General features: G+C 59.6%; 47 protein-coding genes (1 of these 47 running past the window's edge). 25 read left to right on the top strand and 22 right to left on the bottom strand.

The features are described from left to right. Window positions 1-1,616 carry the 3' portion of a radical SAM protein gene (locus P8K07_18200; GenBank protein MDG1960458.1) on the top strand. It extends 181 nt beyond the left edge of the window, so the window shows 1,616 of its 1,797 coding nt (coding positions 182-1,797); its start codon lies off the left edge, out of view; it ends in the stop codon at window positions 1,614-1,616. Between the two features lie 101 nt (window positions 1,617-1,717). On the opposite strand, the gene P8K07_18195 is transcribed toward P8K07_18200, so the two are convergent. After that, window positions 1,718-2,005 carry a putative quinol monooxygenase gene (locus P8K07_18195; GenBank protein MDG1960457.1) on the bottom strand — a complete coding sequence of 96 codons (288 nt, stop codon included), beginning with the start codon at window positions 2,003-2,005 and terminating at the stop codon, window positions 1,718-1,720. A gap of 95 nt (window positions 2,006-2,100) precedes the next feature. On the opposite strand from P8K07_18195, the gene P8K07_18190 reads away from it, so the two are divergent. Further along, the gene (locus P8K07_18190) at window positions 2,101-2,514 is read left to right on the top strand and encodes a DUF4079 family protein (GenBank protein ID MDG1960456.1); all 414 of its coding nucleotides are present in this window, start codon (window positions 2,101-2,103) and stop codon (window positions 2,512-2,514) included. 12 nt (window positions 2,515-2,526) lie between these two features. Here P8K07_18190 and rnhA read toward each other — a convergent pair whose 3' ends face one another. Both rnhA and P8K07_18180 read right to left on the bottom strand, forming a co-directional pair. Then, on the bottom strand, window positions 2,527-2,946 hold the full coding sequence (gene rnhA / locus P8K07_18185; GenBank protein MDG1960455.1) for a ribonuclease HI: 420 nt from the start codon (window positions 2,944-2,946) through the stop codon (window positions 2,527-2,529). Between the two features lie 28 nt (window positions 2,947-2,974). Then, on the bottom strand, window positions 2,975-3,814 hold the full coding sequence (locus P8K07_18180; GenBank protein MDG1960454.1) for a chlorite dismutase family protein: 840 nt from the start codon (window positions 3,812-3,814) through the stop codon (window positions 2,975-2,977). 119 nt (window positions 3,815-3,933) lie between these two features. Here P8K07_18180 and P8K07_18175 point away from each other — a divergent pair, with 119 nt between their 5' ends. From P8K07_18175 to P8K07_18140, 8 genes are all read left to right on the top strand, one after another. Then, window positions 3,934-4,959: a hypothetical protein gene (locus P8K07_18175; GenBank protein ID MDG1960453.1), complete on the top strand. Its 1,026-nt coding sequence runs from the start codon at window positions 3,934-3,936 to the stop codon at window positions 4,957-4,959. Continuing rightward, window positions 4,956-5,777: a hypothetical protein gene (locus P8K07_18170; protein ID MDG1960452.1), complete on the top strand. Its 822-nt coding sequence runs from the start codon at window positions 4,956-4,958 to the stop codon at window positions 5,775-5,777. Before P8K07_18175 ends, P8K07_18170 begins: the two co-directional genes overlap by 4 nt. A 67-nt stretch (window positions 5,778-5,844) precedes the next feature. Further along, complete coding sequence (locus P8K07_18165; protein MDG1960451.1) at window positions 5,845-7,305, top strand: hypothetical protein; 1,461 nt, start codon at window positions 5,845-5,847, stop codon at window positions 7,303-7,305. 3 nt (window positions 7,306-7,308) lie between these two features. Continuing rightward, window positions 7,309-7,854 (top strand): hypothetical protein, encoded by a 546-nt coding sequence (locus P8K07_18160; GenBank protein MDG1960450.1) that lies wholly within the window; start codon window positions 7,309-7,311, stop codon window positions 7,852-7,854. Window positions 7,855-7,912: 58 nt separating this feature from the next. Continuing rightward, on the top strand, window positions 7,913-8,260 hold the full coding sequence (locus P8K07_18155; GenBank protein ID MDG1960449.1) for a tetratricopeptide repeat protein: 348 nt from the start codon (window positions 7,913-7,915) through the stop codon (window positions 8,258-8,260). Next, entirely contained in the window at window positions 8,260-8,535 is a 276-nt protein-coding gene (locus P8K07_18150) for a hypothetical protein (GenBank protein ID MDG1960448.1), read from the top strand. The genes P8K07_18155 and P8K07_18150 overlap by 1 nt, the downstream gene beginning before the upstream one ends. Window positions 8,536-8,558: 23 nt before the next feature. Next, a complete protein-coding gene (locus P8K07_18145) occupies window positions 8,559-9,671 on the top strand; it encodes a hypothetical protein (protein MDG1960447.1) in 1,113 nt (370 codons plus the stop codon). A 25-nt stretch (window positions 9,672-9,696) separates the two neighbouring features. Then, a complete protein-coding gene (locus P8K07_18140; protein ID MDG1960446.1) occupies window positions 9,697-12,105 on the top strand; it encodes an aminotransferase class III-fold pyridoxal phosphate-dependent enzyme in 2,409 nt (802 codons plus the stop codon). Here the strand turns inward: P8K07_18140 and prfB are convergent. Continuing rightward, a protein-coding gene (gene prfB / locus P8K07_18135) for a peptide chain release factor 2 (GenBank protein MDG1960445.1) occupies window positions 12,087-13,191 on the bottom strand; the annotation gives its coding sequence in 2 pieces (ribosomal slippage) (window positions 12,087-13,130 and window positions 13,132-13,191; 1,104 coding nt in all). The genes P8K07_18140 and prfB overlap by 19 nt on opposite strands. 117 nt (window positions 13,192-13,308) lie before the next feature. Between prfB and P8K07_18130 the strand changes: the two genes are divergently transcribed. Further along, the gene (locus tag P8K07_18130; protein ID MDG1960444.1) at window positions 13,309-14,358 is read left to right on the top strand and encodes an NAD(+)/NADH kinase; all 1,050 of its coding nucleotides are present in this window, start codon (window positions 13,309-13,311) and stop codon (window positions 14,356-14,358) included. 226 nt (window positions 14,359-14,584) lie between these two features. After that, complete coding sequence (locus P8K07_18125; GenBank protein ID MDG1960443.1) at window positions 14,585-16,057, top strand: alpha/beta hydrolase; 1,473 nt, start codon at window positions 14,585-14,587, stop codon at window positions 16,055-16,057. Here P8K07_18125 and P8K07_18120 read toward each other — a convergent pair. Continuing rightward, window positions 16,054-17,796 carry a family 20 glycosylhydrolase gene (locus P8K07_18120; GenBank protein MDG1960442.1) on the bottom strand — a complete coding sequence of 581 codons (1,743 nt, stop codon included), beginning with the start codon at window positions 17,794-17,796 and terminating at the stop codon, window positions 16,054-16,056. The two genes, P8K07_18125 and P8K07_18120, sit on opposite strands and share 4 nt — an antisense overlap. Window positions 17,797-17,852: 56 nt before the next feature. Then, window positions 17,853-18,215: a thioredoxin domain-containing protein gene (locus P8K07_18115; GenBank protein MDG1960441.1), complete on the bottom strand. Its 363-nt coding sequence runs from the start codon at window positions 18,213-18,215 to the stop codon at window positions 17,853-17,855. 139 nt (window positions 18,216-18,354) lie between these two features. Between P8K07_18115 and P8K07_18110 the strand changes: the two genes are divergently transcribed. Further along, a complete protein-coding gene (locus P8K07_18110; GenBank protein MDG1960440.1) occupies window positions 18,355-19,578 on the top strand; it encodes a cytochrome P450 in 1,224 nt (407 codons plus the stop codon). 60 nt (window positions 19,579-19,638) lie between these two features. On the opposite strand, the gene P8K07_18105 is transcribed toward P8K07_18110, so the two are convergent. The 5 genes from P8K07_18105 to P8K07_18085 all read right to left on the bottom strand — a co-directional run bounded on the left by P8K07_18105 (window position 19,639) and on the right by P8K07_18085 (window position 27,009). Next, window positions 19,639-21,498, bottom strand: coding sequence for a glycoside hydrolase family 19 protein (locus tag P8K07_18105; GenBank protein MDG1960439.1), 1,860 nt, complete (start codon window positions 21,496-21,498; stop codon window positions 19,639-19,641). Window positions 21,499-21,905: 407 nt separating this feature from the next. Beyond that, window positions 21,906-22,343: an rRNA maturation RNase YbeY gene (ybeY, locus tag P8K07_18100; GenBank protein ID MDG1960438.1), complete on the bottom strand. Its 438-nt coding sequence runs from the start codon at window positions 22,341-22,343 to the stop codon at window positions 21,906-21,908. After that, window positions 22,343-23,311, bottom strand: a complete 969-nt coding sequence (locus P8K07_18095) for a PhoH family protein (GenBank protein MDG1960437.1) — start codon at window positions 23,309-23,311, stop codon at window positions 22,343-22,345. The genes ybeY and P8K07_18095 overlap by 1 nt, the downstream gene beginning before the upstream one ends. Beyond that, a complete protein-coding gene (gene alaS / locus P8K07_18090) occupies window positions 23,308-25,929 on the bottom strand; it encodes an alanine--tRNA ligase (GenBank protein ID MDG1960436.1) in 2,622 nt (873 codons plus the stop codon). The genes P8K07_18095 and alaS overlap by 4 nt, the downstream gene beginning before the upstream one ends. A 69-nt stretch (window positions 25,930-25,998) precedes the next feature. After that, window positions 25,999-27,009: a sulfotransferase gene (locus tag P8K07_18085; GenBank protein MDG1960435.1), complete on the bottom strand. Its 1,011-nt coding sequence runs from the start codon at window positions 27,007-27,009 to the stop codon at window positions 25,999-26,001. A 60-nt stretch (window positions 27,010-27,069) separates the two neighbouring features. Here P8K07_18085 and P8K07_18080 point away from each other — a divergent pair, with 60 nt between their 5' ends. Both P8K07_18080 and P8K07_18075 read left to right on the top strand, forming a co-directional pair. Further along, window positions 27,070-29,097: a hypothetical protein gene (locus P8K07_18080; protein MDG1960434.1), complete on the top strand. Its 2,028-nt coding sequence runs from the start codon at window positions 27,070-27,072 to the stop codon at window positions 29,095-29,097. Window positions 29,098-29,202: 105 nt separating this feature from the next. After that, the gene (locus P8K07_18075) at window positions 29,203-29,676 is read left to right on the top strand and encodes a twin-arginine translocation signal domain-containing protein (GenBank protein MDG1960433.1); all 474 of its coding nucleotides are present in this window, start codon (window positions 29,203-29,205) and stop codon (window positions 29,674-29,676) included. Window positions 29,677-29,685: 9 nt separating this feature from the next. On the opposite strand, the gene lspA is transcribed toward P8K07_18075, so the two are convergent. Continuing rightward, the gene (gene lspA, locus P8K07_18070; GenBank protein ID MDG1960432.1) at window positions 29,686-30,177 is read right to left on the bottom strand and encodes a signal peptidase II; all 492 of its coding nucleotides are present in this window, start codon (window positions 30,175-30,177) and stop codon (window positions 29,686-29,688) included. A 255-nt stretch (window positions 30,178-30,432) separates the two neighbouring features. Between lspA and P8K07_18065 the strand changes: the two genes are divergently transcribed. Next, window positions 30,433-31,521: a Zn-dependent alcohol dehydrogenase gene (locus P8K07_18065; protein MDG1960431.1), complete on the top strand. Its 1,089-nt coding sequence runs from the start codon at window positions 30,433-30,435 to the stop codon at window positions 31,519-31,521. Window positions 31,522-31,584: 63 nt separating this feature from the next. Here the strand turns inward: P8K07_18065 and P8K07_18060 are convergent, their stop codons facing one another. The 5 genes from P8K07_18060 to P8K07_18040 are packed head-to-tail and all read right to left on the bottom strand — an operon-like array spanning window position 31,585 to window position 40,372. Then, window positions 31,585-32,427: a YIP1 family protein gene (locus P8K07_18060; GenBank protein MDG1960430.1), complete on the bottom strand. Its 843-nt coding sequence runs from the start codon at window positions 32,425-32,427 to the stop codon at window positions 31,585-31,587. Then, a complete protein-coding gene (locus tag P8K07_18055) occupies window positions 32,427-32,648 on the bottom strand; it encodes a hypothetical protein (GenBank protein MDG1960429.1) in 222 nt (73 codons plus the stop codon). Before P8K07_18055 ends, P8K07_18060 begins: the two co-directional genes overlap by 1 nt. A gap of 50 nt (window positions 32,649-32,698) precedes the next feature. After that, on the bottom strand, window positions 32,699-33,274 hold the full coding sequence (locus tag P8K07_18050; protein MDG1960428.1) for a hypothetical protein: 576 nt from the start codon (window positions 33,272-33,274) through the stop codon (window positions 32,699-32,701). Window positions 33,275-33,278: 4 nt separating this feature from the next. Continuing rightward, window positions 33,279-37,607 carry a glycosyltransferase gene (locus tag P8K07_18045; GenBank protein ID MDG1960427.1) on the bottom strand — a complete coding sequence of 1,443 codons (4,329 nt, stop codon included), beginning with the start codon at window positions 37,605-37,607 and terminating at the stop codon, window positions 33,279-33,281. Continuing rightward, entirely contained in the window at window positions 37,604-40,372 is a 2,769-nt protein-coding gene (locus P8K07_18040; protein MDG1960426.1) for a glycosyltransferase, read from the bottom strand. Before P8K07_18040 ends, P8K07_18045 begins: the two co-directional genes overlap by 4 nt. Before the next feature lie 114 nt (window positions 40,373-40,486). Here P8K07_18040 and P8K07_18035 point away from each other — a divergent pair, with 114 nt between their 5' ends. Genes P8K07_18035 through P8K07_18025 form a run of 3 tightly spaced genes read left to right on the top strand, consistent with a single transcriptional unit; the run spans window position 40,487 to window position 43,508 of the window. Then, window positions 40,487-41,068 (top strand): NUDIX hydrolase, encoded by a 582-nt coding sequence (locus tag P8K07_18035; GenBank protein MDG1960425.1) that lies wholly within the window; start codon window positions 40,487-40,489, stop codon window positions 41,066-41,068. Further along, window positions 41,065-42,690, top strand: coding sequence for an ATP-binding protein (locus P8K07_18030; protein MDG1960424.1), 1,626 nt, complete (start codon window positions 41,065-41,067; stop codon window positions 42,688-42,690). Before P8K07_18035 ends, P8K07_18030 begins: the two co-directional genes overlap by 4 nt. Window positions 42,691-42,716: 26 nt before the next feature. Then, the gene (locus tag P8K07_18025; protein MDG1960423.1) at window positions 42,717-43,508 is read left to right on the top strand and encodes an SDR family oxidoreductase; all 792 of its coding nucleotides are present in this window, start codon (window positions 42,717-42,719) and stop codon (window positions 43,506-43,508) included. A 1-nt stretch (window position 43,509) separates the two neighbouring features. Here the strand turns inward: P8K07_18025 and P8K07_18020 are convergent, their stop codons facing one another. Together P8K07_18020 and P8K07_18015 are read right to left on the bottom strand one after the other, a co-directional pair. Then, window positions 43,510-44,283 carry a zinc-dependent peptidase gene (locus tag P8K07_18020; protein ID MDG1960422.1) on the bottom strand — a complete coding sequence of 258 codons (774 nt, stop codon included), beginning with the start codon at window positions 44,281-44,283 and terminating at the stop codon, window positions 43,510-43,512. Next, the gene (locus tag P8K07_18015; protein MDG1960421.1) at window positions 44,280-45,644 is read right to left on the bottom strand and encodes a phosphotransferase family protein; all 1,365 of its coding nucleotides are present in this window, start codon (window positions 45,642-45,644) and stop codon (window positions 44,280-44,282) included. Before P8K07_18015 ends, P8K07_18020 begins: the two co-directional genes overlap by 4 nt. A 100-nt stretch (window positions 45,645-45,744) precedes the next feature. On the opposite strand from P8K07_18015, the gene P8K07_18010 reads away from it, so the two are divergent. Next, window positions 45,745-47,148: a S41 family peptidase gene (locus P8K07_18010; protein MDG1960420.1), complete on the top strand. Its 1,404-nt coding sequence runs from the start codon at window positions 45,745-45,747 to the stop codon at window positions 47,146-47,148. Here P8K07_18010 and P8K07_18005 read toward each other — a convergent pair whose 3' ends face one another. The 3 genes from P8K07_18005 to P8K07_17995 form a co-directional block, all read right to left on the bottom strand. Further along, window positions 47,149-48,723, bottom strand: a complete 1,575-nt coding sequence (locus P8K07_18005; protein MDG1960419.1) for a hydantoinase B/oxoprolinase family protein — start codon at window positions 48,721-48,723, stop codon at window positions 47,149-47,151. Next, complete coding sequence (locus P8K07_18000) at window positions 48,720-50,609, bottom strand: hydantoinase/oxoprolinase family protein (protein MDG1960418.1); 1,890 nt, start codon at window positions 50,607-50,609, stop codon at window positions 48,720-48,722. The genes P8K07_18005 and P8K07_18000 overlap by 4 nt, the downstream gene beginning before the upstream one ends. Window positions 50,610-50,748: 139 nt before the next feature. Further along, window positions 50,749-51,987: a hypothetical protein gene (locus P8K07_17995; GenBank protein MDG1960417.1), complete on the bottom strand. Its 1,239-nt coding sequence runs from the start codon at window positions 51,985-51,987 to the stop codon at window positions 50,749-50,751. A 148-nt stretch (window positions 51,988-52,135) separates the two neighbouring features. On the opposite strand from P8K07_17995, the gene P8K07_17990 reads away from it, so the two are divergent. The 5 genes from P8K07_17990 to P8K07_17970 form a co-directional block, all read left to right on the top strand. Beyond that, on the top strand, window positions 52,136-53,257 hold the full coding sequence (locus P8K07_17990; GenBank protein MDG1960416.1) for an amidohydrolase family protein: 1,122 nt from the start codon (window positions 52,136-52,138) through the stop codon (window positions 53,255-53,257). An 80-nt stretch (window positions 53,258-53,337) separates the two neighbouring features. Then, window positions 53,338-54,165, top strand: coding sequence for an ion transporter (locus tag P8K07_17985; GenBank protein ID MDG1960415.1), 828 nt, complete (start codon window positions 53,338-53,340; stop codon window positions 54,163-54,165). A gap of 162 nt (window positions 54,166-54,327) precedes the next feature. Next, window positions 54,328-55,611 carry a histidine--tRNA ligase gene (hisS, locus tag P8K07_17980; GenBank protein MDG1960414.1) on the top strand — a complete coding sequence of 428 codons (1,284 nt, stop codon included), beginning with the start codon at window positions 54,328-54,330 and terminating at the stop codon, window positions 55,609-55,611. Further along, the gene (locus P8K07_17975; GenBank protein ID MDG1960413.1) at window positions 55,608-57,344 is read left to right on the top strand and encodes an SGNH/GDSL hydrolase family protein; all 1,737 of its coding nucleotides are present in this window, start codon (window positions 55,608-55,610) and stop codon (window positions 57,342-57,344) included. Before hisS ends, P8K07_17975 begins: the two co-directional genes overlap by 4 nt. Before the next feature lie 113 nt (window positions 57,345-57,457). Further along, a partial coding sequence (locus P8K07_17970; GenBank protein MDG1960412.1) for a thioesterase family protein occupies window positions 57,458-57,671 on the top strand: 214 nt, incomplete at its 3' end.

Here is a 57,671-nt window from a genome sequence, read left to right as displayed (position 1 = left end):
TGGGGCTGAGTTGCTACACGTGGAATGTCGGCGAGTTTCTCGAAATCGCCGCGGCCGCGAAAAAAGATGTCCCGGAACTTCTGGTCGTCGCCGGCGGGCCTCACGTCCAGCGAGCCGAAGATTTTCTGCTCGATGAATCCATCGATCTGATCATCCTCGGCGAGGGCGAGATCACCTTCGCCGAACTTCTCGACAGTGCCCCGGAACAATGGCCCGGAATCGAAGGACTCGCTTGGCTCGATGAGGGCGTGGTTCGCAAAACACCCACCCGCCCGCGCCGTGAATCTCTGGATGAATTTCCTTCTGCGCTCGACGTTATCGAACTTCGTGACGAGGCAGGCGAACCGATTTACGGGCAAATGTCCTACGAGACGGCTCGTGGCTGCCCTTACCGCTGTGCTTTCTGTGAATGGGGCACAGGAGCCATCGGGACCAAGATGTATCAATTCTCGCTCGATCGTATCCGCAGCGATTTCGAACGGGCGGCGGCTGGCGGCATCAAGGATTTCTGGCTCGCGGACTCCAACTTCGGAGCCCTCCGCGAGGACGCGGAAAAAACGGAGATGGTAATCGAACTCCGTCAGCGCACAGGCCTGCCGCAAACATTCGCTACCTCGTGGTCCAAAAATCACAACAAGCGCGTTCAAGGAATTGTTCGCCGCCTGCACGAGGAGAATCTACTCTCCCATTATCACCTCGCCTTGCAGACTCTGACCCCTCTGGCACTTGAACTAAGCAATCGAAAAAACATGCGCGACAACGATTTCGAGCGCGTCGTCAAGGCATGTGCGAACGAAGGAATCCCGATTGCCGCGGAGCTGATCTGGGGCCTGCCGGGCGATACCCTGAGCGAATTCGAAACGAATCTCGACCGCCTTCTCCGTGTATTCCCGAACATCAATATCTTTGGCTACACACTTCTGCCCGGAACCGAGTTCTACGACCGCCGCGAGGAATATAAACTCGAGACCGTTCCCGTCGCCGGCTACGGGAAGGCCAAAGGCGAGTACGTCGTCGGCTGCCACACCTTCTCGGCCCAGGAGGGCGCCGAAGGCTACTTTCTGATCACCGCCTATATCGTTCTCGCCCGAGGACAAATCCTGCCCCTGACGGCCCAATTCCTCGCGCTGGACGAATCAGTCCCGGTGGCACCGCTACTGCGAAAAATACTCTCGGCTCTTCTTGAAGAATTCGCCGAGGAACTCGGCGAAGAAATCGCTCAGGACCGCCTGGTCGCCTACGAGCGACGCTCCGAGATCTATCTGGCGCTACTCGCAAAACCTGAAAGGACCTATGCGGTGATCGCACGAGTCCTCTCCGAGTGGCTGGGCGAACACGATTGTCAGCATCTGACACAACGGTTGGTGCGGATTCTGGGTCTCGACCGAGCCCTTTGCCCCCGCTCCGGAGCCAGACAATTAGCAACTCATGAGTTTGAATTCGATGCTGCCGAAGCAATCGCAACTTTGAGTCGCATGGAACGCCCGTCGGATGAAATGGTCGATCAATCGGCACCTGTTGCCATCGAAATCGAGTACCCGGGGGGCGTCGGCGAAGTCTTGCATGACCCGGATGGCGGCTCGTGGGTCCGAGGGCAACTCAAGACCAATTCATGAACGAGGCTTCGGAAAGAACACAACCTCCGTCCGCCAAATCGTTCTCCAACTGGAAAAACAGCAGGGCCGATCTGGCGAACGAAGTCGTGTTGCGCGAGAATCTAGTCCTGCACTACGATCTGAATATCCGGGGCACCAGCCATCAGGCCGCCAAATTTCTTGCCCGCGGCCCGAAAGTATTCGGTCTTGCCGTGGGCGTCGAAAGATTCCTGATCCGCGTAAAGTTCCACCACGACATAATGGTCCGGCCGGTCCAGAGACTTGCAGAACTCATACCGTTGGCAGCCCGGCTCGTTGGCGCGCACCTGAGCGCCCAATTCGTTGAAAATCCCTTCGAATTCCTCTCCCTTGCCCGCCTGGACAGGGATTGTCGCTATCACATGAATCATATCAATATCCTTTCTCCGATTCTTCTAGCAGAGCGACACGTGCGCCGGCGACCCTTCGGAATAACACCGGAACCGTTCAGACGGGAAGGTCCGGGATGATCTCCAATGTCGATCGTCTCATGGCCTATATCCACCCCATCATTGGGCTCATCGCCCTGGCCCTTCTCCTTCGTGCCGCGAGCTTCGGCCTGCGCTCGCGTGAAAGGCGCGGAGAGCATCTGCGTCCCAGGCATGCCCAGGCCGCACCATTGGCCTACGGTGTCACGCTCCTGGCCTTCTTCATGGGAATCGTCTCGACATGGCTTTGGCGCCCCGATCTGGATATCGCCAGCGGCTGGCATTTCCGCATCGGGGTCGCTGTCATTGTCTTGCTCAGCACCGGCGCCTTGCTCTCGCGGCGAGTACCCGAAGACCCCCGTGCGCGCACGCTCCACCCGTTGATCGGCATGATCGCCCTGCTCCTCGCGGCGTTGCAGGTTTTCTTCGGGATGCCGCTTCTGCGCTTCTAGGGCTGCAGGGAATCAGCCGTGGCGCGATGCCTGCTCGTTGGCCAGTAAATCCGCTCGCTCATTTTCCGGATGACCCGAATGGCCCTTGACCCAAGTCCAGGTGACCGTATGCCGCGCAACTTCCCGATCCAGAGACTGCCAATATTCGATATTCTTTACTGGCTGCTTGTTTGCCGTCTTCCAACCGCGCTTTTTCCATCCATGAATCCAGGACTTCATACCGTCCATGACGTATTTTGAATCCGTAAAGACCTCGACATCACAGGATTCGCGCAGCGCCTTCAGTCCCTCGATCACGGCCATCAGCTCCATCTGATTGTTCGTGGTAGCGTCGGCACCTCCGGACAACTCGCGCTCGCGACCCTCCCATTTCAGAATCGCACCCCAACCTCCCGGTCCGGGGTTCCCGTGGCAGGAGCCATCCGTGTACATCTGGATCTGTTTCACTTCGGCGCAGTCCCTAGAGTTGCAGAGCCTTGGCAAGATCCAGAGGCTCGATGCGCACACCGATATAGAACTCACCAAACAACCCGTAAAAAGTGCTGCCCTCGTCGTAGCGAAGCTCATAGACAATATCGCGGATCGCTTTGAGGTCCTTGGAGAAGAGCGTGACGCCCCACTCCCAGTCGTCGATCCCCGTGGAACTCGTGACCAGCTGCTGGATACGCCCCGCGTATCGGCGACCCGACGTGGCATGCTCGCCCATCAACCGCTTGCGCTCGGCCAGAGAGAGCGCATACCAATTGAAACGCTCACCGCGCTGCTTGCTCATCGGGTAAAAACAAATCACGGGTTTGTCCTTGCCCGGCAGCTCGGGATAGAGGCGGGCCTTGGCATAATGCCCCATCCGCTCGGAGAAAGCGCCGAGTTTTTGCTGAAACTCTTCGGTCGCGGGAGCCAGCCCTTCCTCATCGATCAATTTGCGGGCGAACTCTCCCGTGCTGGTCTGATACTCGCTGACCTCGGAAATGGAGAGATAGGAATAGACTGTCTCGAAGCAGGCCCCCAATATCGTGGCGGACACCTCCTGGGTGAGCCTCTGAACCCGTTCGATCTTCGGATGAATTACCACCAGACCAAAGTCGGCCTTGCCGATCACACCTTGGGCAACCACCTGCAGGTCCGTTTCCTGCTCCGCTGCCACAAGCAAGGCCATGAATTCTTCAAGGCCCTCTTCCTGCTCCTTTTCATCAAGGCTCGTCCAGAGCGCCCGATCGATCCGGTAATATATATGGAGCACAGACCACCCCTCGGCATGCACGTCGAGCGGGGTATTGGCGGGGCTGTCGTTTTCGGCCATCGGTCATCTCCTTGGGTTGCTTCCCGAACTTCTCTCCCTCTCTGGTAGACCCGGCCAGCGCGACCCGCAAGGGAACGCCCTACCCTGCGAGCGATCGATCCGATATCCCTAGGTTAAAGATGCCAGCCCTTCAGGACACACTTCTACTCAGCTCGGCTCGCCAGGTCGGTCCCCGAGCCCAGCGGCTCCGAGAACAGGCGCTTTTGGCAAGGGCACGCCTGGGTGAAATTCACCTTCACGTCTCGGCCCTCCACGGCCAATTATTATCTCTCGGCCCATTTCACCCCGAACTACCCGATGCGAGGCACCGGGTCTGGCGACGCCATACCGGCGGACGCGCGGTTGCTGCTGGCGAGGGATTTCTTGCCATCACCTTGAGTCTCCCCCAACGAGCAGTCCTCGGAGACTCGCTACGTCCCGAACAGATCCTCAACCGCGGCGTACGGGGGGTTCTCGCCTGGCTCCGCACGATGCGAATCGACCCTGTCTATCCGGGCCTTGATTTCATCACGGTGCAGCAACAACGTCTTGCTCATCTCGGTTTCCGCGAAGATCCCGGCGGGGCATTGCTCATCCAGATCTTGCTGGCACAAACCACCAGCCTCTCCGAAACCATGCTCAGACTCGACCAGATCGATCCGAAGGGAATCGTCCCATCCCTGGTCTGGACGCCTGAGGAATCCACGACGCTCGAACGTCTCGGTCACTCCAGCGAGGCCCACCTTCCCCCGAATGCCGCTCTGGGACCGCTCGGAAGCGCCTACGCCGAAATTCTGGGACTCGGGGTCGGAGTCTGCGACGCCTCCAGCCTCGAGCGCTGGGGCGAGGAACAAATTGACGATCGGCCGCATTCCAAATCAGTGGATGCACCTTGCGTACAAGTTGAGGGGCGTCTGGGGCCCGTCGTGGCTGCCATCCAGGTTCACGAAGGACTTGTTGCCGACATCTTTGTCGGTGGCGATTTTCTGGCACCTCCGAACTTCCCCGAGAAACTTGTCCGAGCCCTGCGAGGACAGTCGGCCACTCCCGATTCCCTGCATCGTATTCTGCACAAGCTCTTCACCGCTCCCGATTGCTACGCTCTCGGCATGGATGCCACGAGTCTCGAAGATCTCCTTGTTCGCGCCCTGAGGGCAGCCGTTTGAAGTTTGCCAGCGCCGAGGTGCTGGATCCCTTGCGTAAACTCGCCGCAAGGGACGCCCGCGAGCGATCACGGTTGCCGTTTGCGATTACGGACTTTCTTGCAGAGATCAGCGATCAGCAAATTCCCCCCGAGTGTGCCGTCGAACTGGTCGCCTGCCTGGCGGGAATCAGCCGATCCGAGCAGCGACGCCTCTCCGAATCCTTGCAAGCTCTGGCAGCAAATTCGCCCGCGATCGTCGAGGCCCTCGAGAAAGCTCTCCGCAGCGCTGACCCGGAACTTCGGTGGGGCGCGGCTTATACTCTTGGGAAATTTTCACCCGAAAACTCCAAAATCTGGCCGCCCATTCAGGAAATGCTGGCCGCAGAAGACGGGGATAGTCGATGGGCGGCCGCTGAAATCACCTGCGCGATCGCGCGTGAATCTGCTTCCGTTCAGGAGGAACTTCGGCAAGCGACTCGAGGGCCCGGCGCGACCCTGCGCCGAATGGCTCTATACTGCCTGCGCGACCTCCGCGCCGAGGGCCTTCACGAATTGGCACGCGAACGGCTTGATGATCCCGATGGGCATGGCCGCCTTTCGGCCCTCACCACTCTGACCACAACCGAGATTCCAGTAGGAGACAAGGACGCGCTCGCGCGCAAGCTGGTGTCGATTTTGAACACCGATCCCGTGCCCGGCGTGCGCAGGGCTTCCGCGGCCACCATCGGAAAACTCCACCTCTATCAAGGGCGCGATGCCCTCGAAAAGGCCGCCGAATCCAAAGACCCCAGCCTGGCCCGAGCCGCTCGGCAGGCGATCCATCGCTGGTCTGGCAAGTAAATTTAATCAGACTACCTCCGGGCACCCGACTCGTGGTATGCCGGAGAAGATTCAACGGAAATCCAACGTGGCAAAACTTCTTATTCCTGCGAAACCCCGCCGTGGCCCGAGGCTGCCGCTAACCCTCGCTACGTTTCTGGTGCCCTTGATTGGCCTCTTCGTCATCCTGAACATCGCACCCGTGCGGAGTCCCCTCGTAGAAAGCGAGGCCTCTCTGGCTCTCGCCGTCCGTCATCTCTCGGATCATCCCGCAAGCAGCATGATCGCTCAAGGACCACTCACCACGGCCGGCATCGCACTGGCCGCTATGGGCAGGAGCATCGTGGGCAGCAACGAATTCCAATTGCGGATCCTCGGCCTGCTGGCAGGGGTTGCGGCCATGTCCGTCCTGCTTCGATTGGGGGAACGACTCTACTCGACACGCGTCGGAATTCTGGCCGTCATCCTGCTTTTTGCCACGTCCAGCGGCCGCGCACTTTTGGGCGCCCAACTCTCGGTAGCCCCATTTTATCTGCTGACCAGCTTTTTGGCGCTCCGCGCGATTCGCGTGCTGGCGGTCTCCCGACTCGCCGGCGTTTATGCCGGCATGGCGATCGGCGCGAGTTTCGCATTGGTCGGTTATCCAGCTCTTTGGCTGCTGCTGTTCACCGCGATCTGGCTGCAGCGCCTTCGAGGTCTGACCTTCCGGAACACCATGATGCTGATGGCCGTAACCCTGATATCGGCCGCGATCCTCTCGTTGCTCAGCGTGGGGATTCTGGTGGCCCACGGAAGCCAACTGCAGGATGCCCTCGCGATGGGCATTGGGGGCTTTCCCGCGGCCCAGGACCCGGTCAGTTTTCTCCTCGGCTTGCTGGTGTTTCTCCCGTTACTGCCCGTCGTGGCCCTGGGGATAGCCTTTCGCCCGGCAGACTGGCAATGGCAGGGATCCCCCCGATTCATCGGGATCTGGCTCTTCTGCTCGCTGCTCGAAGTTATTTTTACCGGACAGTGGTCCAGCCTTTTTGTCGGACTTTGCGTTTCAATCGCCGTCCCGTGCATCTGGGCAATCGAAAACGTCTCGCGAAAGAATGCCTTTTTCGCGCTCGGCGTATCTGTTTCGATTCTACTCGTCGTACTGGCGCTATCACCCGGAGAAATCGCCCGACGATCGCATGAAAGCTGGGCCGCTCGTGAAACCGGGCGCTTCACACGAAGACTTGTACCGATTGATATGCCCATCCGAACCACCGAGAATGTCCGCCACCGCATCGCCTACTACGGACGTCGGCAAACGCTGCCTCCAGTCATCGCCGACCCGACGCAGACCCCCTATATTCTTCTCGAGCGAACCTCACTGAGCCAAATGGCACGCGATGTACCTCTTCCAAGAGAGCTGATTCTCGAGGGCACACCTACGCGAATCGTGGCCGAGATCGGCCCCTATGTGATCGGGAAGCAGTCCACGGGAGCAGCGGCTGACGAAGAGGGTGAACCAGCTCCGCCCGGAGGCCTTGATCGGCGCGCCACATTCTGGCAATCGCGGTAGAACATGAAGGATCCCAAAGAAAATCCACCCAAGGACGTCGACGTCGAATCACGTTGGTGGATAGATACCGGGAAAAGTGGAGGCAAGCAGCGATCGTCGGGGCCGAAAGTCATTCCCCCCGAGCGTATCCTCGGTGAGTCCATCTTCGCAGTCGGTCAGGGATTTGACGAGGATCGCGCACGGTCGGAACTCTCGGATTCCAATATGAGTTTGATTCGCGACGCCAATCCGGCTCCCGGGGAGTGGGGCTACCTTTGCCCCGTGGAATCCCGGGCAAAAAAGGAACAACTCGAAAAGACGCGAAAGTTTCTCCGCCTTCCACCGTGGGCCCTCGGAGTTCTCGTCGACTCCGGCGTCTCCATAAGGGCCATTGCGACAGGAGATCCTCCCGGCGAGAAGATCGTGGAACTGCGACTCGGCAAGGAATCTTCCTTTGACGCCTGGGATGAGGGCGAGTGGGTAAGAGAGCGGGTTTTCCGGGACCGACACCGGGCTCTCCGAGAGGGAACCCGCCTGATATCGCAATATTTGAAAAATCGGGAACTCTGAAAAGACTCTTTCGGGAAAATAGATGCGCGGCAGGCTGTTCTGAAGTAATACTTCAGACATGGCAGACGACTCGAACAAGGAAGATCTCTACGACGAGGGGCTGGATTTGGCCTTTGATGGCGACTATCCGGCAGCGATTCTGAAATACCGTGCCGCCCTGGAGATTGATCCCGAGTTTGCTGATGCGATGCATGGCATCGCCATGGCGCATGCGGAGCTCGAGGAACTCGATGAAGCGATCGCGGCTGCGAAGCAACTGTGCGTGATCAACCCCGACGATATTCTTGCGCACACAAGCCTGTCTACCTTCTATATGCGCAAGGGAATGGTGCCGGAGGCCGAAGAAGAATCGGCGAAGGCCCGAATGCTCGATTGGAAGCGTCAGCTGAAGGAGGAAAACAGCTGATGGCGGAAGACGAGAAACCCGATGAGTACTATGTCGGTCGACTCCTTGGTCGGCTGAAACTCGTCATTGCAACCGACGATGAAATACCCATCGAAACCAAGCTTGATACGCAGGCCATGATCAAGGAATTTGCGCGGCATCTCCTGCTAGCCCCCGACGAACAGGACGTCGGTGTCCTTCAGGCACAGCATGATCATTTGATGGATTCTCTGGATGAGTACCCGAATTGCGAATCGCTCCTGCTCGCGCTCCGCAATTTCGCTCCCAACCTCTGAGCCGCTTCGGTTTCGCGAGACTCGTGACAGATTCTAAAAACCTCGCCTTGCGCGTCAGAAACGCAATCTCCGAGGCGAGCGAAGTGGATTTCCCCTTCGAAGAACTTGCGTTGGAGATTTTCGAGTTTCAGTTCGCACACTGCGAACCTTACCGAAAATTTGCCGAGAGGCGCGGACAAACCCCGGATGCAATCGAGCATTGGCAGGATATTCCCGCAGTGCCCACGAGCGCATTCAAGGCCCTCGATCTAACCTGCAGCAGCCCGGAAAGAATTTTCTTGACCAGCGGGACTACGGCGGGAAAGGAACGTCGCGGCCGGCACCTTATGCCGGACCTCTCACTCTATCGGGCGTCTGCCTTGCGGCAATTTCGGGCGATGGTCTTGCCGGATGGTGCGGTGCCGCGGATCATCGGCTTGATGGCCGGGCCAGAAACTCTCCCTGATTCCTCTCTGGTGCAAATGGTCGAATGGATTCGGGAAGATCTCGACGGAGCCCCGGCCAGCTACCTGGTCGGCGATGGTCCGTTCGACCCGGCATCAGCCACCGCACAATTGCGTTCGCTCGCTCTGGACTCTCGTCCGGTCTGCCTGATTGGAGTGCGAGCCGTCTTCACCGCGCTTCTGGATCATTTGCGCATAAAGAAGACTCAGATCGAATTTGCTGCCAATAGCCGGATTGTCGATACGGGGGGACCCAAGGGTGGACGAACGCTATCCGACGCGGGCTTCCTTCGTGCCAGCTGGGAGCATCTTGGAATCCCCGGGTACTATTGCATCAATGAATATGGGATGACGGAACTCTCCTCGCAGTACTATGATAATGTGCTGGAACGACGCTTCGCTGGCTCGAATGCAAAGCGCCGCAAGGCTGCGCCCCCGTGGCTGCGCTCAGTAGCGGTGGATCCTGAAACACTCGAGGTCCTGCCCGACGGAGAAGCCGGACTCCTCCGCCATCTCGACTTGGCAAATGCACTCTCGCTCATGGCCATTCAGACCGAAGATCTGGGTGTCGTTGATGGTGAATTCCTTCAATTGCGGGGCCGCCTTGCCGGCGCGGAGCCACGTGGTTGCGCCCTCGCTCTTGAACACCTGCTTGACTCGACCAAGGTCGCGTCGGAAACCTCGAGAAATTGATTTGATTGCATCGAAGAAATCCGGAGTGAAGCAAGCCCTCGAGGAACTCGAACGTTCGAAGGCGGCGTTGCGAGAAATTCCGCGGCACCAACGAATCGCGGATTTCGACAAGGTTCTGGGGCTCTGGCTGGACGGTAATATTGCTTTCCGGAATGCCTGCGAGGATATTTCGCACGCTACCGGATACGCACATGCTGCCGTAACGGTCTCCCTGAGACGCACTCTCGAGGCATGGCGAGCTCCTCATCTGGAAAGAGTCCTTGCCGAGGCCGAAAGTGCATCCGGTAATCATCAGGCCCCGAATCTGGTCGCCGCAATTCTCGCGCAAAACACTCCCGGTTTGGCCATCCCTCCCATAGCTCTCGCGCTCGGCCTCGGAACGCCCCTCCTGCTTAAATCTGCGGAGGGTGAGCCGCATCTGGCCCGTCATTTCCTCGAATCCCTCCGACAGGTTTCCCCGGTGATCGCGGCGAGCTGCCGGGCTGTCTATTGGAAAGGTGGGGATCGGAGCATCGAGGAGCGTATCGCGGCTCTCGCCGATCGAATCCTTGTTTATGGCGGCGCCGACGCGATCGATCACTGGCGGAGCCTCGGACAGGATCGCGTGATCGCGCAAGGCCCTCGGATCAGTGTCGCCATTCTGGGAAGCTCGACCGATGATCTCGAGATCGAGGCTCTGGCGGAACAGATCGCGATACTCGATCAGCACGGCTGCCTCTCCCCGCAGGCAATTCTTTTACCGTCCGCGGTGGATGCTCTGCCCCTCGCCAAGCAACTCGCGGAGGCGCTGCGAGTAAAACAGAATATCTGGCCCCGTCGGCCCCTCCCCGATGGCGAAGCAACCTCTTTCCGACAAGCGGTGGATGCCGCAGAGATCGCGGTCGTTGGTGGACGGAGTCTGGCCCTTCTGGGCGGTCATGCGGAGGGCTTCGGGGTCGAAGTCACGACCCAGGCACAAATAGAACCCTGCCCTCTGGACCGGATGATCCGCTTCCACCCCTACAGGGACCCGACCGAACTCAAATCCCAACTGGTACCCCTCCGAGACAACCTTGAGTGTATCGGCGTTACACGGGACGCTCCGGAGATTTCAATCCTGCAATCCTCGGGGGCGCGACGCATCTGCACGATCGCCGAGATGCAAAACCCACCTGCCGACTGGCATCCGGTGGCATCTTGGCTGATGACCATTCGCGATGAACGATTCAGTACCAGCCCCCAATTGCGGTCGCGTTTTCGCAAGCATGTGGCACAAACATCCGATGCACCGCGTGCTCTGGAAGTCACCTCGGCCCGAGGATGCTGGGTCCATACCGCGGATGGAAGGAAGCATCTGGACCTGCTCGCGGGCATTGGCGTGGCAGCAATCGGACACGCCCATCCGCGCGTTGCCGGCGCCGTCGCTCGGCAGGCAAGGCTCTACACCCATGTGATGGTCTATGGCGAGGATGCACTCGACTCTCAGGTCAAATTAGCCGAAAGGCTGGCGGCCCGGCTTCCGGAGAATTTACAATCCACATACTTCACCAACAGCGGCGCCGAGGCGATCGAAGGCGCTCTGAAGCTTGTTCGCAAGGCTACGGGCCGCTCCCGGGTGCTTTCCTTTGAAGGAGCTTTCCACGGCGATACTACCGGCGCGGTCGCTCTCGGCGGGAATCCTGTCTACCGAGAACCCTTTCGACCCTTGCTGGAAAATGTCGAGCAGATCCCCTGGGACGATACCGCCGCATTGAACCTGATCGACGAGACGACCGCCGGCGTCTTTGTCGAGCCGGTCCAGGCCGAAGCTGGCGTGCGCGTCCCGAGCCGAAACTTTCTCGCGCAACTCCGCGAGCGCTGCCGCGAAGTCGGCGCACTTCTGGTTTTCGACGAAGTTGTGACCGCGTTCGGACGCACCGGGAAATTCTTTGGGTTCGAGCACTGGCCTGAAGCCGTCCCCGATGTCCTTGTCCTTGCCAAATCCCTGGGGGGTGGCTTGCCTCTGGGGGCCTTCGTATCCTCACCGGAAATTCTGGCCTGCCTGGCCAACGATCCCCCTCTGGGACATGTCACGACCTTTGGCGGGAACCCGGTTTGCTGTGCCGCGGCCCTCGCCAGCCTCGATATTCTCGAGGAACAATCCCTTCCCGAACGCAGCGCTCTCATGGGCCGCTCGCTTCTCGAACGGCTCCAGCAATTGGTCGGCCGAGGCGGCTTGGTCGAAGTTCGGGGCCTCGGAATGTTGATCGGCCTCGAATTCGAATCACCGGGAGATTGCGCGTGCTTCGTCGAGGGCTGTCGCATGCGCGAGGTATTGCTGGGGTGGACCCTGCACGAAGACCGCGTCGTGCGCCTCGCACCGCCACTAATTCTATCGGAAGAAGAATCCAATGAGGCCGTGCGACGATTGTCTGCAGCTTTACAGGGAACGGCCGGTCAGGCTTCTTCGGCCTGACGCAGGAGCTCCGCTTCGATAAAAGAATCAAGGTCGCCATCGAGGACCGCATCCGTATTCCCGACTTCGTGGTTGGTCCTATGGTCCTTGACCATCCGATAGGGATGGAGAACGTAAGAGCGGATCTGGCTGCCAAAATCGATCTTCTGCTTGGAACCCGCGATCTGCTCTTTTTCTTCTCGCTGCTTTTCCAGCTCCAGTTCGTAGAGCCTTGATTTCAGAACCTTCATCGCGGTCGCCTTGTTTTTGTGTTGCGACCGTTCGTTCTGACAAGCGACGACAATTCCAGTCGGCGTATGCGTCAATCGAACCGCAGAATCCGTCTTGTTCACATGCTGGCCGCCGGCGCCGGATGAGCGATAGGTATCGATCCGCAAATCCTCGTCGCGCACCTCGATCTCGATATCATCATCAATTTCCGGTGTGACAAAAATCGCCGCAAAGGAAGTCTGACGTCGCGCGTTTGCGTCAAAAGGACTGATTCGTACCAGACGATGGATTCCCGCCTCCGCGCGGAGGTAGCCGTATGCAAACTCGCCCTTGACCAGGAAGGTAGCGCTTTTGATACCCGCGCCCTCGCCGGGTAACTCCTCGACAAACTCGACCTCGAATTCGCGCCTTTCAGCCCATCGGAGGACCATCCGCATCAACATCTCGGCCCAGTCCTGAGCTTCGAGTCCCCCCGCGCCCGGATTCAGATTGACGATCGCATTGCTGCGATCGTGTTCGCCCGAAAGCATGCGCTCGAACTCCATCTTGCTGGTCGAGGACTCGAGATCCGCAAGGCGCGTTTCCGCTTCGACAAGACCTTCTTCTTCGCCCTCTGCCGCCATCTCCAGAAAGACATCCACGTCTTCGAGGCCAGCGGTCAGGCGTTCCAGGATCTCGATACGGCCATTGATCCCGGCGCGCTCACGCAAAACTTCCTGCGCCCGATCCTGATCCTGCCAGAGATCATCACTGGACGAGAGTTCGTCCAGTTCGGCTACACGGTCCTTGAGTTGAGCGAGGTCAAAGATGCCTCCCGAGCGCATCCACGCGCTCTCCGAGCTTCTCCCGCCGTTCTCGCCCTTCTGCCACTTGCATACTCGCACTCATCGCTGTTTTGGTGATAGCGCAGCCATCCGCCCACCGCCATCGCCACCGCCAGGCAAGCAAAGCCGAGCCGGTGCAATTCGAGTGCTGAGCGGATAATCAATTCCCATGACCGAGATCAATCCACCCCGCGGCGCTGTCGGCATCCTCGTAAATCCTTCATCCGGACGAGACGTTCGGCGACTCGCTGCTCGTGCACAACAGCAAACACTCGAGGCCAAACGTAATCAGGTCGCTCGGATCGCGGTAGGTGTCGCGGCGGCCGGTGCGCGCAAAGTCATGGTCATGCGAGATCCCATGCGCGCGGCCACCGCAGCTCTGGAACCGATCGGCGTCGATCTCGAGGTCGAAGTTCTCGATGTGGAAGCGTGCCTGCGCCCTGCCGACACGCAGGAGGCGGCTCGCCAGATGCGAGCCCGTGGATGCGGAGCCATCGTGGTGCTCGGTGGGGATGGGACCAATCGCGTCATTGCCGACGTATGGCCGGACGCACCACTCGTCCCCATCTCGACCGGAACCAACAATGTATTCCCCAGCCTCGTGGAAGCGACGATGGCAGGCGCGGCCGCGGGGCTGGTTGCCTCTGAACGGCTGGCGCTTCGAGACGTCGCCGATCAGGCCAAGATCATTCGGGTCGAAGCACAAGGACGGAAAACGCTCGGCCTGATCGATGCGGTAAGGCTCGAGGGTGACCACGCCGGCAACCGCATGCCCTTCGCTCCGGAGATGTTGCGTGACGTCATCTTGACGCGAGCCGAGCCCGCGGCAATCGGCATGTCACCAATCGGCGGACTTTTGATGCCGTGCCGGGCCGAGGATGATTTCGGGGTCCATGTGATTTGCACAGATCATTCCGGCGGGGGCCGTGCCCTGCTCGCACCGATCTCGCCGGGGCTCTATCGAACAGTCCACGTTCAGGAGATCCGCAAGATCGCGCTGGGTGAAGTTTTTGAAATCCGAGGCCCGGGTGTCCTCGCCTTCGATGGTGACCGAGAGATTACCTTGCCCGCAGGCGAACCCGTCCGTCTGCAGATTGTCCGTGATGGTCCGCAGGTTCTGAATGTGGACCGCGCGCTTCGCCAGGCAGCCCTTGAGGGACTCTACCTGAACCGGGGGACCTTCAAGGATTCCCACGGCGGTGCCCCCGGGTGTTGTTGACCGATCGATGCGCCGGACCACGAGCGTTCTGCCGCATCAGCCGCTCAATCACCTGCCATACGGCCGCAAGCCACCTTTATCTCACAGGAAGCCAAAGGCGGCAGGGACCTCGAAAACAACCGATTCATCAAGGTTTTCGACTGCTTGACCCAGACCAATCCTCCTTTCGCGAACTAATATTTACGCGCTCAAGATCCTTGGTATAGACTCCGATCGAGGGAGTAGAATGTTACGAAATTTGTTGAAATGGGCGCTGCCCGCACTGTTGATTATCGGCACGCAGAATCTTGCCCATGGAGCCTACGACGAGGCCCTCTGGGAGGTCACCCGAACCAACGGCGTGACATACGGCCAGGGTGCGACCGGCGGCGGGAGCAACGTCTTCGACCTCCAGCTCGATATCTATGAGCCCGAGGGCAATCCCGACCAGAACAAACCCGTCATGGTTTTTGTGCATGGGGGCGGTTTCACCGGCGGGAATCGAGAGGGCATGTCGTGGCTATCCTCGGCCTTCGCAAGCCGCGGCTATCTAGCCGTCTCCATCACCTACCGCCTGAAGTGGCAGAATCCACCCGCCGACCCAAACTACGTTTTCTACTACCCGGACATCGCGAAGGCTGTCCATGCATCGGCTGTGGATGCCAAAAGAGCCATCCGCTGGCTGCGGGCCAACGCCGATACTCTCGGGATCAATACCGACAGGATCTTCATCGGCGGGACATCCGCAGGTGGCTTCATTTCCCTGCATGCCGGCATCACCGATGACGAAGATTATTTCACGGACCTGCCGGGACAAACACCACTTGCCATCAACAATCCGAATGAGACTGCGAAGGTTCATGGCATCCTCAACTTCTGCGGCGGCGCAATGCTCACGGGGTTCGACCCCGACGACCCACCCGTGTTTATGGCGCATACGGTCGGCGACGGCACGGTTCCGGTGGTCTTGCCGGATCTGGTCGAAGAGCAATTGATCGCCAACGACATCCCGTACGAGTATTACCGACTGGCCAACGGTGGGCATTGCGGTTTTTTCAACCAGACGATCGACAGTCTCGGTTTTGTCGATCTGCTGGTGCGCTTCATGAATACACAGGTCTGGGACGTCGAACCAGAACCCCGGATGGTTCCGGCGACAAAGCTCCAACTCAAGGATGACGCTCGCACGCCGCCCAACCTTCGCCGGCGGAAACTCACTTTCCTTGTCAAAACCTCACCTCAAAACCTCGTACCGCCGGTGGCGCCTTTGGCCCTGAGCGAAAGTGATCCGACGGTGAATGGCGCAAGGCTGGAGATCTATCGTCCCGACGGGACTCTCGATGACCACTTTGTCATCGAATTGCCTGCCGCCGGATGGACAGCGATCGGCCCGGATGCCGCTCGCGGTTATCGCTACAAGGCTCCCCAGGGTGGCACCGAAGCCGATGTCCGCGTGCGCCTCAAAAACGGATTCCTGAAAATCGTCGGCAAGGGTGCCGGGATGCCGTCTCTGGAAAACGCACCTCTAGGCGCGGTGAGTCTGCGATTCCTTTTGGGGGCCGCAACACAATATTGTGCCTCGACGATCGCTGGTCGGGAGGACTCCGTTCGCCAATACCGCGCGGAACCCCAGAATATAGGAGCCTTCGCCTGCCCGGAACGCCCGGTTGGCTTTGCGAGCCCGGCGTTTATCGATGCACCCCGGAGGCTCGGCAACTAATCCGGCAGGAGGAAACCAGCCGTCGCGTTGGCGCTCCGGTGCCGGTCCACGGCAGCGCGCAAACGGCGCAGACTATCGTCGAGCCCACCCGGCCGACTGCGGCGAAGCCACGCAGTTTTTTGCCACTCGATGGCCTCGAGCAAGTCGACTGCCAGCGGTTCGGGTGCGGGTGCTTCCAGGCCCGCCTCCTGCGCCAGAATCCATGCACCCTGACGAGCAAGTCGCATTGCGGCCGCCAACTCCAGACGAAGCGTATCGGCCTGATCGGAGGGCATCCCGATTTCCGGCAACTCGTCCATCAGATCCTCGAGCTCCTGCAGGATAAAGCGAACACCATCGGGGTCGATTGTCCCGTCACTGGGCATGCCGCCACCCACCAATTTTTCATGGAGCGGGCTTCCGTTGATCCCGGTGAGGCCAGTTTTCTCACATAGAGATCCGAGGCGCTCCAAGGCGCGACCCAGGCCCTCGACCGGTTCGGCAAAACCGATCCGGTCAAAAACGCTGGCCAGATCCTCCCGCTCGTGCGTTTCGCGACACCAACTCAGCCCGGCCCCCTCGATCAGGGGCAGCATACTCACCACAAAAGGCTGCATATGCCCATTATCGCCCCAATCCGTGATCAGGTAGCCCGTTGCGCCAGCAGCAGCGCCCACACGGGCGGCATCCTCGAGATTGGCTCGTGCGTTCGACAGACGCCCCACCAACGAATTCCAGCTCGACGTTCCCGGACAAACCCAGAAAGGAATGTTGGCGCTCGCAAAGTTACGAACGTGATAGGCAAACCCCTGCAAGGACTCCTCCGTCATGCCGAATTCCGAGAGAATCGGCATCACCCACGCCGGAACCTTCTCCTGAGCCGACGGAGCTTCGTAGTGCCAGACCAGAGCCACAAGATCGCGGTCGGGTAATTCCTCGAGCAACTCCGGGTGGTTCCGCAGAACATCGCCCCAGAAAAGAACCTCTTTCCCCTCGGCTTGAAGGTGATCGACGACCTGCCTCACAAAGGAAAGATAGACTCTTGCCACCCCCCTCGCTTCCACCTCGGCTGCGCTGAAGCCCTTGCCCAGCTCGAAGGTCTCATCGCAATTGATATTGACGCGACGACTGGTGAAATGAGGCGTCAATTCGTCCAGAAGTTCCGTAACCAGAGCCAGGCTCTCGGGCACCGGCCGCAAAACAGATGCCGGCATCTCGATTCCCAGACTCATCTTCCAACCGTCGGGGGCCTCCGCGAGGTCACGGTACTCCTCATGCTTGAGCCATCGACCCATATGGCCGAAGCAGTTTTGATTCGCTGCCAATTCGATCCCTGCTTCGCCACAGACGCCATCCAGCCACCGAATATCCTCACTGGTCATCGGCGAGGACTCCCGCCAGACCGAGGCATGATTTTCGTAGGCGAAAGTATGCTCGGTATATAATTGGAGGTGGTTGATACGGATACGACCAAGAAATCGAACAATTTCAGCCAGAGTCTCCCGGGTCGGGACCCGGTCACGACTGATATCGAGCATATAGCCGCGAACCGGAAATTCAGGCCAGTCCAGAACTTCCAATTCGGGAACCGCACCGGGGCAGGCTATCTCCAACTGGCGGAGCGTATCTCTCGCATACCTTTCTCCGGCCGCATCCCGACAGGTGATCGACGCGGTACCCATCGCGAGTTCGAGGCGATACCCTTGCTCGGGAAGAGCCGGGTCGACCAGCACTTCGATCTGGAGTGGCCAGGAAAGCATTTCCTCCGAGCGCTGCTTGCACTCTCGTGGCGCAGGAAAGATCTGGCTCATCCATGTCATACAGATGCCCCGTCGTCGCTCCGCAGCAAATTTTCCACCAACTGCCGGTAGACGCCCTCGCTTTGCACGCCGACCAGCTGAGCCAGAACCTCGCCGTCGCGAAGCGCCAGCACCAGCGGAATGGAGCGCACGGCATAGTTGGCCGAGGCCCGGGGGTTCTGGTCGATATCGACTGTGGCGAGCAGAAATCGGCCTTCGAATTCATCGGCAAGATTTTCCAGAACCGGACCGACAACCTCACAGGGGCGACACCATGGTGCCCAGAAATCGACCAAAACAGGGATACTGTGGGATCGCTCCAGAACTTCTCGCTCGAAGTCTGTATCGCGTACTTCCATCATCCAGTTCTCGACTTTCACAAAGCGACTCTACCCATCATCGCTATCTCTGGGAACTCTTGGCCCGACCGATTGGTCAGGCCTTGCCGCTTGACCCGGGAGGCCAGCTTCGTCAACGTCAGTGGGGGACGATTGGTAAATCAATCGATCGACCTGCGAGGTGAAGATTCTGATGGCGACAACCAACGAACCAGAAGGGGGCCAGGCAAAGCCCCCGCGCCCAAGTGAGCTCTTCAAGGGTGGCATGATGAGCCCGGTTCGCGATGTACACCGCGTCTATGCCCATATGCGTGTGCACGAGCCCGTAAGAAAGATTCAGAGTGAGCTCGGAGATACGTGGCTGGTCACTCGCTATGAGGATGTGAACCGTGTCCTGCGCGATGCAGAAACCTTCTCGTCGATCGCCAACGCGAAGGGGATCGGCCTGGTCATGGGCAGCACGATCATCGAAATGGACGGAAAGCAGCATTTGCGCCAGCGCCGCCTGATCACGCCGAGCTTCTCACCGCGTGCTATCCGCGAGACAGCATCGTCGGTGATTGATTCCTCCATCGACCATTTAATCGACGAATTCGTAAACGATGGTCAAGCCGACCTGGTCAAGCAATTTACCTATACCTTCCCCATTCGCGTCATCGCCGACCTGATCGGAGTTCCCATCGAGGACTACCATCAGTTTCATACGTGGGCACTCCAACTCATCAGTGTTTACGACGACCCCGAAGCCGGCTTCGCAGCAGCACAACATATCGTGGACCACCTCAAACCTATCGTCGAAGAACGGCGCAAAGAGCCGAAGAACGATCTACTGTCGACACTCGCACATGCGCGGATCGATGATGAAGCCCTCCTCGAAGAAGAAATTTTGAGTTTTCTCCGACTGCTGCTTCCTGCAGGCGCGGAAACCACCTACCGATTCACCGGGACCATTCTCCACGCCCTGCTGACCCACCCCGAGGCGATGGCTGCCGCGCGGTCGCGCCCCGAGAGCATGGCTCCCATCCTCGAGGAAGTTTTGCGCTGGGAATCCCCGGTACAATACGTCAGCCGCGAGACGACCCGCGAAGTCGAAATCGCAGGTGTGCCAATCCCGCCAGGGCTTTTGATCATGGCGGCCATCGGGTCGGCCAATCGAGATGAGCAGAAATTCCCCGATGGTGATCGGCTGGACCTGCAACGCGCAAACACCAGCGAACATCTGGCCTTCGGTTTCGGTGCACATTTCTGCCTCGGCACCCATCTCGCGCGGATGGAAGCGCAGCGTGCCGTGGCGCGCTTGCTCGAGAGATTACCCGGACTGCGCCTCGACGAACAAGAAGAGTCCCATATGGTCGGAGTCGCCTTTCGCTCCCCGGACAAACTTCAAGTCCGTTTCGATACCTGAGACACAAGGCTCGAAAACCGAACCGCCCGGGCTGGTTGCCCGGGCGGTTCCCTGTTTTCCCTAATCGAGGTCGTCCAGGATGGTGACATCGAAGAAGCTCTCGACGCAGCGTACATAATCTCCATCGAGGAACGCGGAGAATGGCGTCTGGTAGCTAACTAGCTGACAGGCATTGGGGCTCGTCCAGTCCTGCTCCCAATTGATCGCCAGTGCTCCGGAGCCCTGCGTGTCGAATCGTTGCATATTCGCACAACCGAGAACTTCACTCGCCGCCAATGGAACCTGAAGCTCGCGGGCAAAGTTTCGATAATATTCGATTCGATTGACCGACTGACCATGCTCTGTCGGTCCCCCGCATTCTACGCCACCGTTGATAATCTGAGTCGTGACACCGAACCCCGGCTCGAGGCCGCCGGCAAGGTCATGCGCATTGGGAACCCAGGTACCGTCGAGGGCATGCAGCATCGAGGGCTTGGGCGGCTGCGGGTAGACGTAGAAGAAGATCGCACTCGCCAGATTCAACCAGGTGTCCGCAACCAGATTCGGTTGCTCCAACAGGACCGTCACATCGCCGAACATCGCCTCGGAGAACGGACCGTAGTTGTAATTGTAGCTCAGCTGCTTGGCGCCACGGCCGAAATAGCTTTTGTATTGATCGCTGGCCGGATGGCCTTGCGGGAATACCGCACATGGCCATGTATCGCCCTGCCAACTGGCGGGGTCACAGATTCCATATCCGTTCGGGGCATCCTCACTCCAACCCAACTCCCGCACGTAGACCAATCCCTGACGCCACTGGGCCTCGGGCCAGGCGATGGTGTGTCCGCCCGTTTCCTGTGTGAAGTGAGCAAACATTGTGGCAAGAGCTTTCCGGCAGATGGCGTCCGAATCGCGGCCATCGGCATAGGTGCCACAGAACGCCGGGAATTTGGCGATTGCGCGGAGAAAGTTCGTATACGTGTACTCGGGCGCTCGTCGGGGGAAGAAATAGGCCCAACGACTCGCATCCACGATCGATTCAACACGCTTTACGTTCTCCGGATTTCCCGGATCCTGCGGCGTGACAGATTCCACGATGTCATTGTCTCGTGTCTGAATGGAGAACTTCACCTCCGCCATCAAGGAACCACTGGTCAGAGCCACTTCGGTTTCCAGAAGCTCGCTCAAAGCGACCGTCGTTGATGCCGGCACGAGAGGATCCGAATCCACGACGGGATCCGAATTCAGATCCGGTGCGGAATTTTCCTCCGGGGGGTCCTCCGCAACAGGGTTCACAACTGGCATAGGTCCGGCTTCGGAAGCACACGACGACTCCGTCGGGTTTTCCGATCGGCGCCAAACGCCCCAAGGTCCGGTTGTTCCCGGCGTATCTCCTCGCGTCCACCACTGCGCCTCCCAGTTTTCTCCAGCATAAGATACCGTCACTCCCCCGAGATAGACCGTATCACCGTTCCAGGAAGGACAGCCCGAGGGATCGGTTGTGGGTTCGTCGCCTCCGACAGGGAGTGCCGGCGTCGGATCCTCGGGGACGATGATATCTTCAGGGTCAGCTTCCGGACCCGCGAATTCATCGACTCCACCCGCCGGACCCTCTTCGGCCACCGGTTCATTCGCGGGGCCCTGATTCGCCGAACCATCGCCGTTGCAAACGTCCGAATTCACGGCAAGGCGCTGCCACGGCGTCTCCCAGGCCTGATCGACCACATCAACGTCCGAAGGCTTGTCCGATGCTCCCGCCCACCATTTCGTCGTGAACAGGTCACCTTCCAGACAAACCTCCTCGCCTCCGACATAGATCGCGCCAGGCTGGTATTCGCTTGCGGCTTCTGCCGGAATCGCCCCCCCTGCAAGAACTGCAATTCCCAAAGTAATGATCCGCAGATAGCGGCTGAATTTATTCTCAGGCTTATATCGTTTCATAGTTTCCATACTCTTTCCGTGCCGACCTCGCCCTGAATTTCCGGATGGCCAGGTGATGCAATCCGAAACCCTGCCCGGCAAAGGAGACGGGGATTCAGGGCTGCAGAAAAATCCGCAGCGGCGCCGATCGTCGCATCCGGGGGAAATGAAAATCCCGGATACGGAGGCAGCTGCCTGCAGGCATCATGGCGATTGCACTTTTGACTGGACCGAAACGAATGCAACCCTCATGCCAGAGTCATTCCCTGATTTTACGGTAGGCCCGGCGGACGCAAGCGCCGGTCTCGATCCGCGACCGTCCTCGAGGGGTGACAGGTGTGGTTCTCACAGGACAGGACAATCTGCGACTTGCCATGTCGTTTCGGGGGAGGACTGCGATCGGCAATCAGCAGCCTGCCCGCGGTTGGTCAGCGAGCTGCAAACGCAGCGAGAATCTCGGCCTGCTTGCCGAGGTGGCGCTCGTGCTCGGCTGCGGAAATCTCATGGTCGTAACCCAATAGGTGCAGAAGACCATGGGCAAGTAATTCCAGAAGCTCGACATCAAAAGAATGGCCCCGTTCGTGCGCCTGCCGGTGGGCTGTATCCATTGAGATCACCACGTCGCCGAGAACGGCGGCGGGCCCGGGAAAGTCGCCTTCTCGCTGCGAGAAAGACAGCACATCGGTCGGACGATCACGTTGGCGATAAGCCTGATTCAAGCGATGGATTTCCTCATCGTCAGTCAAAAGGATCGACAGTTCGCTTTCGTGCTTGTCGAGAAGGGCAAGCCAGAACAGAGCTGCCTCTTCGACAGGCTCGATATAGCGCGCCCACTCGCCGCGAGCCGTGACGCTGACATCAGCCATCAACGTCGATCGTAGGCGGTAATGATGCTCTGGACCAATGGATGCCGGACCACATCACGTTCGGTGAAAGTCGCGAACCCGATATCGTCAATCTTGCTCAGAAGCTCCCGCGCTTCGACCAGACCCGACTTTTTCCCTTCAGGAAGGTCGGTCTGGGTGACGTCTCCGGTAATGACGGCTTTCGAGCCAAAGCCGAGGCGGGTGAGAAACATCTTCATCTGCTCGCGTGTCGTATTTTGCGCTTCATCGAGAATCACAAAGGAATCATTCAAGGTGCGACCTCTCATGAACGCTAGGGGAGCGACCTCGATGGTTCCGTGTTCCATATATTTCTTGGCGCGTGCGGGGTCGACCATATCGTTCAAGGCGTCGTAAAGGGGCCGCAGATAGGGGTTCACCTTTTCGGCCAGATCACCCGGCAGAAATCCGAGCCGTTCACCAGCTTCCACAGCCGGTCGCGCCAGAACAATACGCGTCACATCGTTTCGCAGCAGCGCTGCGACAGCCATTGCCATGGCAAGATAGGTCTTTCCTGTGCCGGCCGGTCCGATCCCGAAAACAATATCTCTTTTGCGAATCAGATCGATATAATACTTCTGCGCCACCGATTTCGGGGCAATCGTACGCTGATGAGCCGAAATATAAATCGTATCCAGAAAGATCTCGTGCAAGCGAGCCTGGCTATCGGCAGAGAGAATCCTCACCGCGTATCCGACATCGGAGCGATAGAGTGGGTAGCCGCGAGCCAGCAATTCCAATAACTCGCGCAGCACTCTTGCACCGAGTTCCGTCTGCTCCTCGTCCCCGCGGCATTCGATCATCGATTCATGAACAACCGCCTGAACTCCGGTGCCCTCTTCCACAATCTTCAAATGCTCGTCATGCTGCCCCAACAACGCGTTGAGCAAACTTGCATCCGGGACCTCGACCCGAACGCTGCAGAGAGGCTGTGTTCCAGGATCGCTCATTCGGCAAGAAACTCATGGACGCGGGCCAGAGCCGCATCCAGCTTTGCGGGGTCCTTGCCTCCGGCCTGGGCGAAATCGGGACGCCCCCCGCCTCCACCGCCAACGATGGGCGCAATTTCTCGAATAATCTGTCCCGCCTGAATCTTCTCCGTCAGATCGGCTGTCACGGCAGCCAAAAGAACGACCTTGGCGCCATCGACCCCGCCGAGCACAACCACGCCGGAGCCGAGCTTGTCGCGCAACTGATCAGCAAGCCCTCGCAAAACCTTCGCGCCCCCGTCGACCCGCTGGACCAAAACCCGAATCCCGGCGATCTCCTGCACGCCTTCCATCAGGTCACGCGAAGCACCCGAGGCGAGCTTCGCTTCGGTAGACTCGATTTTCCTCTCGAGTTCTTTTTGCTGGGCCAGCAACTTCTCGATTCGCGGAGCCAATTCGCGCTCGTCGGTCTTCAACAAGCTCGACAGTCCACGGATCTCTTCTTCCCGAGCCCGCACCTGAGCGAGAGCCACACTTCCGGTAGCCGCCTCGATCCGACGGACACCAGCTCCCACGGCAGATTCCGCGCCAATCTTGAACAAGCCGATATCCCCGGTTCGGGAAACATGGGTGCCTCCGCAGAGTTCGACCGAAAAATCCCCCATCTGCAGGACACGAACCTGGTCTCCGTATTTGTCTCCGAAGAAAGCCAGAGCTCCGGCCGCGAGCGCATCGTCGAACGCCATCTCGGTCGCACTGACAGGCACATTTTCGCGAATCCGTGCGTTTACCCAATCTTCGATCGCGACAAGCTTCTCGGTATCGACACGACTGCCATAGGTGAAATCGAAACGGAGCCGCTCGGCTGTCACCAACGAGCCCGCCTGATGGACCTCTTCGCCCAGAAATTCTCGCAGGGCTGCGTGCAGAATATGCGTAGCCGAATGGTTCAGCCGCGTGGCCTCGCGACGCTCATGATCCACCCGGAACGTTGCGGCTGCATTTGGCGTAACCGAGCCCCGCAAAACCTTCCCACGATGGACGATCAAATCCTGCCGTGGCTTGAGCGTGTCCTGCACCTCCACAAGCCCGCCATCGGCCAACTCGATAAACCCGCCATCGCCCGCCTGGCCACCGGACTCTCCGTAGAAGGGCGTTTCCGCTGCAACGATCTCGACCGTTGCGCCGACCTCTGCTCGCTCCATCGGAGCTCCATCAAAAGCCAGCGCAAGAATATTCGACTCTGCCGCCTCCTGATCGTAGCCGACAAAGGCCGATTTCTCGTCGCCAAAACCACCGCCGGTGGCCGTCGAGAAACGAGCACCCTCGCGACCTCGCGCGCGTTGGGCGTCCATCGATTGATCAAACCCCTCGCGGTCGACAGACAGGCCTTCCCCGCGCAGGATATCCTCGGTCAAATCGAAGGGAAACCCATAGGTATCGTAGAGACGAAAGGCGACCTCACCGGACAACCGATCCTCACCACGACTTTTCATCTTGCGACGCTCATCGGTGAGAAGACCCAAACCCTTGTCGAGCGTCTCTCCGAAGCGTTCCTCTTCCGAGGCCACTGTCTGGCCAATCCGGGCCCGATGCTCGATCAACTCCGGATAAGCTGAACCCAGAACTTCGACGGCCTGATCGGTCACGCGTCCGAGAAAAGCTCCCTCGATACCGAGAACATGCGCCTGGCGCGCCGCGCGCCGCAACAGACGGCGCAGGACGTATCCACGGCCTTCATTCGAAGGAAGAATGCCATCCCCGATCATGACAGCGACCGCACGCGCGTGGTCGGCGATGACACGAAACGCCACGTCCTCGACGCCGTAGGCACCCAGGTAGGGACGACCGCTCATTTCCTCGGCAACGCCGATCAAGCCTCGGAGAAGATCACTGTCGTAGTTCCCGTTCCCCCCCTGCAAGATCGATACGACGCGCTCGAGTCCCATCCCTGTATCCACATGACGCGCGGGCAGGTCACCGAGGCTGCCGTCGGCCTGCCGGTCGTTCTGGATAAAAACAAGATTCCAGATTTCCATATAGCGGGCACATTCGGAATTCACGCCACATTCGTGTCCCGGAGGCAGGTCGCAAGCCTCGGGCCCTCGATCGAAATGAACCTCCGAACAGGGTCCGCAGGGGCCCGTCTCTCCCATCTCCCAGAAGTTGTCCTTGGCCCCGCAACGAAGAACATGGGCCGGGTCGATGTCGGTGATCTTCGGCCAAAGCGCCGCTGCCTCGTCGTCCGTTTCGAAAACGGTCGCGTAGAGTTTGTCCTTGGGAAGCCCCCAGACATCGGTCAGCAACTCCCACGCCCACTCGATCGCTTCGGTCTTGTAATAGTCCCCAAACGACCAATTACCGAGCATTTCGAAGAAAGTCTGGTGGTAAACATCCCGCCCGACGTCATCGAGGTCGTTATGCTTGCCGGAAATGCGCAAACACTTCTGGGAATCAGCCACCCGGGGCGCCCGGGGATCCTCAGTCCCGAGGAAGACATTCTTGAACGGCACCATTCCGGCATTCGTGAACATCAGAGATGGGTCACTCGCAGGGACGATCCGGTCGCTCGGCACAATGAGGTGCCCTCGCGTGGCGAAGAAATCAAGGAAGGATTGTCGGACCTCGGTACCGGTCATACTGCCAGACTAACAGAAGGAACATGGGTCCTGCACGATTGCGGATTCGACGAGCCTACAGTCAACAGCCTAGTCCCGCAGGATGACATCGAGGGCAAATTGGAGCTTCTTGAGAACCCGACCCAGAACGTTTTTGTGAATATTGCGCCGCAGACCGATCAGGAGTTTCCGCTCGAGGGTGTAGCGCAGCGGACGACTCCGCTTGGCCGGCTTGGTGCCACTGCTTGCCGCCTCGTTCAGGTCGTCCAGAATCTGTGCCCGGGGATAACCCAGAATCTCGAGATCCTCGTCTTCGAGTTGATCAACGATCGACAGGACCTGCGCCAGCGATTGCGGATTGGTGGCGATCTCGACGGCCCAACGCTTGATCGAGGAGGTGACGGGGCGGTCGTGTTGGCCGACGCCGATCGGATCACCGAGACCCTGAAATTCCTCGGATTGCTCCTGATAGTTGATAGCCGCCGACTCAAACGCAATATCGAGGTGCTCACAGATCTTGCGAAAACCGGCTTCCGGATCGGCTACGAAATCCTCGTAGCGAATCGGGATAAAGGGCACAGGCTTTTCGCGCAACATCCGAGCCAGCGCCGGCACGTACCGCTGCAAGATCGGGTTATGCTCCATCGCGACTTGGTAGTCCCCATCAAAAAACGAGTTCACATACGAGGACAGGATCGCGAGGGGATGTCGGGTCAGGACAATATACCCGGCTTGCGGATAGAGCTTGGTCAAAAACGGAAGAACCAGAGAGTTGGCTGGAGTCTTGTCGAGAAAATACTTCTTGTCGGGAGTTTGCTCGAGGATCGCGCCGTACAGGGAATCGGTATACGCTCGGAGCGCCGTGAGGTAGTCTTCTTCTCCGCCCGGGAGGTCCGATACCAATTCCTGAATCGCCTGCTGGACGTTGAAGGGATCGTAGGGGGCCTTTTGGACACTCCCAAAATAACCCAGATGTGCCAGAGGCGTGATCAGATGGGGTTCTGCTCGGCTGGCGACCTCGGAATGCGCGCTGAGGATGCGGGCCAGGAGAGTCGTCCCTGATCGAGGGGCACCCACCAGAAAAATCAAGCGATTTTGCACTGCTTACGTTTAGCCAAAGCGAGCGCGGCGGGCTACCTCTGAAGTTCTCGACAAATTATCATGAGTCCTCGCAAGAAAAACTCACCGCCCGCCGGAATCCTCGGCCACCCGGGCGGGCTTCGATCCTTTCTACCGGGGAGGGGCTCTCTCCTCGCGGCGCTCGCCCTGTTTCTGGCGCTCGCAAGCCCGTCAATGCGTGCCCCCACGAGTGTCATCCTCACCGGAAACGGAGAACCCGGCAGCGAAATCCGGCAGTTCAGCCTGCTCGCATCAGGCGCCGAACGAATCCTGTCCCCAGGCAATCAACCGGCCGCCTGGCCCGGGTATCCGCGAGTCAACCGCGCTCCGGCGGATACCCCGGGCCCCATTGCTTCCTTGATCGCCGCGCCCGCAGTCGCTCTCGGAGAGCCCGTTCTGGCCTGGAATATGGCGGCCGTCCTCATTCCCTGGCTCACATTCATCTCCATGTTTCTGCTCTGCCGGATCTGCACGGGCAATCCGATCGCTGCTGGTATTGCCGGGCTTGGATACGCCCTGCCACCGGCGGTGCTGCTCGATCCGACCTCCACCTTCCTCCTCCTCAGTCCCCTTCTGCCCGCGACCGTTCTGGCCACCGGATGGGTCGTCAGGGAGAAAGCAGGGCCCGCTTTCTTCGTGCTGGCCGGACTAACCCTTCCCCTTGCCCTCGCTCCTCTGCCGATTGCGGTCTCTGCGATCGTCGTGAGCGCACTCCTCGTCCTGCATCAGCGGCCCCACGAACGAAGCACCTTGGGGAGACTATCCGCTTGCTTGACACTTCTGATCGCTCTCCGAGCAGCCTTCGGCCCCGCACTCGTACTCCCCGGAACCCTGGTTTACCCGTCCCTCCAGGCCGATGAACTTTGGGCGTTCATGCCTGGGGGCCTGGCCGGTCCCGGCCTGATCATTGCCTGCCTGGCCGCCGTCGGCATCATGGACAGGACCCGCGGCGCCTACAAGGGCCGACTCGGCGACCCCCGCCTGCTGATATTCGTAGCGCTCCTCGTGCTGCCCCTCGCTCTTGCCGATGAAATTTCAATTGGCGACGGCCTGCGGCAAGAACTGCCGGGCAGCTGGCTGGAGGGACGCGCTCCGGAAGCAAATTCCTTGCGCTGGAGCCTGCGGCTCCTGCTCCCCTTTGGCTGGTGCCTGCTCGCCGCCTTCGGTTCCCTGGCCATCCTCGAGCGAGTGCATTCCCCGATCACCCAAAGGATCTGGGGAGCGATTTTTTTCACCGGCCTGATCCTCGGCAACCTTCTCTACCCGCTCAATCCCATCTCTATCGCTCCGGCTCAGGCGCGCCGGGTCAGCTTCCTGAGCCCCCCGCTCGAAGAAGCCCAGCTTCTGCAACAGGTGCAACCGGGGGCGATCCTCGATCTCCCGACCGGAATCCCCGATCGCGCCGCGCACCGCCACCTCACCGCAGCATGGCATCGTCGCGCAACGACCACAGGCAGCATCGACGGTCGGGATCCAGCCAAACCCCTCGCCTCTTTCGCCGCCGAACTCGCGCAACCCGCGGGGGCCGAAGCGTTGGCCACTCTCGGCTTCGGCAACATCCTGATCCACAAACACGATCTCTCCGCAGAGGCCTATGAGCAATTTCTCCGAAATCTTGCCCGCAGCAGAGGTGCCGGCGGGCGACTGACCACGCGAGCGGAAAGTTCCGGCCACCTTCTCCTTGGACTGCAGGGCAATTTTCCCGTTGCCGAGAACTTTGACGTTCTCGAGTCGAATCAACCCTCGACGACAACCCTCAACCTGACCGGCCCGGAGGACCTGCTGGTTTTCGAGCTTCAGGTTCGGGGGCAGTCCAACTTTCGCCACCCTGCCCCCGAGACCGAAACTCCCTTGAGGGTGGAATTCTTCGACTTTCGGGGTCGATTGGTCGCCGAGCATCTACTGGTCGGCTTTTTACCAGTCGCTGTCGCCCGAGGAGGAAATGGACATACTGCTCTCAGACTCGCTCTTCCCGAGGCCCCCGGACGCTACACCGCCCGGCTTGCCCTGCAATCCGACCCATCACTCACCCTTGCGATTCAATCCATCAGGGTGGCACCAGCGCCCTGAACTTCGCTGAGAGCAGTAGGACACTCCACTCGGGAGTGAAACGGTGCAAGAATCTCTTGCCAAAGATCTCGCAACCGCCCGTCTCGAAATGCTACGCTTGTCGTTATGGAAAGACGGGATTTTCTCTACACTGCCTCCTCTGTCGGCCTCATGGCCACTCTGGCTCCATGGTTCGGAATTGGCGACGCAGACGCTCGAAGCGGCACAGCAGCACAAACCGAAGGCCTGCAGGAAGATGATCTCATCTATCTATCAACCCGCCGGAAAGATGGCTCCTGGAGCAGTCAGGCTCCCATCTGGTTCTGGTATAATGAGAACACGATCTATTTCACCTGTTCGCCTGACAGCTTCAAAGGCAAGCGCCTGAAGGAAAGCGGCCCGGTCCGGATACGTGTCGGCCAAGCCGACGGTCCGGAAATCATCGGGGAAGCCACCCGCATCAAAGACCTCGACCTGGTCGATACGCTCGGCGAAGCCTGGAGTGCAAAGTACTGGATTTCCTGGCTGGGCCTGTTTCGTCCCCGTCGCGAAAGAATCGAGAACGGCAAGACATTGGCCTATCAGGTGAAACTTTCCTGACCGAATCGCCTAATGGGACGAACCCTCTGCAGGATCCTCCGGTCCACGCACGAAGAACCCTGCCAACAGCAAAAGAATGACTCCGGTTGTGATAAACGCATCGGCGACATTGAACGCCGGCCAATGCCAATCACCGACAAACACGTCCAGAAAATCGATCACCGAGCCATAGGCGAGACGATCGATCGCATTCCCCAGAGCGCCTCCTAAAATACAACCGCAGGCGACCAGCGTAAGCTTGTCCTCGCGTGGCGTCGTTCGGGTGAACCAGCCTATCCCGACCACCGCAACAATCGTGACGACCATGAAAAAGGGCTTCCGGAAGGATGCCGGAAAATCGGCAAACATGCTGAAGGCGGCCCCACTGTTCCGCACATAGGTGAGAGAGAAAAACCCATCGATCACCGGAATGGACTGATAGAGGCGCATGTCCGCATCCACCCAGAGCTTGGTCCACTGATCGAGGAGAACGATCACACCGGCGATGCACCCCACCAACAGATATTTCCCCGGGCCATCCCCCGGTCTTTCCTGTTCTTTCTGCAAACTATGGCTCCCTGACGCGCTGCGCTTTCCCCTGTTCGGGACAACCGACGGTTAGACGCAACCCCTTTGGTTGTCATCTCAGCGCTCGATGTCAAATCCGGATGCCCCAACACCCCAAAAACAGGGGATTCCGGCATGGGTGCGAAGCCAACGATCGTTTGGTTAGAACAAATCTAACCAGGGCCACCTGCCCGGACGGAGGAAATGAAAATGAAGGCAGTCGTCTTTCGAGGTGAAGGAAAATACGGGGTCGAAGAAGTCAAACTCGATCCGCCCCAAGCGGGCGAAGTGAAAATTAAAATGGGCGCCACCGGCGTTTGCCATTCAGACCTTTCGGTCATCAACGGAGTACTACCTTTGCCCAGCCCCATCATTCTGGGACACGAAGGCGCCGGCACCGTATCCGAGCTGGGCGACGGCGTCACCGGTCTGGAAGTTGGAGACCACGTCGTTCTATCGTTCATCCCTCAGTGCGGCACCTGCAACGAATGCCGCAACGGTCGCTTTGTTTTCTGCGAAGCGGGAGCACCCCACGGAAAAATGATCGACGGCACCGCCCGCGTTCATGGCGCTGATGGCGAAGACCTCAACGTCATGCAATTCCTCGGCTGCATGGCCGAAGAAGCCGTCGTGCCGGCCACAGCCTGCGTCAAGGCAGATACCTCGCTTCCCTTCGATCGGGCGGCCCTGATCGGCTGCGGCGTCACCACTGGCGTGGGAGCAGCCTTTAATACAGCCAAGGTCACTCCGGGCTCGACGGTCGCAGTTTTCGGTTGCGGCGGCATCGGCCTTTCGGTCATTCAGGGTGCCAAGCTTTCCGGAGCCAAGCAAATCATTGCCGTCGATCTAGCCGACAACAAACTCGAAATGGCACGAAGCTTCGGAGCCACCGACACCATCAATGGTGGCGACGGCCTCGCTGTGATGACCATCCACGAAATGACAGGTGGCGGCGTCGACTTTGCTTTTGAGGCTGTGGGCGCCCCCGCGCTGATGTCAGCCACATACGATGCCTGCCGACGTGGCGGCACCGCCACGATCGTGGGCGTCGGCAGCCTGACCGACAGTTTCCCGATCAATGCCCTGATGGTTTCGATGTCAGGCAAAACCCTCAAGGGGAGCATGTATGGCGATGCCAACCCGCACGTCGATTTCCCGATGCTCATCAACCTCTACCAGCAGGGCAAGCTGAATCTCGATGATATGATCAGCGCCACCTACACCATTGACGAGGCGGCCAAGGCCTTCGAGGACATGGAATCGAACAAAAATGCTCGCGGAGTGATCACCTACAACTGATCTTCACTCCGAGTTCACTCGTGAAACAAAAAGGGCCGCATCCGAAAGGGTGCGGCCCTTTTTTTATTGGAAGAGGCTCCCGCTCAAGCCGAAGACTCCACCAAGAACGATGGTCACAAGCACCAGTATCGGAATCACCAATGCGAGCACCACTCGACCGAGTCCGGTCCCGTGAGCCGCCGCGAGACCCACCACCTGAATGATGCCTCCCCACACCAAGATCAGCAGTGGTCCGAGAATCGGAAGGAGTTGGAAAACGGAAGCAGCACCGGTGGTATAGCAACTGACCCGAAAGGTCGTCTCGTAGGAATGATTGGCGCCACCCACTGCGAGCAGGCAGACGTGCGTGATAGCCGCACCGAGGAATTGGCCGAAAATCACCATGAACGGGTAGCCCATGAGATAGGCGATCTCGAAAAAGCCGGGGCCCCCGAGAACACGATCGAAGCTCTGTCCGCTGAAGTCGTACTCTCCCAGCATACGAAGCGAACCATCCGAGAAGAGAGTGGTCGACAGGATCACCATCGGCCAACCGACGGCGAGCAGGAAAAAGAGGGGAGTGCCAAACCCCCCATCACGTCGCATGGAACTAAAGGTGTCCCGAGGTTGCGTCAGCACCAGACTGATCGTGGTAAATAACGCGGTGAAAAACCCTACTGTATCGCGGTCCTCGAAAGGCGGTCCGTATTGGGCCTCCGGGGCCGCTTGGTTCATTTCCGGAGGCATCGTTTCCTGTTGCGGCGGCGAAAACGCCGGCAGTGATTCGAGGGGTTGCCAGTCTGTCATCCCCGCCATCCAGGCAAGGTCCGTGGGTAGAAAACGACCCGTCAGAAGACCTTCCCGAATCTCGTGCTCGGGGAAAACACCCAACTCCTGCTCGTCTCGCCCAAGGTGATAATCTGCCATCAGAACTCCGTTCCACCATCCGGCGCGATCGTGATCACCGCACCCCGCACGACGACCGGAACGATTCTGCGACCGTTCGTCAGTTTGAGAAACTCAGTCATGGCCTGAGGTTCATCTGTGAGGTTCACTTCCTCGACAATGTCCTCGCCGGCTCCCAGATCTGCGAGCAAATCACGAGAATGGACGCAATCGCTGCGCGTGTAGAGAAGAACTCGGGCCACTAAAATAAAACAGTACCCAGAAAGAGATCATCTGCCAACGCTGGAGTGATTCACTCCCGCGCTCCCTCGACCCGCCGCGTGGGGCGACGCCATAAAGGCCGCAAGCGCAGCCAGGCATTCGAGCCGAGAAGAAAGAAAATCGACAGCAGGCTCACGATCGGCACCACAGTCAGCTTTGCGATGGCCCGGCGCAACATCTCGAAACGAGTCCGGTCTTCGCCCAAAAGGCCTAAATTTGCGATCAGACCGGGCAACCGGAAGACGGTCACGGCCCGGGCCTCGAGCACCTCGTCGAAAGCCACAATCGAACGGGTCCGCAGCAAAAATGGCAGAAGACGAAGCTCGCTTGTCGCGCCCCCCACCTGCAAAACCACAACATCATAGGAAGTACGGCGCAGATCGGGCAGCAAGGAATATCGCTCTTCCCATCGAGCGACACGCGTCTCGGCCACATCGATCTCGTCGCGCAGGGAGGCATCCCCCTCACGCAGAAGAACTTCCAAACGAGCATCACTGAACAAACCGCGGCAACGGTCAACCAGTCTCGGCAGACGCTTCCCCAATCCCGTCTGTACGATCAAAACCCGCTGGACTCCGGACAACGGAATCGGACGAAGGAATGTCATCAAGCTACTCAACGTCTTCCTCCAATCCATAAGCCGCAAAAAGCTCGCGACCAATCGCGCCCCAATCGTATCGGGATTCGACCAACTGCCGGGCTGCTCTCACCTGCGCCTCGCGCATTGTCGAGTTTCCGAGTGTTTCCAAAACCGCCTCTGCGAAAGTATCCGGATCGTCGGCCACTCGGATTTCACCACTTCCGGCCAGAATACCCTCAGCGCCGATCGTGGTCGAGACCACGGCTGCGCCGCTGGCCATCGCTTCGAGAATCTTCAAGCGGGTCCCCGAGCCGCGCAAAACCGGCGCCACAAACACCGAGGCGGCTTGGTACTCGCAAGCGGTTGAATCCACCCAACCGGCGACCTCAACTCGTTCATCGACAGATGGAAGATCCAGCACTTCGGGCGGCGGATAGGCACCGACGATTCGAAACCGTGCGTTCGGTAGCGTTTGATGGATCAGGGGCAGGACTTCCCGCGCGAAGTAGAGGGCCGCCTCGACATTTGGTTCATGACGGAAGAATCCGACAAAGAGAATTACCGGATTGGTTTCGCTCAGAGGGCGAAACGGGAAAGCCGCACAGTCTACCCCGTTGGGAACGACGCGCAGATTCTCCGAAGGAAGGAATTTCGCGAGAACATCGCGATCGTTTTCGCTCATCGTGATCGCGCGATCGGCACTTTCAACCGCAAGAATTTCCTGACGAAAAGTTCGCAACCCATCGATCCACAGGCCGACCTTCCGCAACAGCGAGCCGGGCAGCCGGCGCGCGCGCTCCAGAGCAACGAAACTGACATCGTGTTCGACCAATACCCGCAGAACGCCTTCGGTCGGTGGCGGAAGGAAATGAGCCATATGTGTGTATTCCACCTGAACGACGCTAAACGAGCGGCGCTCCATGCACTCCCGGATTTCCTCCGCGAGCCGTGCCGAGTGAAAGCCGCGCAATTTGGTCGGAGCCAACCAGCCGCCTCGACTGCTGCCCGTGTCGCGAGGAACGATCAGCGCCTCCCGACAGAGTTTCGCCAATTCTGCCAGACTGCGTGGGTCGGTCTCAGCTTCGGTATCGGCCAGCGAAAGGACCGTCACATCCGCCCGCTTGCCCATTTCGCGCAGCAGGTTGGAGATCCGCACCGCACCGCCATGCACCGCCGGTACGGGACTGTATGGCGAAATCACCAATATCTGGGGACGCCCCCCTTCCCCTTCGGGGTGAAACCGCCCACGGTAGGCAGCACGCGAGCGCGACAATTTGAAAACCTCGCGATCCGAGAGCGGGCGGCATACCGCATTTTCCCGAAACCGCGCCTTCAGAACGGCAGGCACCTGCCGGTAAAGCCCACGCACCGCAGCGAAGGCCGCTGCCGGGCCGATTTCGGCAAGGATTCGCGTTGGCAGAATCGTCAAGCCTGCCAGATGGGGTAGCAAAAGCCTCCAGGAGGAAATGTTCTTCCACACCAATGCCGCGAGGTTTTTGACAAAGAACGAGTGGATCGTCGCCTCGCTCCAGCGACGTCGGGTGGTACCCCGATGTTTATGATGGACGCGCGAGGCAGGTGCCAGCACCGACGGCCACCCTCGCCGCCAGGCACGGTAGCCAAGATCCACGTCCTCGATATAGACCGGCGAAAACACCGCCTCATCAAAACCACCCAACTGAAGAAAGCGGCTGCGATCGTAGGCCGATGCTCCACCCCCTGCGAAGAAAATAGGGTAATGAAGATCTTCTTCGAAGCGGTCCAGATGAAAGAGCTTCACACACCCCCACGCAAACTCGGCGTGAACCTTGCCCGTCTCCCATCGCGGTTTGCCCGGGTCGATAAAATCAATCTGGCTGGAAACACCGAAAACGCCGGGCTCCTGATCAAAAGCGTCCAGAAGAGGCTGCAGGAAATCGGGCTCCACGACCATATCATTGTTCAGAAGGACCAGAGCCGGGTTGCGTGCCTGACGGGCCCCTTCATTGGTGGCACCTGCAAAACCCTCGTTGCGCTCCATGCGTACGACACGCAGGAACGGCATTTTCTCCTGCAGGGAGGCCAGGTAATCCAGCGTCTCGTCTTCACTCGCGTTATCGACAACGAGGACTTCGTCATCCGGGTGGCCGTGCTCTTCGATGGCGGCGGCCAGCGGCGGCAGGCTCATCGCCAGCAACTCCTGTCCGTTCCAGGTCGGGATCACCACCGAAACCGGATCTCCGGACCGCACGCGCGCGGCATCTGAGGGGTCCGAAGAAATCGAACGGCCACGGGAAATCAGGTCGGTCAGCAAGATTCCGATCCCGACCAGAATCGCAAGAGGCACGCCCATCAGAACCAGAAGCGTCAGCAGGATCCCCTGCATCGCGCCACGAAGACCATGTGCGCCGAGGCGACAGAAGCGCAGGAGCTCATAATAAATCGGAAACAGCAATCCCCGGTAGCGCACTTCGACATGGGCCCGGTGCTGCGCGACCGAGGCAAGGCGTGATTCCAATCCGATCACCCGCTCCTCGGCGCGAGTCGCGCGCAAGGCCACTTCAGCAACCGCTGCCTGAATCCCCTCGAAGTCGGTCGCGTCGCCGGAAGCGAAATAATTTTTACTCTCGGAAAGTTCGTCTCCGGGCAAAAGCGGCAGGCTGGTATTGTGGAGAAAAAGGAATTCGTCTTCCGGAACCCCGGTCTCGGGAGCGACACCATCAATCAGATAGCGCGCGATAAAAGCCGGCTGGCAGCCTGAGCCGGCGGTCACATCACCATAATCTGTATGTTGGACCCAGACCCTCTCACATAGAATTTCTCCGTCATGCGCGGCCACACGAATCGAGAATTCAAACTCGCGCCCCCGCGAATGCGGGATCGGTCGGAATTCAAAGCGTTGCCAACCCTCCTCCGTCAGATCCCGCACCGACATGAGAACACGTGCCACCAAACCCCCTTGATGGCGGAGTTCGAAGACAAGGTTGCCGTCTTCCGGCGCACCCGACCGACCGAGCAGAACGTCGACCTGCGCCAAGCCGTCAAACGCAGCGGCGAACTTCTGCCGGCAGCTATGGTCGGCTCCGAGCGGCGAAGAGATTGAGCGCGCGGTGCCGTTGAATTCGTCGGCGATCATCGCGGCTTCCTTGCGCGGTACATCCGCGCGAGAAATACCGGCGACCCATGCATTCCCTTCTCGATCCGGAGCGCGGCGCGGCGCCTGACAAAATTCCACCAAGGGCTCGGCCACCCGATCCCAAGCCAGCGCTGATCGTTGCTCTTGAAAGGCTTGCTGACGCTCGGCCGTCCGCGGCATTTCCAGGATCTGATCGACGGCAGCCGCGACTCCCGCGACATCACCGGCACCCACAGCAAGTCCCAGCCCGGCTCCTTCGAGCTTTGTGGCCAGCTCGTCGCCTTCGGTCAACACCATCGGCAAGTCGCACCAGAGGTAATCCAGCAGGCGAGTCCGAAAGGCGAATTCCGACTCTATCCCCGGCCGATGCAGGCTCACCCCCACATCACTTTCGAGCAGATATAGGTGGCGGCGATCATAGGGCACCCAATCGAGAAAAAAGAATCCCTCACCGCGTGGATCCAGATCGCGCGCCAGGTCTCTTGCCTCGCGTGCCACCTGCATCTCCCCGATATCCGGGTTCGGATGAGTCGCTCCGAGAAGTACGATTTTCACGTCAGGGCGGGTCTCACGCAATTTCGCTCCGGCGCGGACCAAAGTGACGGGATCGACCCAGTTCCACATGCCACCTGCCCACAGCACAATACGATCCGATGCCCCGATCCCGGGAATCACCCCACGCAGGACAGACCCCTCGGCCGATGGCTTCTCGGACGCAAGACCGAAGGGGACAATACCCATCAGGCGCTGCAAAAGAGGATCGCCCTCGTAGTTTGCGCGATTCAATCGACCGGCTGCGGCCAGCATCCCGAGCCAGAAATGACGCTGTGTCTCGCTCGCGCAGAGAAAGAAGTCTCCGTTGACCAAATGATGCTGCAACCAGCGTAACGCCAGCAGAGCGCGCCCTCCGCCCCGATTGAAATCTTCGCCAAAGAAATCCAGATTCGAAAGAACAAACGGATCGTATAGATCGACCGCCATCGGCTTCCGGATCGCATGCATCAACTCAACGCGCCCCGGTACAAAAACCGAGTCGGCCTCAGCGACAGCTGGAGCTGGAGCTGAGCCTTGTTCGAATTGGATCAACTGCAAATCAGATCCGGCCGGCAATTCACTCCCGGAGGGAGCAGCAATACCAACCTCGACCCCACGACGCGCAACAGCCTGCGCCAGCTCCAGCGAGCGGATAGCCGATCCCGCCATCGAGCCACCAAGTCGGTCCCAACTCAGGAAAAGTGTTCTCACGAGTCCACCTCGGAGAACACACGAAAGGAGATGGAATCACCCGAAACCTGTCGATCACCAACGCGCAGGCTTGCGGCAGGTTGGGGGGAGCGCCAAACCAGTACTTCATTACCCGGCCCGGCACCCTGGCTGCGAATCTCGACCCGCAACTCCCCGCCGAAATCTGCCTCGGCCAACGGCACGTCCACGAAGGCGCGATCGACCAGCAACTCGGCCGCAACCGAACGCTGGCCAACGACTTGCCCCGTGGGGTCGAAGACCGCGATGTGAATTTGATGAGAATTCTTTCGACCGTATGTGCCAAAACGGACGTCAATCCGGCGCGGTCGCTTTAGACGGCAGCTGATTTCCTGAACCAATGGGTATTGGTCGCCAAGAGGCTCGCCGGAAATCGCAGACAAATTTGCGATATCGGTGACGAGGCCAGCGGGCTCCAGCGCCACCCGAGAATAGTCCGGACCCGTCGGGGCTCCAGATGGAACGAGAGCCGAACGCGGAACTCCTGTCAGAATCTCGCGCAGGGAATCCCCCCAATCAGTTGCAACACTCGACGGACCCCGCGCGCGCAAAACCGCGGCCCTGGCCGAGTCTCCCAAACAGCGCCGACGTAGCGGCGAACGCACAAGCTCCACAACAGTTTCCTCCCATGCGGGGAGCGTATCTGCCAGTCGAGCAAGCCGCCCGTCCAGAGTCCCCCGGAGGAATTCAGGACTCGGACTCGCCACCGTGGGCACACCCACCAAAGCCGCCTCGAGAAACTTCACATCACTCTTGGAGGCATTGAACCGTCCGGAAGTTTCCAAAGGTGCGAGATTCACCTGCATCCGGGCGAGTTCCGCCGGAAGTTCACTCCAACCCAGCAGCGGTACCTGATCGATCCGGTGCTCCAACGGCCTCAAGATCGGAGGTATCCGCAGGGGGCCACCCAGCGTCAGGCCCAGCGCCGGAATTTCCTTCATAGCCCCCGCCAAAGCCGGCGCGATGGCGGCCAAATCGCCGTCATGGGTATCTGTGCCCGAAAAGTATCCCATCCGCGGGGCGTCCCCGGCGCCGGTCGAGCAGCGTTGAGAAATGTCTTCCAGCAGAGAGCCCGTGGAGTTCCGCAACAGAAATCCCGGTAACCCGAGATCCTCTGCGGCTGCGATCAAACCGGGCGAAGAACCGATAATGGCGTCGCAAAAACTGGCCGTTCGAGCGCACGCCATTGCCGACTCTCGAAAGCCCTGCGCGAGCGCTCCGTCTTCATGTTCGAGTGCCGGGGCATCCAGAACCCACTCAGGATGAAAAATCAGATCATCCGCAGAAAAGACGACCGGCAAATAATATTTACGCGCTTTTCGCAGCAACCGCTCCACGGCCGCATCATAGGGCGTCCGAAACAGAATCATGAGATCCGTGTGTCGCATCTCTTCGTCGACCTCAGGTGCGGCATAGTGCAGAACCCGAGAAGAAACCCCGATCAATCCCAGCGATTCGGCCGCATGATGCACTCGGTAGCGCAACGGTGCGCCATCAGAAGCGCTCAGGAAAAGGATGCGGAGGCCCTCCAGCGCCGGTTTCTTCGGCGAAAACCGGCCACAAGAGTTCTCGCGCAACACCTCATCGTAGAGGCTGGTGGTTTGACGCACCTGATCTTCAATCGAGGGAAATTCAACTGCAGAGCGGCTTGCCCCCTCTGCCAGAGAGGCCTCAAGGGGTCGATCATCTGCCAGCCGTTGCAGAATTGCGGCCAGCGCCCTCGAGTCCCCGATGGGGAATCGAAATCCATTGCTTCCGTCGACGATTGCTTCTTCCGGTCCTCCACACTCACTCGCAACGACCGGCACGCCTCGCACCATGGCCTCTCGCGTGACCAGCGAAAAAGATTCGCGCATCCGCGAGGGTACGACGAGAACATCGACACCAGCGCAAACGGTATCAAGATCCACTGGTTCGAATGCAGGTGGATGCACGACATCACTACGGTGCAACTCCAAGTCCGTGCGAGGAACGCCGTAGAGAAGAAACTGAAAACGCCCGATCGGAAGCTCGCGGATCGCAGCGCCCAAATCGGCCAGACCCTTTTCTCGATTCCCCGCCCCGCCAAAAAAACCGATCCGAAGAATTCCCGGGAGCGACTCCTTTTCAGGTGCGTCGCTGCTCGGTCGAGCCGTGCCATTGGGCGAAATTTCGAGGCGCTCCTCCGGGAAACCCTGCGCCAGAAAACTGTCGTAGAGAAAATTTGACGGCACAAGAAAGCGATCCACGAGAGGAAGGGCGGCTGCAAGAGCCTCACGGCGAGCCTTGAAGTCATACGAATCGCAACCGGAGCAGCCCTCGGGCCGTAGCGGCATCGAACAGACTCGATCCGATGGAGACAATCCGAACAGGCATGGACAAAACCACCACCAATCATGCAACGTAACCACGATCGGGACTCCTGCCACCGAGGCTGCCTGTAAAAGTCCGATGCCCAATCCCTGAAGGCCATGCACATGCAAAATATCGGGCCGAACCTCGGCAAGGAAATCGGCAAAAGCAGGCTCGGCCTCGAGATTTCGATATCCCTGGGCCGAGAATGCCTCGAGCCCGCTTCCGAGATTGATCCGCCAAAGCGGCGAGCCTTCCCAGATCTCTCGCTGCACCTCCCCAACGGGCACTTCAGGTGTGGCGCGACCAACCAGGAGCGAGACGGAATGGCCTGCCTCACGAAACTGAGCGGACAAACTCCGGCAAACCTGGATCGCACCTCCCCGAAAATCGGGGAGGTAGAGTGGTGCTGCCATGGCGATACGCATCTGAGAAGAACACAGCTTTACGGCGTCAATCCGGCACTCTCAAGAGATCCGCCCCGCGTCCATGGCAGGATGCCCTATTTTGTCCTAAATAAGGAACTTCCCATGAGCGGTATTTATCAAGGACCCGGGCGACTCGGTCGCTGGCAACGCCTCGATTCCGAAAAGCTGACGCAAAATCGCATCTTCGGCGTCCGCAAAAACACCAGTCGCTCCCCAAGAACCGGCCAGCGGCACGACTTTTTCGTTCTCGAGACCGGAGATTGGGTCAATATCGTTCCTCTCACATCCGCTGGCGAAGTCGTCCTGATTCGCCAATTTCGTCATGGCGTCGAGGACTTCACACTGGAAATACCCGGTGGGATGCTCGATCCGGAAGATCCGTCACCCGGGGATGGCGCACTCCGGGAAATGCGCGAGGAAACTGGATACGATTCGGCTCGGGTCGAACCCCTCGGCATCGCACACCCCAATCCTGCCATTCAGGGCAATCGCTGCCATATGTTCGTGGCCCACGACTGCACGCTCCGGGGTGCGACCAATTTCGATACAACCGAAGAAACCGAGGTGCTGCTCGCCCCGCTCAGCAGCATACCGGACCTGATTCAAAGCGGGAAAATTTCCCACGCATTGGTTCTTTGTGCATTTCACTACTTGAGCCTGCAACGAGGCGTATCCAACCCGTGACGACCGAATCGAAAAGTATCGATCTTTCGGCGGCCGCGCTGGAAGCGCTCCCGCAGGCGATCGCCATCCTCGACACCAAAGGGACTGTCGTTCAGGTCAATCGCGCCTGGCGAAATCTCGAAGCCGCCTCCGGAGGAAAGCGCCCGGGCGACGCCGTTTGTGGCGAAAACTACCTTGATCGCTGGCGCTCCCATCTCGATCATCAGGAGCAAGCTCTGGCCCTCGCCGCAGCGCTGAAAGAAATTTCGCTGCAGGGTCAGCCTCCTTCCGATTTCCAACTCGAGTACAGTGTGCCGGGCCTGCCGGGCCAAAAATATTTTCGTCTGCATCTTTTTCCGACGGGGGCCGTCGGCAACCATATTTTGCTCATCCGGGAGGACGTAACCGCCGAGCACATTCGGAGCCTCCGTGCGAGGACCCTTCTCTCCGTCGACGAAGCCCTTGCCCTGCGCGACAATACAGAGTCTATGGCCGAACGTGCCCTCGGCATGCTTCACGAGGCCGCCCGCGCTACGATCTCGGCACTTTTCCTATGGGAGGAAAGCGAACGCGCCTTCAAACCCCAGCCCTTCATTGGCGGCACCAAAGAAGATCGTCAGCTTCTGAGCGGCATCCGCCTGGGACGGGATCAAAGCTTTGCCGAACTCATGCGCAAAGAGCGTGGCGTCATGTGCCACGACATGAATGATCAGGACTTTCTGCCGATCTCTCTCTGGCAGCCCCTGCGAATTGGCCAGTTTATCGCCGCTCCGCTTCATACGGACAACCAGGTTCTCGGAGTCCTTCTCCTCGCTCGAGACAGCAATGAATCCCTTCTGGAACGGCATCAGCTGAGACTTTCGCGAGCCGTCGCGCGACGTCTCGCTTACGGACTCGAAAATGCGAATCTCGTCAAAGCTCTTGGCGCTGCCAGCAGGCTCAAGAGCGAGTTTGTCGCGACCATGTCCCATGAACTCCGGACGCCGCTGCACGTAGTTCTCGGCTATGCGGACCTCATGCTCGATGAGGCTTTCGGCAGCGTGAACGATGAACAGCGAGACAGCCTGCGGCGCATCGAGCGAAGCGGTGCCGCCCTGCTTGAGTTGATCAACGAGACACTGAACCTCAGCCAACTCGACTCGGGCGAGATGCCGATGGCCCTCGAAGAGATCGACCTCCGGCAATTATTCGAGCGGATTGCCGCAGAAGGTGCAGTCCCGCACGCGGCCGCCGGGGTCGACTACCAAACGCAGATTTCAGACGATCTCCCCCTGATTTTTTCCGACCGGGGAAAGATAGAGGTCATCGTTCGGAACCTGCTTTCCAATGCCTTCAAGTTTACCACCGACGGATTTGTCCTGCTCAGAGCCGAAGAGACCCAAGATGGAATCTGCTTTTCGATTCGCGATACTGGCGAAGGAATGACCGCGGATACTTTAAATTTCGTTTTTGAACCCTTCCGGCAGGGTGCCGACCCGCTGACCCGAAAAGTCGGTGGTGCCGGGCTGGGCTTGCACCTCGTAGAACGGTACGTCGAACTTCTGGGTGGAACAATTGACGCTACCAGCGAGCCCGGTCAGGGTTCCCTCTTTACCGTGCGTCTGCCGCTTCGACTGCGGACATTGGCAGGAACCAAGCCTTAGATGAGAACGTCGGAGCTGTATTTCCCATGAGTCAATTAACCTCTTTTCGCGACCGACGCGTTCTGATCACCGGTGCATCCAGCGGTATTGGTCGAGCTCTGGCGCTGGAATTGGCGAAACAGAATGCACGCCTCGCGCTCGTCGCGCGGCGCGAATCCGAATTGGAAGTTCTCGCCCAGGAGATTCGCTCCTTGGGCGGCGAGGCAGCGTTTGCGGTTGCCGATATCGCGGAAAGACTGGAAGCCGAGAGGGCCTGCCACAAACTGAGTGAGGCGTTCGGTGGTATTGATCTCCTGGTCAACAATGCCGGCTACGGCCACCATCGTCGCTTCCTCGACTGGGACGTGGACGATATGGAGCGCATGATGCGAGTCAATTATCTCGGATCTCTGTATGTCACCAAGGCTCTGGTCCCGCAGATGGTCCAACGTCGCGAAGGTTGGCTTGTGTTCATCGCCTCGGTTGCCGGCAAAATTGCCCCACCGGACGAATCCGCCTACGCGGCGAGCAAGTTCGCCATGGTCGGATTGGCCGAGTCCATCTCTCTTGAGCTTGAGGAACACGGCATTCATACGCTGACGGTCTGCCCCGGTGCCATTCGTACGCCTTTCTTCGACGAAGAGGCACTGCAACGGATGCCACCTGTCGCTAAAAACAGCATGGTCTCGGTCGAAAGCCTCATCGAAAAAATCATTCGCGCCCTGAAGCGCGGAGATCGTGAGCTGACGCACCCTGCTTTTATTCAAGCAGGCTACGTGGTGCGCGCGCTGGCCCCGGGCTTCATGCGACGTCAGGTTCGACGGACCACGATGAAATAGCCTACCGCCCCCAACCGGCCGGATCCTGAGCGTAGTAAGCCGACAACTCCTCGTATAGCTCCGGGTGCTTGCGGCGCAGCGATTTTGGCTTCTCGAAAAACGCCTCGGTCACAACAGCGAAGAACTCGGCGGGGTCTGTGGCGGCATAGGGATCAATATCGGTGCTCCGCCCACGATCCAGACGCGAGCGAAGATCCTCGAACTCGGCGCCCAGAACGCGCGCCCAGGCGACATAGTGACTGCGCTGCTCCAGAATCGGCGCGCCGTCAGAAACACCGTCTTCCTGATCGAGTTGATGTGCGAACTCATGCAACACGACGTTATGCCCGTCGTTTGCGCACGAAGCCCCCGAGCGCACATCGTCCCACGAAAGCACCACCACGCCGCGCACCCAGGACTCACCAAGGCGGGCCGATGGCTCCTCGACCACGATGCCTCCCGCGAGGACCCGCTTCTGGCTGGCCACATAGGCATGAGGATAGATCAGGATCGTCATCAAATGGGGGTAGTAGTGCGGGTCCTCCTGATGCAGCAAAAGCAGGCAGGCCTGCGCCGCGACCGTCACCCGAATTTCGTCGGTCATCTCGAGGCCACCGCAGCCTTCGAATTTCTTCTCGGCCAGAAAGACCTTCATCCGATTAATCAGATCGTCCTGCTCCACCGAGGTAAGAGAAGCAAAAAGCCCAAAGTTCCTCTCAACAATCTCGCGCCATTGCGCGGGAAACGGCCGGGCCTGCACACGCGCTCGGCGGCGCTTGCGCCACCATTTCATCATCCGATCAACCGGGGAATCTCGATATTTTCGAGCTCCCGCATCGCCGGGGACAGCAGAAACTCCTGGCGCAACAAGCGCCGATGAAAGAAGCGAATCAAGGCCTCATCGTTTGCCGGATCCTCCCGTGCGACCAGAGCCTCAAGCTGCTCGTCGGAAACCGGTTCGGCAGAATTCAGAAGCACCAGGGCCTCCGCCTGATTCGCCTGCTCGATTGCAGCACCATATTGATCGGCGCGTTGCAGGTAGATCGCGCTGCGATCGATACAATCTTTCTCGAAAGCAGCGAACGTCGAGTCCTCCGGCTTGGGCTGCAGCGCCGCACGCATCGAGGAAAACGCCGGCGCGTACATGGAAGCCTCAGCCACCGGATCGGCGGGAGCCTCCAGATCAATCCCCATCAAGCCGGCGATCCATTCCAGCGAAGCCCGGCCATAGACTACGTACCAACCAAGGTATTGGGCGTACACCAGCCCCGGGGGCGGCTCGGCACAGAGGTGTGAAACCGCCAGGGGTGTGCAAATCCCGAAGCGGACAGCGTGGTATTGCACCACGCGCGGGTCTACCTCAATGCCCCGACAAGATTCGTAGTGGCGAATCCCGGCGAGCAAATCTCCCAGTGGCTCGCTCAAGGTGCGGCCGAAAAGGGCACCCAGATCGGCGGCGGGATCCCCGAGATACGCCAACTCCAGATCGAGCACGGCGGTCATATGCCCGTCTTCGAAGATGAACTGGCCGGCGTCGCCGCAGAGGAAGGTGGTCTCGTCACGGTCTTGCGGCATATGCCGCTTCAGCCAAGCAAGCACAAACTCAATCATCGGTTCGGGTCGGACCTTGTTCCCGCGATAAGCTTTCTCCCAGGAGGCAAGGTCGCCAAGCGCACGCGTAGCCTCATCCGGCGGCCGCGTCAGCCCGCGGGCTTCGAAATCGGCCAGATCGATTTCATGCATCTTCGCCAGCCATTCCATGTACTCCCGAAAGACTGTGGTCCGCTCTTCTTCACTTTCGGCAGTCGCCAGATTCGCGCGACCCGGAGAACGCTCGAGGACCAGACCGGGTGGGTCACTACACACGCCCCAGACTTTCGGGACAGGCACTCCATTTTCGGCAAGAACCTCCAGAACCGCACCTTCGTGGTCCAGCGTATAGACCCCCAGACCGGCTTCGCCTCGCGCGCCTCGAAAATAGATGGGGACAATCCCGCCCGAGGTCTCGACGTCGAAAAACCAGGCCGGCCGCCAGCGCGCCTGCCTCTCGGCACGAACCACGCGCCCACCCACATGTTCTTCGACGTAAGCGATCGCGCGCCTCCATTCCGGAGCCAGATCTTCTGCATTGAATTCGGGTTTTGATTCTTGTGCCATGGTCTTCGGATATCGAGTCCTTGGCGTAACGGCAAAGCATTTGCGCAATTCCGAAAAGCTTTTCATCGACACCTAAATTCGAGGCAGATAGTTTGGAGTCATGCATCGACCCCACCAATCGTCGCTTGCCCCCAGCCACCTGATTGCGGTGGGTCTGATTTCCATGGCGCTGACCGGCTGCGGAGGGGGATCGGGGGCGCAGAACAATACCTCCAAGCCTCCCAGCTCCGAGCCCAGCTGTGCCCAGGGACGCGGAAAAGATCGCGTGCTCGAGATTTTCGAGCAAGATTATCTCTGGAACGACGAGTCGCTGCAGCAGGAAAAATACGCAGAGCTCCAGACGAGAGAGTACCCGAACGATGAGGCCGTCGTCGCCGCCCTGCGCTGGCAACCCGGACAATACGATCGAGGGTTTTCCTATATTACTTCACCTGAGGCAGAGGATCGTCAAAACGCAGGGCAGGCATTGAGCTATGGGTTCTCGTTCCTTTTGACCGCAGATTCGCGACGCTTGATCGTTAAGGAAACGATCGAGGGAGGACCGATGCATCAAGCAGGAGTCCGTCGTGGTTGGGAACTGGTGGCGATCGATGATGTTCGCGTCAGCTCGTTTTCAGACCCGGGCTCGCTAACTGCCGCGCTGGGCTACCCCAATATTCGGGAGGGCACGACGCGTGCGCTGAGCTTCAGAGATCCGCAGGGAAATGCGCAGGGACCTTTCTCGGTCGCGGTTGCCAACTTCGCGGTCAATCCCCTACCGGACTCCGAAATCCTTTCCATCCGAGGCGAATCCATCGGCTACATGCGGCTGCGCTCTTTTGTCCCCCCGGCAGTCAATGCATTTGCCGCAGCCATCGAGCGCTTCAACCGATCCGCGGTACGCAAAATCGTCATCGATCTCCGCTACAATGGTGGTGGTTCGCTCGCCGTTGCCGAAGCGCTGGCCGGCATGGTCGCCGGCAGCCGCTTGCGCGGCAAGATTATGTACTACATTCGCTTTAACGAGCAGAATCAAGAAAGAAATGGAATCGGAGAGTTCCGCGCCCGCTACCGCGACGAGTCTCTGGTGGAGGGCTCCTTTACCGACATCGTATTTTTGACCACGCAGCAGACGGCTTCCGCAAGCGAGCTTCTGCTCCATAGCCTGAAGCCCTACCCCGAAGACATCCGCGTGGCTGTGGTCGGCACGCCTACCTACGGAAAACCGGTCGGACAGATTGCTCAGGACTACTGCGACGGAGAACGCCGGCTGCGCACCGTGGCGCTCTCTCTGGAAAATGCCGACAGAGACGGGGGCTATTTCTCCGGCATTCCCGTGAATTGTCGGGCCCGCGACGGCTGGGAAACACCTCTGGGCAATCCCGATGAGGCCAGCCTGGCTACAGCCCTGGCGTTGCTCACGACCCGATCGTGTCCGACCGAAACACTCGCTGCCCCCGCAAGCGCGGGCCCGCTGCCGCAAAACTACCTCGGCGAACATAAACGTCTGGACGGGATTCTCTGATCAAGGCCGGCCGCGGCCACCACCACCGGGAGTCCGCACAATCACCCGCGTGCCTGCAGGGAGTCGACGGGTGGATAGCGGCGGGAAGATCTGGGGCGTACCACCGGGGAGACGGTATTCATCCAGGCCAGGTGCTCCCGGCGCCCCGCCTGCCATGCCCGATGCCCCGGTGGCTCGACGCCCGGCCAACAACGTAACCTGACTATCGGCCTCCAGACGCAACGTGCGTTCGATGCCCTCGCCCCCCGAAAAAGCCCCTGCGCCGCCGCTGCCCGAACGCAACCGGTAGGACTCGACCATAAGTGGAAAGGCATGCTCGAGAGCCTCCACCGGCGTGTTGGCGGTATTGGTCATCCCGGTATGGATGCCATTCTGCCCGGCCTGTTCCGGCCGCCCGCCTTGCCCCCCGCCGATCGTTTCGTAGTAGACAAAGTTCCGAGGTGCGCCGGGTACCGAGCCGATCAGCAGATTATTCATGGTCCCCTGCGAGCCCGCACCGACACGGTCTGGAAACCCCGGACCCAATGCAGCCAGAAGGACATCGGCAATCCGTTGCGAGGCCTCGACATTCCCGACACCCACGGGCATCGGTGCCAGCGCATCGACGACAGCACCCGGTTCGGTTTCCAGATGCAGTAGGCGGGAGGCACCTCCATTGCGTGGCACATCCGACGAGGTAATCGTGCGCGCGGCAAACTCCAGACATGCGCGCGTCACCGCACGCACCGCGCTCGGGACTCCGGGCCGCGCGGCGCCGCTCCCGCGAAAATCTGCCACCAGACCGCGCGGCTCCCAGCGGATTTCCACTTGCACGCGCACCGGATCGCCGGTGGCGGCCTCAAGGAAATCCTCCGCCACCAGAGGATCGGAGATCCCCCCAAAGGCTGCGGCAAGCTCGCTTTGCATACAACGCTCGGCATGGTCGCAAACGTTCTGCATGGCCTCGGCCACCGCATCCAGACCATGGCGATTCACCAGCGCGACAATCCGGGCGGCGCCCATGCGGTTCGCACCCCATTGCGCGTCCAGGTCACCGGCACGCTCGTCGGGCGTGCGCGTATTCGCCAGAAGGATGCGACGGATATCGGGCTCCCAAAAACCGCCGCGCACCGCGCGCACCGGCGGCAAGGCCAAACCTTCGGCCACAGAATCGACCGCCTCGGCGCTCAGACTGCCGGGTACCGAGCCACCAACATCGGCATGGTGCGCGCGGTTGGCCACGTAGCCCAGCAGCCTGCCCTCCCCATCATGCACGGGTGCGACAAACGTGATGTCGTTCAGATGCGTTCCCCCGTGGAACGGGTCGTTGACCACGACCTGATCGCCCGGTTGCAGATCCTCGAAGGCAGCGATGGCGGCCGCCACCGATGCCGCCATCGATCCGAGATGGACCGGGATATGTTCGGCCTGCCCGACCAATTCGCCGGCGGGGGTAAAGAGCGCGCACGAGAAATCCTCGCGTTCCTTCACGTTCGGCGAGTAGGCAGCACGCTTGAGAGCCGCGCCGATCTCATCGCAGATCCCCGAGAAGCGACTCTGCCAGACGCCGATGTCAGCCGAAGAAAACTCGCTCATGAGGCACCCCGCCCACGCGACTCGAGGATCAGATTGCCGCGTTCATCCAAGCGGACGTGAAACCCTTCCGGAACCCATGTCGTGGCCTGGTCTTCGGTCAGCAGCAGCGGCCCCTCCCGCACCTCGCCGACGCGCAATCCGGCGCGGCCGCTCGGATGTACTTGTTCCAGAATTTCGGCAACGCGCAGGTCCGAAGCTACCTCGGCCACCGCGCGCAGCGTGACGACCTCCACCGGTGCCTCGGAGCGACGGTAGCCGTTTCGCTGTTCGTGCTGGGCATGGAAACGATCAATCAGCACGGATGCGTCGTCGCCGGCAGCAACCGGCACTCGCAGCTCGTGGCTCTGGCCCACGTAGCGACAATCGACATAGGCCGAGACAGTCGGTTTGCCCGCAGTCGTTGCCGACAGATCCGCTGCGACGGCCGCACATTCGGGCTCCACGTCGGCAAACGAGAAGTCGGCGGCGAGCCCGGGTGCGGTGCGGCTGCGATCGGCGCGGACAGGTGCCGCCAGCAGTCCTGCAGCAGAAAGCAGGCCCGAGAGGGGCGGCACGATCACGCAGGCGGCCCCGAGGTTCTCGCACAACTGGGCGGCATGCAGCCCGCCTGCGCCACCAAAGGCGATGATCGCTGCCTCCGAGGGGTCCACCCCCTGCTGGACGGTCACTTCGCGCAAGGCGCGTTCCATATTGGCCTCGACGATTCGGGTTACCGACCGCGCACCATCGTGGCCCAACGGCGCAAGCGCGCGCTGGGCCGCATCCGAATCCATTGCCATGCCGCCACCCACCAGAGACTCCAGACGCCCGAGCGCCAGATTGGCGTCAGTCACCGTGGGGTGCTCACCGCCGTGGCCGTAGGCCGCCGGGCCGGGTCGCGCCCCGGCAGACGCAGGCCCGACATGCAGGGCACCACCGGCATCCAGACGCGCAATGCTGCCGCCTCCGGCGCCGACGGTATGGATGGCGAGCGCAGGTGCCAGGCACGGCAGGCCACCGACTTCGGTCAACGATCGTAGCTCGGGCAGACCCTCGCGAATCAGAACCACATCGGTAGACGTCCCGCCCATATCAAAGCCGACGGCGGTCTCGAATCCCGCGCTGCGAGCCACGTCGGCGGCCGCCAATGCGCCAGCGGCCGGGCCCGAGAGCAAGGCATCGGCCGGACGGCCTGCCAGGTCACGAATCGCCGCCAGACCGCCCGACGATCGCATGATCAGAAGGTTTTCGGGCAAGCGTGTATCCCGGGTCAGTTCTTCCAGATAGTTTGTGGTGCCGGGACTCAGGTAGGCATGCATGACGGCCGTGGAGGTCCGCTCATATTCGCGAAACTCATTGGCCACCCGATGCGAGGGCACCACCAGATAGTCCTCGGCCAGTGCTACGGCGATGGCTTTCTCATGCACCGGTGAGGCATAGGCGTGCAACAGAGCGATCGCGACCGCCTCGGGCTTCTGTTCCCGCAACGACTCGGCAAGACCGCTCAGGTCCAGCGGCTCGATCTCGTCGCCGTTGGCGGCGATACGACCACCGACCTCCAGCCGCAGCGACTCGGGCACCAGAGGCTCTGCCCGGTCGACGCTGAGGTCATAGAGGTCCGGGCGGCGTTGCCTGCCGATTTCGATCACGTCGCGAAAACCACGGTTGGTGATCAAGGCGGTGCGCGCCCCGCGGCGCTCGAGCAAGGCGTTGGTCGGCACCGTGGTCCCGTGGCGGAGTTCGCCCAGACCGAAACTGCCGACATCGTTCAGTGCCTCCCATGCCGCCCGCGTTCCGGCAGCCGGATTCTCGGGTGTCGAGGGCACCTTGGCGCAGCGCACCTCGCCCTGATCGGTGATCCCCACCGCATCAGTGAAGGTTCCCCCCGAATCAATCCCTGCACGCATCGGCACGAGCGATAGTCTAGCGCATACCCGACACAGTTTCCTCACCGACCACCAAGTCCGGATATGTCGAGGGATGCTTCAGGAGCGAGGGCCCCGAACTTCCCCCTCGAACCGAGAACCCGAACACTTGGGAGTGCCGCTATTTTTGCAGATCCGGTGCGTAGGATCCGGCGGCGTAGGCCTCACAAAAGGCGTCCTGGTCGCCCTGATAGACCGGATCGAGTTCGATGAGCGCTGGCCGCACCGGGCCCCAGACGCTACCGGCAAAGGCCGTATCGCCTAGATCCTTGACCACCAGCACCAGATCCAGGCCAGGGTGGCCAACAATCAGTTGACCCCCATAACCGAGAGCCGACCAGCTGCCGACATCATACTCCTGCTCGCAACTCCACTCGGAGGTGTAGCCGCAATCGGTCGACTCGGAGATTCCGTGCGGGTATTCCTCAGCAGGCCAGATCGCAGCCGGCGAGCACGCATCCAGAGGATTGTTAAAATACGCGCCGCCAAGAATGCCGCCAAAGTTGTAGTTGGAATTCGAACTCAGCCACGTCAGGTAGCCGTAGGCGGTGTTGGAATCCTCGAGGCCCGGGTGCGTGATCTTGTCGATCCACTCCGGACTCAACAAACGCTCGCCCGCCCAAACTCCGTCGTTCACGATCAAAAGACCCAGCCGGCCCATATCGCGTACGGTCGAGTCCCAGGAATAGGCGAGAATTTTATCCGGGCTGCCATCCGACCAGACCGAGTTGTTCATCCCCAGAGGTTCGAACAAAAACCTCTGAGCAAATTCCTCGAGGTTATTTCCCAATCGTTCCGGATCTTGGGCGATCACGGTATTCATCACATCACTGAGCCGATTAATCTCGCGGTTACCATTTGCATCGTAATCGTGAGGTCGGCTGCCGGGACGCAGATCCTCATTATAAGCAACCATCGACAGAACATGGCCGATCTTTGCCTCCGGATTAAAGCTGAAATCGTCCAACCAATGATCCACTCGGTCGGAGTCCTTCAACGGCCCGGTCTTGCGGCCATTGCGTACGAAATCCCTCGATTGGTATTCCACCATGCCCATCACGACCGCGCTGAGGGTCTTGGTGGTGGAATAGACTTCGCTCGGTGCGTCCCCGCCATCGGGATAATATTCGTGGCAGAGTTTGCCGTAGCGGATCACCGCCCAGGGGCTATCCAGAAGGGCATCGGCTTGCGCGAGAAGGTCCGGATCCAACTGACAATCCTCGGCGACAGCCGAGGGTGCGACCAACTCCCAGGCGCCCTGCCCCGGGCCCTTGGTTGCCGGCAGGTTTTCGGAACTGCTGCCGCTGCAAGCGGCCAAAAAAATCGATGCGGCGATCAATGAATAGATGGGGGTATTCATCCTCTCGTTCTTGCGCAAAATTCTGCCAACGACAAGCCGAATGCACGCGGTCTGTTCCCCAGATCAAGCGAGAAAAGTCATCAAAAAAGCCCAGGCTATGCCACCTCGCATGCAGACTGCTTTCTCCGTATAAGTGGGAGGAAATCCCATGGAGAAAAGCTATCCCATTATTTCCGCCGACGACCACGTAAACCCCCCGCCTTTGATGTACGGCGAGCGCCTGCCGCCCAAGTGGCGCGCACGCGCCCCGCGCGTGGAGGAACATAAAGGCCGCGAAAGGCTCGTCTTTGAAGGAACGTCCCGACCCTTCATCGCATTGGATGCCGCGGCCGGTGTCGACGCAAAGGATATCCGCTTGCTGGCACGCACCAAACAGGAGGGGCGCAAAGGGGGTTGGGACCCCGATGCTCGGATCGAGGATATGGATTTCGATGGCGTCCATGCGCAAGTCCTCTTTGGCAGCGGCTCGGGCGGCGGCGTCGCGATTCAATGCGAGGATCGCGCCCTGCGGTTTGCGATGATGCGGACCTACAACGACTGGATCGCCGAGTTTTGCCTGCGCTACCCGAGCCGACTGATCGGTATTGGCGAAATTCCCGCCTGGGATATCGAGCTTGCCGTGGCTGAAACGGATCGCTGCGCGCAAATGGGTTTACGCGGCGTCCTGCTTCCGGCAGTCCCCGCCTACCGCGAATCCCCTGCAGAAGATCAGCCCTATACCTCGGATGTTTACGAACCATTATGGGAGGCTCTTGCCGAGCGTTCCATGCCGATTCATTTCCACCTCGGTACCCGCCCGATCACACGCGGTCTGGATCACGACGTGATGGTCAATATCAGCGTCAACAAGTCCGCGATGTCAGAACCGCTGGCAAGTTTCATCCTCTCGGGGGCCCTTCAACGCCATCCGAATCTGAAACTGGTCTCGGTGGAAAGCGGCATCGGTTGGATGGCTTTTTTAATTCCCTGGATGGATCTGGTCTGGGAAAAACATCGGCATCATACCAAGTCGGAGTTGATCGAAAAGCCGAGCTTCTATTTTCATCGCCAGGTCTTTGCGACCTTCATCGATGATGTTGTCGGGATCCGCAATCGCGACATCATCGGGGTCAACAACATCCTGTGGTCGAGCGACTACCCCCATGTGAATAGTTCGTGGCCGACCTCACGGGAATATATCGAGAAGCATTTCGCCGATGTGCCCCAGGCAGAGGCACGGCGGATGACCTGCGAGAATACAGCCGAGCTCTATGGAATCGCTCTCGACTGATACACCGCCCTCCGCCTTCCGGGAGCCACTCCGATCGCCGCTCATTGACATCAACAGCAAACGTCGCGAACGTCATCTCCATGCGAGACCAGATTGCGGCCGCGCGCCCTGAGGGATGGCGCGAACATCTCCACGAGATCATCTTCGAGGCTGATACTCGCGCAGGCCGCGTCTTTGATACCTCATTGATCCTCGCCATCATCGCAAGTATCGCCGTGGTGAGTCTCGACACTGTCGAGAGCATCGCGAACAGACACCACTCGCTGCTTACCGCCGCTGAATGGTTCTTCACGATCCTCTTCTCGATCGAATATTTGCTGCGCCTGATCTGCGTCCAGAATCGACTTCGCTACGCGACCAGCTTCTTTGGTATCATCGATCTCTTCGCGGTCCTGCCGACCTATGCGAGCCTTCTTCTGCCGGGAGCCGAGTCCTTGCTCCTGCTCCGAGCGCTCCGGCTCCTGCGCATCTTTCGTATTTTCAAGCTGGCTCGCTTCATGTCGGAAGAACGAGCCTTGCGAGAAAGTCTTTATGCAGCGCGCGCCCGAATGACCGTATTCCTGGTCACTGCATTGATTTCCATCGTCCTGATGGGTGCATTGATGTATCTCATCGAAGGCCCCGAGAACGGATTCACCTCGATTCCCGTCGGAATGTACTGGGCGGTCGTGACCCTGACGACAGTGGGCTACGGTGACGTGACACCCCAGACCCCCGCCGGTCAGTTGATGTCGGTCGCCATGATGATCCTCGGCTACAGCTTGATCATTGTTCCCACCGGAATTCTGTCCGCAGAATTGGCTCGCGCCAAAAACCATGTCCCCACCTCTCAATATTGTCGCGAATGTTCGCGCGAGGGACACGATAGCGACGCGACCAATTGTAAATATTGCGGCGCCACTCTCTAGACTGCTGATTTGGCGGCCGCGTGCAGGTTGGGGGAAGGCTCGTAAGGACGGAATTCCAACCGGGAGAGGCGGCTCGGGGCAACTTCGCGCCGAATCCGATCCAGTCTGGCTTCTCCATCGCGGCCCTCGCAGAGCCGGCCACCGTGATGTATCGATATGCTCGTGGCGAAGAATTCGATACAGGCCCCGCGCGGAACCCGCGACTTCTATCCGGAAGAAATGCGTCAGCGGACCTGGCTGTTCGAGAATTTTCGCCGCGTCGCGGGCAAATTCGGATTCGAGGAAGTCGACGCCCCGATCCTCGAGCACGCTGAGCTTTTCACGCGCAAGGCCGGCGAGGAAATTGTCGACCAGCTTTATCATTTCGAGTTGCACGACAGACACCTGGCTCTGCGCCCGGAGATGACCCCATCGGTCGCTCGGATGGTGATGGCGCGTGCGGGAGGCCTCAAGCTTCCGCTGCGGTGGTTCACCGTCACCCAGAATTGGCGCTACGAGCGAATGACACGCGGGCGGCTGCGCGAACACTATCAGTGGAACATGGATATCTGGGGCGAGGCTGGCGTGACCGCCGAGGCCGAACTGATTGCCGCGCTCCTGACCCTTGTCCGCGAGCTCGGTTTGCCCGCCGGGACTGTCAAAGTCCGGATCAATAGTCGTGCCCTCCTTGAAGAGTCTCTGCGACAGGGGGTTCTCGCCGAGCGGCCAGAGGCCTTTGCCCCGCTTTGCGTGATCATCGACAAGCTGGATAAAATCGGAGAAGAGGCCGTCCGCGACATGCTGTGTGCCGCCGAGGGCAGCATTGGCTTGCAACCTGCCGAGGCCGAAAGCGTCCTCCAAATGCTGCGTGCGCGGAATTTGGACGAAGCGGCCGAGGCAGGCGGTGAGGGGTCGGCCGCCTTGCGGGACTTGAAACGGCTTTTTGAACTTCTGGAAGCCTATGGTGTGGCTGACGATGTGATCTTTGATGCGTCGGTTGTCCGCGGGCTTGCCTATTACACCGGGATTGTTTTCGAAGCCTTCGACGCACAGGGTGAATTGCGCGCCATTTGCGGCGGCGGAAGGTACGACCGCCTGCTCGAAACGCTTGGCGGGAAATCCATTCCTGCGGTCGGATTCGGATTTGGAGATGTCGTCATCACGGAGCTTCTAAAAGACCAGAATCTTCTCCCCGAACCAACTCAGGAGCTGGACGATATCGTCTTTGCCTTCTCCGAAGCGGAACAGATCGCCGCAGCACAGCTGGCAACACAGCTCCGCGCCGAGGGTCGACAAGTCGAACTGATCCTTGGCAAGATGAAACCCAAGCGTGTCTTTGCCGATGCGGCTGCCAAAGGCGCCTCCCGCGTCTTTCTGATCGGCCCGGATGATCTCGCCGCAGGCAAAGCTGCCGTGAAGGAACTCTCCACAGGCGAGCAAACAGATTGGCCCCTTTACCCAAAATGAAATCAGCTCTGCACGGGAGTCGACTCGACCGAGCATGGCCAAGTTCGACCCGACTCTTTGTACGAGGAATCGCCGGCTCGTTGCTTGCTCTGGCACTACTCGCAAATGTCACAGTCGCTGCCGAAGCACTGCCGGAAGGATCAGTTTCCCTCGTACCCAGCTTGGCGCCCTTGGTGCTCTCGGGAAAACCTGCGGGTTCGGTCGAGCTGCCACAGGGGGCGCTTGTTCGCACGATCGACACCTCCGACCGCTGGCTGCTGGTCGCACTGGAGACAAGGGAAGGCCCCGACCTCTTTGTCTTCCAGTCCAACCCCAAACCCAATCTCCGACTGATTTGGAAACAGAAGATCCGCGGCGGTGTATCGACGGCTATATTTGCCAACGGCTCTCTCTGGGTCGCCACGCGAGAAGCAGAATCTCGCCTGCTTCAGATCTCGATCGGCTCGGGGGTTATCGAGAACGAGCTTACTCTTCCTGATCCAATTCGGCTTCTGGAGGGCGGCTTTAGACTCGGCGCCTATGGGCCGAAGAGCTTCTTTCGCATGAGCCAGGAAGACGATGGCCACCTCTCCGCAGTCGCACTCGGTGCCCGATTTTTCATCGAGGACTCCCTCATCGTCGGCCTGCTGGCCACCCAACCTGCCTCCGCCGCCGTCTGGGATTCAAGGCGACCAAGAAAAATAGAGGTTTTCGAGGATTTCCTGCAAAGCGATCAAGGATTCCAATTTTCGGATTCCGGAGCTGATGGCGCATTTGGCGTCGCCTGCCTCGGCGACTCCAATACGTTCAGTAATCACCTGCGGAACTGGTGCGATCAACTCGTTGCGCGCATTCCCGACCCACGATTACGCGTGTTCAATTACGCGGTGATGGGCGGCCAGATCCTGGGAAGCCATCCCAAAGATGGAACTCTCCAGCTTGCCCTCGCGCTTCGCGAGCCTGGTGTGGATCTCATCATTGCATCCTTTGGCATCAACGACCTGCGCCATGGAACAAAGACCCCTCAAGAAATACTCGAGAAGTATCTGTGGATGGCCGAGCGCGCCAAACTGGCGGGCAAGGGGTTTCGCGTAACCACCCTCGCCCCTTATACGGGATCTCGACCGGGCACCCGGGAACTCGCTGAAGAGCTGAACCAATTGCTGCGAGAAACTTTCGATAAGGACTCTGTGATCGAGTTTGCCTCAAATTTTCCCGAGAACGCTCTGGCTGCAGATGGCGTACACCTTTCAAAAGAAGGCCATGATCTGCGTGCGATAGCCGCGCTATCCCATCTTTACGGAACCACAACTTGTCGCGACGGAACGGCGTGCGCACCCCCACGCATTTGCTTCCACAAAGGTAATAGCGAACGCATCAAAGCGGCGAGTGGTCAGAGCTACTCTGTCCTGCGCGGATTCCTTCCCGAAGCCGCCTGCCTTTTGCCCGCTGAATTGAAGAACCGTGCCCAGATCGCGGCAGATTCTGCGGCCGACGCATGGAATATCCCTCTGCAAGAGGGGATGCATGAAAAGGACTTCCCCGCCCAGAAGGAATGCATGGCATCCGAAGAATGTCGTCAGATCGGCAACTGTCACGCTTTCCCCGTACTTGACGGAGAATTGTCCTTTAATTGTCGCCCCTCACGCCACATTCACTGCATCGAATCAGAAGCGTGCAAAAACGAAAAACGCTGTCTGAACTGGTTCGGACAGTGCGTGGCGGAATCCGATGATTTTGGATCGGCCGAATAGAAACCTGAGAAACCGATGCTGAAAGCAAGACAGGGGTGGGCTTCGAGGATCGTAATTCGCCCCCCCGCCGCGGTTGGCAGTGTCCGTTGAGCTATTTCTGGTAAGGACGTAATATGCACCCCTCGACAGCCATGCTCCTTGAGCGACTTGGACTTCAGGAGATATCGAAGGATGTCTACCAGGCCAGCGGCCAACTCGACTCAGGCGACCATCTATTTGGAGGCATCGTTCTCGCGCAGGGGCTTTCTGCGGCCGCACAGACCGTCTCGGGCAAAAGCCCGCACTCGATCCACGCGCAATTTCTGCACCGCGGCAATCCCAAACAAC

The organism is Candidatus Binatia bacterium (genome assembly GCA_029248525.1).
Lineage (GTDB): Bacteria > Desulfobacterota > Binatia > UBA12015 > UBA12015 > UBA12015.
The sequence above is the reverse complement of the archived record's forward strand: the minus strand, read 5'-3'. Positions and strand labels throughout refer to the sequence as shown.

Coding starts and splice junctions, on each gene's coding strand:
- P8K07_18035 (MDG1960425.1), top strand. CDS start 40,487: ATGAGCGGTATTTATCAAGGACCCGGGCGACTCGGTCGCTGGCAACGC.
- P8K07_18075 (MDG1960433.1), top strand. CDS start 29,203: ATGGAAAGACGGGATTTTCTCTACACTGCCTCCTCTGTCGGCCTCATG.
- P8K07_18160 (MDG1960450.1), top strand. CDS start 7,309: ATGAAGGATCCCAAAGAAAATCCACCCAAGGACGTCGACGTCGAATCA.
- P8K07_18120 (MDG1960442.1), bottom strand. CDS start 17,796: ATGCTTTCCTGGCCACTCCAGATCGAAGTGCTGGTCGACCCGGCTCTT.
- P8K07_18060 (MDG1960430.1), bottom strand. CDS start 32,427: ATGGCAGATTATCACCTTGGGCGAGACGAGCAGGAGTTGGGTGTTTTC.
- P8K07_18175 (MDG1960453.1), top strand. CDS start 3,934: ATGCCAGCCCTTCAGGACACACTTCTACTCAGCTCGGCTCGCCAGGTC.
- P8K07_18125 (MDG1960443.1), top strand. CDS start 14,585: ATGTTACGAAATTTGTTGAAATGGGCGCTGCCCGCACTGTTGATTATC.
- P8K07_18150 (MDG1960448.1), top strand. CDS start 8,260: ATGGCGGAAGACGAGAAACCCGATGAGTACTATGTCGGTCGACTCCTT.
- P8K07_18080 (MDG1960434.1), top strand. CDS start 27,070: ATGAGTCCTCGCAAGAAAAACTCACCGCCCGCCGGAATCCTCGGCCAC.
- P8K07_17990 (MDG1960416.1), top strand. CDS start 52,136: ATGGAGAAAAGCTATCCCATTATTTCCGCCGACGACCACGTAAACCCC.
- P8K07_18010 (MDG1960420.1), top strand. CDS start 45,745: ATGCATCGACCCCACCAATCGTCGCTTGCCCCCAGCCACCTGATTGCG.
- P8K07_18040 (MDG1960426.1), bottom strand. CDS start 40,372: ATGGCAGCACCACTCTACCTCCCCGATTTTCGGGGAGGTGCGATCCAG.
- P8K07_18005 (MDG1960419.1), bottom strand. CDS start 48,723: ATGAGCGAGTTTTCTTCGGCTGACATCGGCGTCTGGCAGAGTCGCTTC.
- P8K07_18025 (MDG1960423.1), top strand. CDS start 42,717: ATGAGTCAATTAACCTCTTTTCGCGACCGACGCGTTCTGATCACCGGT.
- P8K07_18105 (MDG1960439.1), bottom strand. CDS start 21,498: ATGAAACGATATAAGCCTGAGAATAAATTCAGCCGCTATCTGCGGATC.
- P8K07_17975 (MDG1960413.1), top strand. CDS start 55,608: ATGAAATCAGCTCTGCACGGGAGTCGACTCGACCGAGCATGGCCAAGT.
- rnhA (MDG1960455.1), bottom strand. CDS start 2,946: ATGTACACGGATGGCTCCTGCCACGGGAACCCCGGACCGGGAGGTTGG.
- P8K07_18000 (MDG1960418.1), bottom strand. CDS start 50,609: ATGCGTGCAGGGATTGATTCGGGGGGAACCTTCACTGATGCGGTGGGG.
- P8K07_18020 (MDG1960422.1), bottom strand. CDS start 44,283: ATGATGAAATGGTGGCGCAAGCGCCGCCGAGCGCGTGTGCAGGCCCGG.
- P8K07_18190 (MDG1960456.1), top strand. CDS start 2,101: ATGATCTCCAATGTCGATCGTCTCATGGCCTATATCCACCCCATCATT.
- P8K07_17985 (MDG1960415.1), top strand. CDS start 53,338: ATGCGAGACCAGATTGCGGCCGCGCGCCCTGAGGGATGGCGCGAACAT.
- P8K07_18130 (MDG1960444.1), top strand. CDS start 13,309: ATGACCGAGATCAATCCACCCCGCGGCGCTGTCGGCATCCTCGTAAAT.
- P8K07_18180 (MDG1960454.1), bottom strand. CDS start 3,814: ATGGCCGAAAACGACAGCCCCGCCAATACCCCGCTCGACGTGCATGCC.
- P8K07_18065 (MDG1960431.1), top strand. CDS start 30,433: ATGAAGGCAGTCGTCTTTCGAGGTGAAGGAAAATACGGGGTCGAAGAA.
- P8K07_18015 (MDG1960421.1), bottom strand. CDS start 45,644: ATGGCACAAGAATCAAAACCCGAATTCAATGCAGAAGATCTGGCTCCG.
- P8K07_18095 (MDG1960437.1), bottom strand. CDS start 23,311: ATGAGCGATCCTGGAACACAGCCTCTCTGCAGCGTTCGGGTCGAGGTC.
- P8K07_18195 (MDG1960457.1), bottom strand. CDS start 2,005: ATGATTCATGTGATAGCGACAATCCCTGTCCAGGCGGGCAAGGGAGAG.
- P8K07_18050 (MDG1960428.1), bottom strand. CDS start 33,274: ATGACATTCCTTCGTCCGATTCCGTTGTCCGGAGTCCAGCGGGTTTTG.
- P8K07_18155 (MDG1960449.1), top strand. CDS start 7,913: ATGGCAGACGACTCGAACAAGGAAGATCTCTACGACGAGGGGCTGGAT.
- P8K07_17995 (MDG1960417.1), bottom strand. CDS start 51,987: ATGAATACCCCCATCTATTCATTGATCGCCGCATCGATTTTTTTGGCC.
- ybeY (MDG1960438.1), bottom strand. CDS start 22,343: ATGGCTGATGTCAGCGTCACGGCTCGCGGCGAGTGGGCGCGCTATATC.
- alaS (MDG1960436.1), bottom strand. CDS start 25,929: ATGACCGGTACCGAGGTCCGACAATCCTTCCTTGATTTCTTCGCCACG.